The organism is Glutamicibacter sp. X7, from assembly GCF_054889245.1.
Map to the genome: position 1 here is coordinate 3,187,095 of NZ_CM142678.1, position 55,859 is coordinate 3,242,953.

At 62.9% G+C, this 55,859-nt stretch carries 56 protein-coding genes (1 of these 56 only partly in view); 19 read left to right on the plus strand and 37 right to left on the minus strand.

The features are described 5' to 3' along the window. The 5 genes from ACYU0X_RS15165 to ACYU0X_RS15185 form a co-directional block, all read right to left on the minus strand. Positions 1–610, minus strand: partial view of an ABC transporter substrate-binding protein gene (locus tag ACYU0X_RS15165; protein WP_461901568.1) — the 5' portion only. 374 nt of this gene lie to the left of the window's left edge; only the first 610 of its 984 coding nucleotides appear in the window; the start codon lies at positions 608–610; the stop codon falls past the left edge of the window. 283 nt (positions 611–893) lie between these two features. Further along, complete coding sequence (araA, locus tag ACYU0X_RS15170) at positions 894–2,405, minus strand: L-arabinose isomerase (RefSeq protein ID WP_461901569.1); 1,512 nt, start codon at positions 2,403–2,405, stop codon at positions 894–896. A gap of 35 nt (positions 2,406–2,440) precedes the next feature. Continuing rightward, complete coding sequence (locus tag ACYU0X_RS15175) at positions 2,441–3,121, minus strand: L-ribulose-5-phosphate 4-epimerase (protein ID WP_461902825.1); 681 nt, start codon at positions 3,119–3,121, stop codon at positions 2,441–2,443. A gap of 93 nt (positions 3,122–3,214) precedes the next feature. After that, positions 3,215–4,816, minus strand: a complete 1,602-nt coding sequence (locus ACYU0X_RS15180) for a xylulokinase (RefSeq protein ID WP_461901570.1) — start codon at positions 4,814–4,816, stop codon at positions 3,215–3,217. A gap of 144 nt (positions 4,817–4,960) precedes the next feature. After that, positions 4,961–6,037, minus strand: coding sequence for a LacI family DNA-binding transcriptional regulator (locus tag ACYU0X_RS15185; RefSeq protein WP_461901571.1), 1,077 nt, complete (start codon positions 6,035–6,037; stop codon positions 4,961–4,963). A 128-nt stretch (positions 6,038–6,165) separates the two neighbouring features. Between ACYU0X_RS15185 and ACYU0X_RS15190 the strand changes: the two genes are divergently transcribed. Both ACYU0X_RS15190 and ACYU0X_RS15195 read left to right on the plus strand, forming a co-directional pair. Then, on the plus strand, positions 6,166–6,963 hold the full coding sequence (locus ACYU0X_RS15190) for a carbon-nitrogen hydrolase family protein (RefSeq protein ID WP_461902827.1): 798 nt from the start codon (positions 6,166–6,168) through the stop codon (positions 6,961–6,963). Positions 6,964–7,065: 102 nt separating this feature from the next. Further along, positions 7,066–8,619, plus strand: coding sequence for a long-chain-fatty-acid--CoA ligase (locus ACYU0X_RS15195; RefSeq protein WP_461901572.1), 1,554 nt, complete (start codon positions 7,066–7,068; stop codon positions 8,617–8,619). A 39-nt stretch (positions 8,620–8,658) separates the two neighbouring features. Here the strand turns inward: ACYU0X_RS15195 and ACYU0X_RS15200 are convergent, their stop codons facing one another. Next, positions 8,659–9,459: an enoyl-CoA hydratase/isomerase family protein gene (locus tag ACYU0X_RS15200; protein ID WP_461901573.1), complete on the minus strand. Its 801-nt coding sequence runs from the start codon at positions 9,457–9,459 to the stop codon at positions 8,659–8,661. A 26-nt stretch (positions 9,460–9,485) separates the two neighbouring features. On the opposite strand from ACYU0X_RS15200, the gene ACYU0X_RS15205 reads away from it, so the two are divergent. Then, the gene (locus ACYU0X_RS15205) at positions 9,486–9,986 is read left to right on the plus strand and encodes a DUF456 domain-containing protein (RefSeq protein WP_418907598.1); all 501 of its coding nucleotides are present in this window, start codon (positions 9,486–9,488) and stop codon (positions 9,984–9,986) included. On the opposite strand, the gene ACYU0X_RS15210 is transcribed toward ACYU0X_RS15205, so the two are convergent. Genes ACYU0X_RS15210 through ACYU0X_RS15225 form a run of 4 tightly spaced genes read right to left on the minus strand, consistent with a single transcriptional unit; the run spans position 9,983 to position 13,378 of the window. After that, positions 9,983–10,588 (minus strand): response regulator transcription factor, encoded by a 606-nt coding sequence (locus ACYU0X_RS15210; RefSeq protein WP_418907599.1) that lies wholly within the window; start codon positions 10,586–10,588, stop codon positions 9,983–9,985. The two genes, ACYU0X_RS15205 and ACYU0X_RS15210, sit on opposite strands and share 4 nt — an antisense overlap. Beyond that, positions 10,585–11,772, minus strand: coding sequence for a sensor histidine kinase (locus tag ACYU0X_RS15215; protein WP_461901574.1), 1,188 nt, complete (start codon positions 11,770–11,772; stop codon positions 10,585–10,587). Before ACYU0X_RS15215 ends, ACYU0X_RS15210 begins: the two co-directional genes overlap by 4 nt. Further along, the gene (locus tag ACYU0X_RS15220; RefSeq protein ID WP_461901575.1) at positions 11,709–12,464 is read right to left on the minus strand and encodes an ABC transporter permease; all 756 of its coding nucleotides are present in this window, start codon (positions 12,462–12,464) and stop codon (positions 11,709–11,711) included. Before ACYU0X_RS15220 ends, ACYU0X_RS15215 begins: the two co-directional genes overlap by 64 nt. Then, positions 12,461–13,378, minus strand: a complete 918-nt coding sequence (locus ACYU0X_RS15225; protein WP_461901576.1) for an ABC transporter ATP-binding protein — start codon at positions 13,376–13,378, stop codon at positions 12,461–12,463. Before ACYU0X_RS15225 ends, ACYU0X_RS15220 begins: the two co-directional genes overlap by 4 nt. A gap of 153 nt (positions 13,379–13,531) precedes the next feature. On the opposite strand from ACYU0X_RS15225, the gene ACYU0X_RS15230 reads away from it, so the two are divergent. Next, on the plus strand, positions 13,532–14,227 hold the full coding sequence (locus ACYU0X_RS15230) for a DedA family protein (RefSeq protein WP_418907603.1): 696 nt from the start codon (positions 13,532–13,534) through the stop codon (positions 14,225–14,227). Between the two features lies 1 nt (position 14,228). On the opposite strand, the gene ACYU0X_RS15235 is transcribed toward ACYU0X_RS15230, so the two are convergent. The 3 genes from ACYU0X_RS15235 to ACYU0X_RS15245 form a co-directional block, all read right to left on the minus strand. Next, complete coding sequence (locus ACYU0X_RS15235) at positions 14,229–14,615, minus strand: DUF2695 domain-containing protein (protein ID WP_461901577.1); 387 nt, start codon at positions 14,613–14,615, stop codon at positions 14,229–14,231. A gap of 98 nt (positions 14,616–14,713) precedes the next feature. Next, positions 14,714–15,952: a pyridoxal phosphate-dependent aminotransferase gene (locus ACYU0X_RS15240; RefSeq protein ID WP_461901578.1), complete on the minus strand. Its 1,239-nt coding sequence runs from the start codon at positions 15,950–15,952 to the stop codon at positions 14,714–14,716. A gap of 212 nt (positions 15,953–16,164) precedes the next feature. Beyond that, entirely contained in the window at positions 16,165–16,341 is a 177-nt protein-coding gene (locus ACYU0X_RS15245; protein ID WP_461901579.1) for a hypothetical protein, read from the minus strand. Positions 16,342–16,489: 148 nt separating this feature from the next. Between ACYU0X_RS15245 and ACYU0X_RS15250 the strand changes: the two genes are divergently transcribed. Next, positions 16,490–16,825: a hypothetical protein gene (locus ACYU0X_RS15250; protein WP_461901580.1), complete on the plus strand. Its 336-nt coding sequence runs from the start codon at positions 16,490–16,492 to the stop codon at positions 16,823–16,825. Between the two features lie 606 nt (positions 16,826–17,431). Here ACYU0X_RS15250 and rlmN read toward each other — a convergent pair. Both rlmN and ACYU0X_RS15260 read right to left on the minus strand, forming a co-directional pair. Then, positions 17,432–18,730 (minus strand): dual-specificity RNA methyltransferase RlmN, encoded by a 1,299-nt coding sequence (rlmN, locus tag ACYU0X_RS15255; protein ID WP_418907608.1) that lies wholly within the window; start codon positions 18,728–18,730, stop codon positions 17,432–17,434. Positions 18,731–18,796: 66 nt separating this feature from the next. Next, the gene (locus ACYU0X_RS15260; RefSeq protein ID WP_461901581.1) at positions 18,797–19,495 is read right to left on the minus strand and encodes an HAD family hydrolase; all 699 of its coding nucleotides are present in this window, start codon (positions 19,493–19,495) and stop codon (positions 18,797–18,799) included. A 202-nt stretch (positions 19,496–19,697) separates the two neighbouring features. Here ACYU0X_RS15260 and ACYU0X_RS15265 point away from each other — a divergent pair, with 202 nt between their 5' ends. Next, positions 19,698–19,979, plus strand: coding sequence for a helix-turn-helix domain-containing protein (locus ACYU0X_RS15265; protein WP_309409637.1), 282 nt, complete (start codon positions 19,698–19,700; stop codon positions 19,977–19,979). Here the strand turns inward: ACYU0X_RS15265 and ACYU0X_RS15270 are convergent. From ACYU0X_RS15270 to ACYU0X_RS15305, 8 genes are all read right to left on the minus strand, one after another. Next, positions 19,976–21,058, minus strand: a complete 1,083-nt coding sequence (locus ACYU0X_RS15270) for a hypothetical protein (protein WP_461901582.1) — start codon at positions 21,056–21,058, stop codon at positions 19,976–19,978. The genes ACYU0X_RS15265 and ACYU0X_RS15270 overlap by 4 nt on opposite strands. A gap of 37 nt (positions 21,059–21,095) precedes the next feature. Continuing rightward, positions 21,096–21,830 (minus strand): TSUP family transporter, encoded by a 735-nt coding sequence (locus ACYU0X_RS15275; RefSeq protein ID WP_461901583.1) that lies wholly within the window; start codon positions 21,828–21,830, stop codon positions 21,096–21,098. Between the two features lie 115 nt (positions 21,831–21,945). Then, positions 21,946–23,472: an APC family permease gene (locus ACYU0X_RS15280; protein WP_461901584.1), complete on the minus strand. Its 1,527-nt coding sequence runs from the start codon at positions 23,470–23,472 to the stop codon at positions 21,946–21,948. Further along, on the minus strand, positions 23,469–24,491 hold the full coding sequence (locus ACYU0X_RS15285; protein ID WP_461901585.1) for an agmatine deiminase family protein: 1,023 nt from the start codon (positions 24,489–24,491) through the stop codon (positions 23,469–23,471). Before ACYU0X_RS15285 ends, ACYU0X_RS15280 begins: the two co-directional genes overlap by 4 nt. 233 nt (positions 24,492–24,724) lie before the next feature. Next, complete coding sequence (locus ACYU0X_RS15290) at positions 24,725–25,585, minus strand: sugar phosphate isomerase/epimerase family protein (protein WP_461901586.1); 861 nt, start codon at positions 25,583–25,585, stop codon at positions 24,725–24,727. Continuing rightward, entirely contained in the window at positions 25,582–26,418 is an 837-nt protein-coding gene (locus ACYU0X_RS15295; RefSeq protein ID WP_309409647.1) for a carbohydrate ABC transporter permease, read from the minus strand. Before ACYU0X_RS15295 ends, ACYU0X_RS15290 begins: the two co-directional genes overlap by 4 nt. Next, positions 26,412–27,380: a carbohydrate ABC transporter permease gene (locus tag ACYU0X_RS15300; protein ID WP_461901587.1), complete on the minus strand. Its 969-nt coding sequence runs from the start codon at positions 27,378–27,380 to the stop codon at positions 26,412–26,414. Before ACYU0X_RS15300 ends, ACYU0X_RS15295 begins: the two co-directional genes overlap by 7 nt. Before the next feature lie 8 nt (positions 27,381–27,388). Then, positions 27,389–28,708, minus strand: coding sequence for an ABC transporter substrate-binding protein (locus ACYU0X_RS15305; RefSeq protein ID WP_461901588.1), 1,320 nt, complete (start codon positions 28,706–28,708; stop codon positions 27,389–27,391). Between the two features lie 311 nt (positions 28,709–29,019). On the opposite strand from ACYU0X_RS15305, the gene ACYU0X_RS15310 reads away from it, so the two are divergent. The 3 genes from ACYU0X_RS15310 (at position 29,020) to ACYU0X_RS15320 (ending at position 32,109) form a co-directional block, all read left to right on the plus strand. Then, entirely contained in the window at positions 29,020–30,021 is a 1,002-nt protein-coding gene (locus ACYU0X_RS15310; protein WP_461901589.1) for an SIS domain-containing protein, read from the plus strand. A 71-nt stretch (positions 30,022–30,092) separates the two neighbouring features. Beyond that, complete coding sequence (locus ACYU0X_RS15315) at positions 30,093–30,980, plus strand: PfkB family carbohydrate kinase (RefSeq protein WP_461901590.1); 888 nt, start codon at positions 30,093–30,095, stop codon at positions 30,978–30,980. A 34-nt stretch (positions 30,981–31,014) separates the two neighbouring features. Further along, entirely contained in the window at positions 31,015–32,109 is a 1,095-nt protein-coding gene (locus ACYU0X_RS15320; RefSeq protein ID WP_461901591.1) for a LacI family DNA-binding transcriptional regulator, read from the plus strand. Here the strand turns inward: ACYU0X_RS15320 and ACYU0X_RS15325 are convergent. Genes ACYU0X_RS15325 through ACYU0X_RS15340 form a run of 4 tightly spaced genes read right to left on the minus strand, consistent with a single transcriptional unit; the run spans position 32,106 to position 34,372 of the window. Continuing rightward, positions 32,106–32,624 (minus strand): hypothetical protein, encoded by a 519-nt coding sequence (locus tag ACYU0X_RS15325; protein ID WP_461901592.1) that lies wholly within the window; start codon positions 32,622–32,624, stop codon positions 32,106–32,108. The genes ACYU0X_RS15320 and ACYU0X_RS15325 overlap by 4 nt on opposite strands. Further along, entirely contained in the window at positions 32,621–33,157 is a 537-nt protein-coding gene (locus tag ACYU0X_RS15330; protein ID WP_461901593.1) for a signal peptidase I, read from the minus strand. The genes ACYU0X_RS15325 and ACYU0X_RS15330 overlap by 4 nt, the downstream gene beginning before the upstream one ends. Then, positions 33,154–33,729 (minus strand): hypothetical protein, encoded by a 576-nt coding sequence (locus ACYU0X_RS15335; protein ID WP_461901594.1) that lies wholly within the window; start codon positions 33,727–33,729, stop codon positions 33,154–33,156. Before ACYU0X_RS15335 ends, ACYU0X_RS15330 begins: the two co-directional genes overlap by 4 nt. A 40-nt stretch (positions 33,730–33,769) precedes the next feature. After that, on the minus strand, positions 33,770–34,372 hold the full coding sequence (locus ACYU0X_RS15340; protein ID WP_461901595.1) for a SipW-dependent-type signal peptide-containing protein: 603 nt from the start codon (positions 34,370–34,372) through the stop codon (positions 33,770–33,772). Positions 34,373–34,718: 346 nt separating this feature from the next. On the opposite strand from ACYU0X_RS15340, the gene ACYU0X_RS15345 reads away from it, so the two are divergent. The 3 genes from ACYU0X_RS15345 to ACYU0X_RS15355 are packed head-to-tail and all read left to right on the plus strand — an operon-like array spanning position 34,719 to position 37,977. Then, on the plus strand, positions 34,719–36,212 hold the full coding sequence (locus ACYU0X_RS15345; protein WP_309409660.1) for an APC family permease: 1,494 nt from the start codon (positions 34,719–34,721) through the stop codon (positions 36,210–36,212). Then, positions 36,212–36,841 carry a TetR/AcrR family transcriptional regulator gene (locus tag ACYU0X_RS15350; RefSeq protein ID WP_461901596.1) on the plus strand — a complete coding sequence of 210 codons (630 nt, stop codon included), beginning with the start codon at positions 36,212–36,214 and terminating at the stop codon, positions 36,839–36,841. Before ACYU0X_RS15345 ends, ACYU0X_RS15350 begins: the two co-directional genes overlap by 1 nt. Then, the gene (locus ACYU0X_RS15355) at positions 36,838–37,977 is read left to right on the plus strand and encodes a DmpA family aminopeptidase (protein ID WP_461901597.1); all 1,140 of its coding nucleotides are present in this window, start codon (positions 36,838–36,840) and stop codon (positions 37,975–37,977) included. The genes ACYU0X_RS15350 and ACYU0X_RS15355 overlap by 4 nt, the downstream gene beginning before the upstream one ends. A 22-nt stretch (positions 37,978–37,999) precedes the next feature. Here the strand turns inward: ACYU0X_RS15355 and glsA are convergent, their stop codons facing one another. Then, a complete protein-coding gene (glsA, locus tag ACYU0X_RS15360) occupies positions 38,000–39,016 on the minus strand; it encodes a glutaminase A (RefSeq protein ID WP_309409666.1) in 1,017 nt (338 codons plus the stop codon). A 140-nt stretch (positions 39,017–39,156) separates the two neighbouring features. Here glsA and ACYU0X_RS15365 point away from each other — a divergent pair, with 140 nt between their 5' ends. Beyond that, entirely contained in the window at positions 39,157–39,579 is a 423-nt protein-coding gene (locus ACYU0X_RS15365; protein ID WP_309409668.1) for an acyl-CoA thioesterase, read from the plus strand. A gap of 86 nt (positions 39,580–39,665) precedes the next feature. Here the strand turns inward: ACYU0X_RS15365 and ACYU0X_RS15370 are convergent, their stop codons facing one another. Continuing rightward, positions 39,666–40,865: an IS30 family transposase gene (locus tag ACYU0X_RS15370; RefSeq protein WP_461902777.1), complete on the minus strand. Its 1,200-nt coding sequence runs from the start codon at positions 40,863–40,865 to the stop codon at positions 39,666–39,668. Positions 40,866–41,461: 596 nt separating this feature from the next. On the opposite strand from ACYU0X_RS15370, the gene ACYU0X_RS15375 reads away from it, so the two are divergent. Continuing rightward, complete coding sequence (locus tag ACYU0X_RS15375; RefSeq protein WP_461901598.1) at positions 41,462–43,021, plus strand: HNH endonuclease; 1,560 nt, start codon at positions 41,462–41,464, stop codon at positions 43,019–43,021. A 121-nt stretch (positions 43,022–43,142) separates the two neighbouring features. Beyond that, positions 43,143–43,556: a VOC family protein gene (locus ACYU0X_RS15380; protein ID WP_461901599.1), complete on the plus strand. Its 414-nt coding sequence runs from the start codon at positions 43,143–43,145 to the stop codon at positions 43,554–43,556. A 70-nt stretch (positions 43,557–43,626) separates the two neighbouring features. Here the strand turns inward: ACYU0X_RS15380 and ACYU0X_RS15385 are convergent, their stop codons facing one another. The 4 genes from ACYU0X_RS15385 to ACYU0X_RS15400 all read right to left on the minus strand — a co-directional run bounded on the left by ACYU0X_RS15385 (position 43,627) and on the right by ACYU0X_RS15400 (position 47,041). Next, positions 43,627–43,794: a hypothetical protein gene (locus ACYU0X_RS15385; RefSeq protein ID WP_309409673.1), complete on the minus strand. Its 168-nt coding sequence runs from the start codon at positions 43,792–43,794 to the stop codon at positions 43,627–43,629. Between the two features lie 92 nt (positions 43,795–43,886). Further along, entirely contained in the window at positions 43,887–44,789 is a 903-nt protein-coding gene (locus ACYU0X_RS15390; RefSeq protein ID WP_461901600.1) for a VOC family protein, read from the minus strand. Between the two features lie 102 nt (positions 44,790–44,891). Next, on the minus strand, positions 44,892–45,707 hold the full coding sequence (locus tag ACYU0X_RS15395; RefSeq protein ID WP_461901601.1) for a PspA/IM30 family protein: 816 nt from the start codon (positions 45,705–45,707) through the stop codon (positions 44,892–44,894). A gap of 83 nt (positions 45,708–45,790) precedes the next feature. Beyond that, entirely contained in the window at positions 45,791–47,041 is a 1,251-nt protein-coding gene (locus tag ACYU0X_RS15400; protein ID WP_461901602.1) for an MFS transporter, read from the minus strand. 23 nt (positions 47,042–47,064) lie between these two features. On the opposite strand from ACYU0X_RS15400, the gene ACYU0X_RS15405 reads away from it, so the two are divergent. Further along, the gene (locus ACYU0X_RS15405) at positions 47,065–47,754 is read left to right on the plus strand and encodes a FadR/GntR family transcriptional regulator (RefSeq protein ID WP_461901603.1); all 690 of its coding nucleotides are present in this window, start codon (positions 47,065–47,067) and stop codon (positions 47,752–47,754) included. On the opposite strand, the gene ACYU0X_RS15410 is transcribed toward ACYU0X_RS15405, so the two are convergent. Both ACYU0X_RS15410 and ACYU0X_RS15415 read right to left on the minus strand, forming a co-directional pair. Beyond that, the gene (locus ACYU0X_RS15410; protein ID WP_461901604.1) at positions 47,751–49,025 is read right to left on the minus strand and encodes a carboxylate--amine ligase; all 1,275 of its coding nucleotides are present in this window, start codon (positions 49,023–49,025) and stop codon (positions 47,751–47,753) included. The genes ACYU0X_RS15405 and ACYU0X_RS15410 overlap by 4 nt on opposite strands. Before the next feature lie 12 nt (positions 49,026–49,037). Further along, on the minus strand, positions 49,038–50,177 hold the full coding sequence (locus ACYU0X_RS15415; RefSeq protein ID WP_461901605.1) for a lipid II:glycine glycyltransferase FemX: 1,140 nt from the start codon (positions 50,175–50,177) through the stop codon (positions 49,038–49,040). 96 nt (positions 50,178–50,273) lie between these two features. Here ACYU0X_RS15415 and ACYU0X_RS15420 point away from each other — a divergent pair, with 96 nt between their 5' ends. From ACYU0X_RS15420 to ACYU0X_RS15430, 3 genes are read left to right on the plus strand one after another with little or no spacing between them, the layout of a single operon-like run. Further along, a complete protein-coding gene (locus ACYU0X_RS15420; protein ID WP_309409684.1) occupies positions 50,274–50,603 on the plus strand; it encodes a metal-sensitive transcriptional regulator in 330 nt (109 codons plus the stop codon). A gap of 27 nt (positions 50,604–50,630) precedes the next feature. Next, complete coding sequence (locus ACYU0X_RS15425; RefSeq protein WP_309409686.1) at positions 50,631–50,945, plus strand: heavy-metal-associated domain-containing protein; 315 nt, start codon at positions 50,631–50,633, stop codon at positions 50,943–50,945. 33 nt (positions 50,946–50,978) lie between these two features. Further along, positions 50,979–53,240, plus strand: coding sequence for a heavy metal translocating P-type ATPase (locus tag ACYU0X_RS15430; RefSeq protein WP_461901606.1), 2,262 nt, complete (start codon positions 50,979–50,981; stop codon positions 53,238–53,240). A 60-nt stretch (positions 53,241–53,300) separates the two neighbouring features. Here ACYU0X_RS15430 and ACYU0X_RS15435 read toward each other — a convergent pair whose 3' ends face one another. Together ACYU0X_RS15435 and ACYU0X_RS15440 are read right to left on the minus strand one after the other, a co-directional pair. Further along, positions 53,301–54,926, minus strand: coding sequence for an amidohydrolase (locus tag ACYU0X_RS15435; protein WP_461901607.1), 1,626 nt, complete (start codon positions 54,924–54,926; stop codon positions 53,301–53,303). An 82-nt stretch (positions 54,927–55,008) separates the two neighbouring features. Continuing rightward, complete coding sequence (locus tag ACYU0X_RS15440; protein ID WP_461901608.1) at positions 55,009–55,827, minus strand: CPBP family glutamic-type intramembrane protease; 819 nt, start codon at positions 55,825–55,827, stop codon at positions 55,009–55,011. Positions 55,828–55,859: the final 32 nt, after the last annotated feature.

Sequence of the window (55,859 nt, forward strand, 5' to 3'; positions counted from 1 at the left end):
TCTGCGAATCGATGATCTTGGCATCGCTGCCCTCGATGGCTTCGGCGAAGCCTTCCTGGCGATCCAGCGCCGGGGCGGAGCCGGTGGTGCCCTGCAGTTCGACGATGCTCAACTGGTCTCCGTCGAAGTTTTCCTTCACCCAGGCGCCGGCGCGACGTCCCTCTTCGACGAAGTCCGAGCCGATGAAGGAGGCGTAGAGGCTGTCGTCGGTGGTGTCGACGGCACGGTCGGTGAGGATCACCGGAATACCGGCATTCTTGGCTTCCTGAAGCACCGCATCCCAGCCGGTTTCAACCACCGGGGAGAAGGCCAGCACGTCCACGCCCTGTGCGATGTAGGAACGCAATGCCTGGATCTGGTTCTCTTGCTTCTGCTGGGCATCCGAGAAGCTGAGCTTGAAGCCGTTTTCCGCGGTCAGTGACTCTTGGATCGACTTGGTGTTCGCAGCGCGCCAACCGGATTCCGCGCCGACCTGGGAGAAGCCGAGGCTGATGGTTTCGCCGGAGCCTGCGGATCCGCCGTCACCTCCGGATGAGCAGGCGCCGAGCGCCGCTACTGCGACCATGGACAGGGCGGCGAGGCCGCTGCGCAAAAAGGTCTTTCGCTTCATTGAGATTCCTCCTTGAGACCGACCCGCTAACGGGTCGGAAATGCATCCATTTGGACGCGAGCTAATGTGCCGATGGTCACAATGTTAGCGCTAACAATTCACCCAGTAAAGAGTTCGACGCAGATATGACCGGAATTTTTTCCCGATGCAACGGGACTCGATCAGGCACCACGCTCACAATGAAAAAGTCGGACTACTAACAAGTAACTGACGTCACAAAGTTAGCAGTCCGACCCCTTGCACACTGAATCGCGCGCGGTCAGCCAGCGTTCACCGACCCGACCTAAAGCCCCTCGGCCAAACGGTAGTAGGCCTGGTTGAAGCGCACCGTCTCGGCGAAACCACGCCGCGTGGTGTGCTCATCGATCACCAGCAGTTCGGTGCGGGCGATCTGCGCGAATACCTCAAAGGCTTCCAGACCCGCAGCGGTCGACATCACTGTATGGTGCGCACCACCGGCGGTCAGCCACGATTCGGCGGAGGTAGAAAAGTCCGGACGCGGCTGCCACACCGCACGGGCAACCGGCAGGTGCGGCAAATCCTGCGGCGGAGTGACCACATCGACCACATTGGCCGTGAGCCGGAACCGCTCACGCATATCGGCCAGCGAGACCACCACGGCGGCCTCGCTCGGCGCGGCGTTGAACACCATGCGCACCGGATCCTCGCGGCCCCCGATCCCCAACGGGTGAATCTCGATGCGCGGGGTATCGGTGGTCAGCGAGGGGCAGACCTCGAGCATATGCGCCCCGAGAATCAGCTCTTGCCCCGGCGTCAGATCGTAGGTGTAGTCCTCCATGAGCGAGGCGCCACCGGCAAGTCCGGCGCCCATCACCTTGGCGGCCCGCACCAACACCGCGGTCTTCCAGTCACCTTCGGCACCAAAACCGTAACCCTTGCTCATCAGGCGTTGCACGGCGAGGCCGGGTAGCTGGCGTAGCTCGCCCAGATCCTCGAAGTTGGTGGTGAAGGCCTTGGCCCCCTCGCGCACGAGGAAGGCCTCGATGGCCAGCTCCTGGCGGGCGGCGTAACGTAGCGAGTCATGGCGCTCGCCACCGGCACGCAGCTCGGGGACCACCTCATATTCACGCTCGTAGAGTGCCACCAGCTCGTCCACCTGCGCCTCGTCCACCGCCGCGACGGCCTCGACCAGGTCGTTGACCGCCCAGGTGTTCACCGAAACTCCGAAGCGCAGCTCGGCCTCGGTCTTATCGCCCTCGGTGACCGCCACATTGCGCATATTGTCCCCGAAGCGCACCAGCTTCAAGCCCTGCGTGGCGGCCCAACCGGCCGCCCCGCGAATCCAGGTGCCGATGCGCGCGGTCACCGCCGGATTCGACACGTGCCCCACCACGGTCGTGCGCGCGGCACCAATCCGCGTGGCCAGATACGCATACTCGCGATCTCCGTGAGCGGCCTGATTCAGGTTCATGAAGTCGAAGTCGATGGTGTCCCAGGGAAGTTCGACATTGGCCTGGGTGTGCAGATGCAACAGTGGCTTGCGTAGCGCATTGAGCCCGGCGATCCACATCTTCGCGGGGCTGAAGGTATGCATCCAGGTGATCACCCCCAACACCCGGTCATCGCTATTGGCCTCGAGCATGGCACGACGGATTGCCTCGGCGTCCTTGAGCACCGGCTTCCAGACGATACGGGCCGGAATCTCATCGCTCTGCTCCAGCCCCTGGGCGACTTCGCGAGATTGCTCGGCTACCTGGGCCAGGGTCTGCTCGCCGTAGAGATCTTGGCTCCCGGTAAAGAACCAGACCTCCTGCTGCGCGTACGCTTTGCTCATTTCCGTTAATACCTTTCAGCTTGTTCCGCGGGCCATTACTTCTGGCCGTAGACGTTTTGGTAGCGGTCGTAGAGGGAGTCGATGGCCTCGGGTGCGATGGCCAAAGGGTCGCCGAGTTGCCGGGCGATATGCACCGTGCGGGCAACCTCTTCGCACATCACGGCGGCCTTAACCGCCGCGCGGGCATCGGTTCCGATGGTGAAGGGCCCGTGGTTACGCATCAGCACCGCCGGGCTGCGCGAAGCCCCGAGGGTTTCGACAATGCCGCGGCCGATGGAGTCATCACCGATGACGGCGAAAGGACCCACCGGGATGGAGCCGCCGAATTCGTCGGCCATCATGGTCAGCACGCAGGGAATCTCCTCGCCACGTGCGGCCCATGCGGTGGCGTAGGTGGAGTGCGTATGCACCACACCGCCAACCTGCGGCATCTGCCGATAGACATATGCATGTGCCGCGGTGTCGGAGGAGGGAGCCCGGCTGCCCTCGAGCAGTTGCCCATCCAAGGTGCACACCACCATGGACTCGGCGGTCAGCTGCTCATAGGAGACCCCGGAGGGCTTGATGACAAAAAGGTCGGCGCTGCCGTCGGGCACCTCGGGGTTGGCCACACGTTGGGACACATTCCCGGCGGTCCACACCACCAATTCGTAGCGGGGCAGTTCGGCGTGCAACTCGGCCACGGTCTGACGCACCTGGCGAAGCTGTTGGATCATACTGGCCGGGTAGGCGGCCAAGGCATTGCTGGTGGACATGGCGGTCCGTCTCTTTTCTAGGTTCCGATTCGATATCTAGGGCGCACCCGCCCGTTAGAGGGCCTCGGTGGCGGCGCGTTGCACGGCCAGGCCGGCGCTGTAGCGATTCAGGTAGCTGTCGTAACCGACGACGTCCACTTCCTGAGGTGCGAGCACCGCAGGTTGGGTGGCGGCAAATATCTGTCGTTGCAGGTAGTCGGCCAAATCCTCACGGGCCCCGCTGCCCATATAGGCGGCTAGGACGGCGATCCCCCAAGCACCGCCCTCCCCCGCCCCTTGCCCAACGGCGACCGGGGTTCCGATGGCTGCGGCCAGCATTTGCTGGGCGACACCGGGGGTGCGGAACAAGCCGCCATGAGCATGCATTGTTTCGATTTGCACCCCCTGCTCGGTCAGCACGCGCAGCCCCAATGACAGCGTGGAGAACACCGCATAGAGCTGGGAGCGCATGAGATTGGCCAAGGTCAGCTGCGAATCTGGACCGCGCACCAGAAGCGGGCGCCCCTCGCTGAGTCCGGTAATCGGTTCGCCGGAAAGATTGTTATAGGCCAGCAGGCCTCCGGCGTCCGGGGAGCCCTGGCGGGCCGCGTCGAAGAGCGTGGCATAGACCTGCGTGGCATCCACCTGATGCCCCAGTCCCGTGGCGAACTGGGTGAAGACCTCGGCCCAGGCGCCGAGCTCACTGGCTCCGTTATTGCAGTGCACCATGGCCACCGGGTCGCCGCTGGGCGTGGTAACCAGATCGACCTCGGCGTGCGCACCGAGTAGCGCTCGCTCGAGAACGACCATGGCAAAGATGCTCGTACCGGCCGATATGTTGCCGGTGCGCACGGCCACCGAATTGGTGGCCACCATGCCGGTACCGGCATCCCCTTCCGGCGGGCAGAGCGCGATACCCGCCTGCAGCGTGCCACTAGGATCCAAGAGCCGCGCCCCGTCGGCGCTCAGGAATCCGGCATTCTCCCCGGCTCGCTTCACTGTCGGCAACAGGGCGCGAAGCCCTCCGGAACCGAGCCGGTCCCCGGCCAACTCGTCGAAGGAGGCGATGAGCGTAGCGTCGTACTGTCCGCTTTCGCTATCGATCGGGAACATCCCCGAGGCGTCCCCGACGCCCAGCACGAATTCTCCGGTGAGCTTCCAGTGCACATATCCGGCCAATGTGGTCAGCCGGTCCAGCTGCGGCACGTGCTCCTCGTTATCGAGCATGGCTTGCCAGAGGTGAGCAATGGACCAGCGCAAGGGGATATTGCACCCGAAACGTGCACTGAGTTGCTCGGCCGCCACGGCGGTGTTGGTATTCCGCCACGTGCGGAAGGGCACCAGCAGTTGCCCCTGTGCGTCGAAGGCCAGGTAGCCGTGCATCATCGCGGAAATGCCAATGCCGGCCAACTGCCGCAGCGAGGTGCCATACTCCAGTTCGACCTGCTCGGCCAGCGCACCATAGCAGCGCTGGATCCCTTCCCAGACGCCCTCGAGACTGTAGGTCCAGAGCCGGTTTTCATAGCGGTTCTCCCACTGATGCTCCCCGCCGGCGAGCACACCCCCATTGGGTGCGACCAGCACCGCCTTGATCCGGGTGGAGCCAAGTTCGATCCCCAGATAGGCACGCCCCGAGTCGATGTCGCTGCGGGCGGTCTGAAACTGCTGCGTGCTCACGGGTACTCCTTGAGTAACTCCTCGTACGGTGCACGAGAAGCGCTGAAATGTGGTCTGTCTCCAAAAATGTTAGCGCTAACATCTTTGGCTCACAAGCCCCATGGCAATTTCAGTTTCTAGCTCCGGGCTTCGGAGCCCGGCGAGTTAGTCCTTCGCGGCGCGTGGCGGCGCGGTGGACGCGCGCACGATCAGCTCCGGCTCCAAGGTGGCCGCAAAACGCCCTTCACCACCCGGTTCCCCGGCGGACAGCGCCGAGAGCGCACTCATGGCCGACTTGCCCAGGGCCCCAAAGGGTTGCCGCACGGTGGTCAATGCCGGGATATAAAAAGCCGAACTCTCCACATCATCAAAACCCACCACCGACACATCCTCCGGCACCTGCAAGCCACGCTCCCAGAGTGCTCGCAAGAGACCCAGCGCGATGTAGTCGTTGGCCGCGAAAACCGCGGTAGGACCCTGGCCGGCGGCAATATCGTCGGCAACTTGCCGCCCCACCGCATAGCCATCGGCAGCGCTCCAGCCCTCGGCGCGGTACTCTCGACCCTGCACCGCATGCTCCTCGAGCACCTTTCGCCACTCCGTGCGGCGCTCGGCGGCATCGATCCAGTTCTCCTGGCCCACCACGTGGGCGATCTGCCGGTGCCCCAGTTCGATGAGATACTCGGTCACCGCCCGCGCACCGAAACGCTGGTCCGCGCAGACGTAACGCAAGGCATCCGTGGGCTCTGCCAGCGGATTGGCGGCCACCACGACCACCGGCACATTCAACGAGGCGCGCTCCACCACCTGGGCCACCTCCGCCAGCGGTGCCACCACGATGATCCCGTCCACCCCCTGATCGACCAGGTGGCCCAACGCCAGTTGCGCACCGGCCGCATCGGAGGCCTCCAGGGAACTCACCGAAACGAAGTACCCCTCGGCCCGCGCCGCCGACTCAATGCCCAGCACGGTATTGGCCGGTCCGAAGTTCGAATTTCCCACGGTCAGAATGCCAATGGTGCTGGTTCGCGCGGTAGCCAGCGCGCGCGCCGCCCGATTCCGCCGGTAGCCCATCTGCTCAATGGCCTGCAGAACACGCTGCCGGGTGTCTTCACGGACATTGGGGTGGTCATTGAGGACTCGGGACACCGTTTGATGCGACACCCCGGCCACCGTGGCCACGTCGGCCATCGATGGTGGTCGCGAGTTTGTCGGTTCCGCATCCCTGTGCTCAGTAGTCATTGTCTTATTATTACGGATGATTCTCACCAGCGGCAGGACTTACCGACGTGCGCTTGCCGCACGGGAGCCAATATGGGCCAACTGTGCCAAGATGGTGGAACGCAAGCGTCCACAAGGCAGGGATGATGATGAAAATTGCACTCGCACAAATTTTGAGCACGACCAGCCCAGCCGAGAACCTCGAGCTGCTACGCACCCATATCGCCGACGCCGCGCAGCAGGGCGCGGATCTCATCGTCTTTCCCGAAGCCTCCATGTGCGCCTTTGGCACCTCGCTATCCCCCATCGCCGAACCCCTAGATGGCCCGTGGGCCAGCGCCGTGCGCGCCGCCGCCGAGCACCATCGGATCACCGTCGTCGCGGGCATGTTCACCCCGGGCGCCGACGAGCACACGGTACGTAACACTCTGCTTGTCACCGGCCCGACGGTGGACACCAGTTACGACAAGATCCACCTCTACGATGCTTTTGGCTTTCACGAATCGAAAACCGTCACCCCTGGCGAACACCCGGTAACCTTCGAGCTCAACGGCATCACCATCGGCTTGGCCACCTGCTATGACGTGCGCTTCCCCGACCTCTTCCTGCAGATGGCCGAAACCGGCGCGGTAGTCAATATCGTGTGCGCATCCTGGGCCTCGGGCCCCGGCAAGGCGCGGCAGTGGAAGCTGGCCACGCGGGCCCGCGCCATGGACAGCACCACCTTTGTCATCGCGGTCGATCAGGCCGATCCGGCCACGGTTCGCGACGACGTACCAGTCGGTACGCCACTGGGCGTGGGTCATAGCGCGGTCATTTCCCCGACAGGGGAAGTCATCAAGGATCTCGGCACGGCTCCGACCATGCAACTAGTGGGCATCGATCCAAGCATTATCGATCAAGTTCGCCAGGCCCTGCCCGTGCTGAATAACGCCCGACTGCGCTAAGTCCCCACGCAAAGTGAAACTGAATGTCTTGATTTGAGACGGCGTTCCACTAGGATGATATGTACTGTGATACATGTCACCTAATGCCAAGGAGATCCTTCCATGCAGCGCCCCGCCTCGAATCTCACCATGTCCGTTGCCGCCCTGCTGGCAGAATCTGCCAAGCGTCATGCGGATCGCCCCGCGATCACCATGAACGGGATTACCACCAGCTACCTTGAACTCTGGGACGAGACGCGTGCCTACGCCGGGGCCCTACGCGACGCCGGGGTGGGCCCTGGCGATCGCGTCGCACTACTGATTCCGAACGTGACAGATTTCGCCCGCGTTTACTATGCGGTGCTAAGCCTTGGGGCCATTGCGGTCCCCATCCATGCACTACTCAAACGCCTAGAAATCTCCTACGTGCTGGAGGACTCCGAGGCCAAGGTGCTTATTTGCGCGGCCCCGCTGCTCGCCGAAGGAGCCGCCGGGGCACAAGCCAGCGGTGTGCCGGTCTTCAGCGTGCTGGCACCGACCGAACTGGGCACCGACCGGCTCGAAGAGCGTGCCGCCGCCAGCACCCCCATCGACACCTACCTACCCCGACACCCCGAAGATATCGCTACGATTCTCTACACCTCCGGAACCACCGGCAAACCCAAAGGGGCCATGGGCACCCACCTGGCCCTTGTGGAACAAACCGGGGCACTGATCGGAGGAACACTTGAAGTCCAGGCAGGTGACCGGCTCTTTGGCGGACTACCGCTCTTTCACACATTCGGGCAAACCGCGGTACTCAATGTGGGAATCCGTGCGGGTGCCGAGATCATCCTGCTGCCAAAATTCACCGGACCCGATGCACTGGATATCGTGCTCGACCAAGACGTGGACGTGTTCTTTGGGGTGCCGACCATGTATATCGCCCTGCTCGAAGCCGGCAAGGCCCGCACCGATCGGCCCAAGTCGCTGCGCTACGGAGTATCCGGGGGCGCGGCACTTCCGCTAAGCGTCTTGCAGGGCTTTGAAGCGCGCTTCGGCGCGAAAATTCACGAAGGCTACGGCCTCACCGAAACCTCACCGGTGGCCTGTCTCAACCATGTCAACCGCGAACCTCGGCCAGGAACGGTCGGCACCCCGATCTGGGGTGTGGACGTCGAGATCGCCGACCCCACCGAGCCCGGACGCATCGTGCTGCTCGCACGCGGCGAACTCGGCGAAGTGGTCGTGCGCGGACACAACCTTTTCTCCGGTTATCTCAATCGTCCCGAAGCCACCGCCGAAGCCATGGTCGATGGCTGGTTCCGCACCGGTGACCTGGGCACCAAGGACGAGGATGATTACGTGCGCATCGTTGACCGAACCAAGGATATGATCCTGCGCAATGGGTACAACGTCTACCCACGCGAAGTCGAGGAAGTCCTCATGGAGCATCCGGGGATCACCAACGCCGCGGTTTACGGCGTCAGTCACGAAACGCACGGCCAAGAGATCGCCGCTTCCATCACCGTGGCCGAAGCCTCCGGGCTCGACGCCGATACGGTGCGGCAATGGGCTGCCGAGCGCATGGCCGCATACAAGTACCCGCGGCTCGTCGAGATCGTCACCGAGTTTCCGCTGGGCCCAAGCGGCAAAATCCTCAAACGAGAGCTGGTGGCGCGGCACGCTCAAGCCTAAGAACCGCGGTCTATACGTCGGTTCGGTACCATTCTTTTGCTACTGGACCGACGCGGACCACGGGCGAAAATCAGGGCGGCGTTTCTGCTGGAAGGCTGCCCGCCCCTCGGCCAAATCGGGATTGGCCCCGTTCTCAGCCCAGACACGTTGCCAAAACTCCGACGAGTCGGCGTCTTCGGCGCGCTCGAGCAGGTTCATCGCCTGCTTAGTCCGGCGCAGCGCGTAGGGGGAATTCTCCGCCAACTGCTGCACTAGCTTCGCCACGCGCTCGTCGAGGTCCCGGGCCGGAAGCACCTCGGTAAACAACCCCCAGGCGGCTATCTGCTCGGCCTCGAGCCGGAGTCCGGAAAAGAGCAAATAGCGGGCACGGCTCTGCCCCACCGTATTCACCAGCCGCTCCAGGCCCCGCCGCGGGAAGAGCAAACCGATTTTCGCCGGGGTGATGGCTAAACGCACGTCCTCGCAGGCCAGTTGGATGTCGCAAGCAGAAGCCAGCTGCCAGGCGCCGCCGTAGCAGGTGCCGCGCACGAGCGCGATCACCGGTTTCGGGCAGTCGCGCAGGGCCCGATCGACCGCGTCAAAATGATTCACGGCTCTGTCCGGGCCGTCGAAGAGCACTTCGTCCATGCGATCGATGGCGATGCCGGCACAGAAATGCTCGCCGTCGCCGGTGAGCACCAGTACGGCCACGTCGGCGTCCTCGCTACAGCGTGCAATGTGCTCGATCAGTTCCTGACACATCTGGCGCGTCAGGGCGTTGTACTGTCTCGGATTATGCAAGCGCAGGGTGGCCACGGAGTGTTCGATACTCAGTTCAATGCCAGCTGTCGGAAGACTCATGACCTTAGCGTGTCACACTGGGGATCGTGGATACACAGATTTTGTTCTCGGTGCTCGCCGCCGCCTTGTTGATCGTTTCGGCGCTCGGCACGATTTTCCCGGTTTTGCCCGGGTCACTGTTGACGATCGGCACCCTGATCGGTTGGGCCGCACTGATGGGCACGGCCCCGGCGTGGTGGGCCGCGGGGATCGGTGGCGTGCTGGCCTTACTGGGTTTTAGCGCCTCGGCGGTGCTGACCGGCAAGAAGCTCAAGGAACACAATATCCCGCGTGGTTCGATCCTGATCGCGCTACTAGCCGCCATTATCGGTGCCTTCGTGATCCCCGTGGTGGGCCTGTTTATCGGTTTCGCGATCGGGTTGTTCGCCGGCGAAAGTGTGCGGCGTCGAGACGCCCACGGTGCGCTTGGATCGTCGTGGGCGGCGTTGAAGGCGATGGGCGTGGGTATCCTGGTGGAATTCGGTTGCGTCGCATTAGCCTCATCGGTCTGGGTGGTCGGCATGATCACCCACTTTGCGACCCGCTAGATCCAGCCGCGTTCTTTTGCCGCATGGGCTGCCTCGATGCGGTTGGCGGCACCGAGTTTGCCGATCGCATTCGATAAATGGTTGCGGACCGTTCCGGCGGATAGGTGCAATTGCCCGGCAATCCGCGCCACCGGGCCTCCTGCGGCAGCCAGCGAAAGCACTTCGCGTTCGCGCTCGGTCAGGGGATTTTGCGCGGTTTGTACGCTGAGCATCGCCAGTTGCGGGTCAATCACCTTGCCTCCCCGATGTACCCTGCGAATGGCCTCGACCAGTTCGGCCGGTGGCGCATCCTTCACCAAGAATCCTTGAGCCCCCAGATCGAAGGCCTGCCGGAAGTAGCCCGGACGGTCAAAGGTGGTGACGATGATGATCTTCACCTCCGGGTGTGCCACACGTAGCTGTGCCGCGGTCTGCAAGCCGTCCTGCCGGGGCATTTGTACATCGAGCAGCGCCACGTCGGCCGGGTGCTCGGCGAGCGCCGCGAGCACTTCGTCGCCGTCGGAACATTCGGCGACCACCTGAAGGTCGGCCTCCAGGTTCAAGAGCGCGACCAGCGCCCCGCGCACCAGATGCTGGTCGTCGGCAATGATGATCCGGATCATCGCTGGTCCCCCTCGGTTACCGGAAAGGTCAGGCATACGCTGACGCCACCTAGATTAGAGGTGCCTAGCTCGAACTCGGCCCCGAGCAGGCGGGCACGTTCATACATTCCACGAATGCCATGCCCCGGTTCGCTGCCCTGCAGTCCATCACCGTCATCATCCACGCTCAGCGAAGCCGGTCCGATCACCACGCGGACACGGCTGGCATGCGCATGCCGCCACACGTTAGTGAGCGCCTCCCGAAGAATCCATGAGGCGTGCGAACGCCACCGTGTCGGGATCATATCGGGTTGCCCGATGACGGTGAACGAGATGCCGTTGGCCTCGCACGCCTCGCGCACCGCGGCTAACTGTTCGGCCAGGTCGTGGTGGCTCAGCCCGTGCACGGTGGTGCGCACCGAATCTAGCGCGGCCACGGCCAGTTCGGAGAGCTGTTCAACCTCGCTACGTGCTTGTTGTACCTTGCCGTTATCGATCAGCCGCAGGGCCAGCTGGGCCTTGAGGTTCAGTGCTGTGAGTGAATGGCCGATGCCGTCGTGCACGTCGCGCGCCATCCGTTCCTGCTCGCTGAGGACGAGGAAGTCGGCGCGCACCGCTTCGGCGGCGACGGACCGCTCGATGGCCATCACGGTGATCAGGTACACCACCATGAGCACCACGTTCAGCCCGATGAGGAACAGGGCTCCGAGCAGCACATCGTAGATGAGCGGCAGCGCGAAGCAGAGCACCAGCACCACGGCGTAGGTTGCATAGACGGCCGGACGGCGAAGCAGGAACGCGGCGTAGGAGGAGATGAAGGGCAGCATGCTCAGCACGCCCGCATCGAGTAGCGGTATGGAGCCCAAAACGAGAACACAGAGCACCGCGAAGTAGCCATACGCTTCGAGGCTTCGCGTTCCGCCGTGACCCACCGTGTGGCTGAAGCGAGCATAGCCGCGCACGTATATCACGGCGAAGAGCACGATGAGCCCTATCCCCAGTACCTTCAGTGGTAGCGGATAGGGCTCCTCGAGCAGCGCCATCAGCGGGAAGGTCAGAAAGATCAGCCACACACCGGAAATAAGCCATCCATGCTTATTCCAGAACTGTTCCGCTTCATCCGGCGGTAGCGACCGTTCGCTCACTGCCGGGCCTTGGCCTTCCGGGTGGCCGCGACGGCGAAGATCGCGAAGATGACGGTCCATGCCACCAGATTAGTCACCGGAATCCACAATGCGTCCGGTGCCATGCCGGTGAATTCGGGAACATCGCGCATCAGCGGGTAGCGGGCCAGCGCCACGAACCCGTACATCGGGGTGAACCGTGCAATGTCCAGCATGAGGCCGCTGAGCGGCATAAATACGTTGCCGAAGAAAGCGAAGAAGACCAAAAGTCCCGATGCCAACCCCAGGGCCGATTCCGACTTAAACAGCATGCCTACGCCAATGCCGTAGCAGGCAAAGATCAGCGATCCGCAGAGCGTGATCAGGTAGCTCACCGGCCAAATCCAGCCTTCGGCCACGGTGGCCCCGGTACTGGCTCCCAAAACGAAAACCAGTGCGGAACTCAGCCCTGCAACGGTGGTCGCCACAAACATCTTGCATGCCACAAAGGAAGCGGCAGGCATACGCGTCATCGCGAGTTGGCGCCCCCAGCCCTGCATGGTTTCGGTGGCTACCGTTCCGGCAATGGCCACTGTACTCACCGCCGCACCGTAGGCAGCCATGGAGACCATGATGTAGAACTTCACGTTGCCAGCCCCGGCTTCCTCTGCGGAGTACCCCGGCAGGGTGCCAAAAAGCAGATACATGGCGGCGGGCAGTAGCAGTGCGAAGAGCAAGTTATACCCGTCGCGCAGGTGTCGGGTGAACTCAATGCGGATATAGGTGGCATTCATGAGGGGTCCTTGGTTAGCTGGATGAAAGCATCTTCGAGGCTAGGGGCGGAAATCTCGAGGTCGAAGGCGCCGAGTTCGCCCAACAGCCTCGCGGCTAAGCGGTCGGAGTCTTGGCAGCTGAACTGCACGCGCAACCCGTTGCGTTCGACAATGCTTACGTTCGGGTCACTGTCTTCGGCGGCCGCCACTGCCTGGGCGTCGGGTAGGGTGGCGGTGACATGCCGACCCGAGATCAAGGAGCGAAGTTCGCTGGTCGCTCCATCGGCGATGATCTGGCCTTGCCGCATGAGCACGGTGCGTTCGGCGAAGCTCTGTGCTTCCTCCAGATAGTGGGTGGCGAAAATAATGGTGCGCCCGGTCCCGGCATCTTCGCGCATCGAGGCCCAGAAATCACGTCGTGCCATGACGTCCATGCCTGCCGTGGGTTCATCGAGGATCAGCACATCCGGGTTTGGCAGCAAGGCCAGGGCGAACTTGACGCGTTGTTGCTCGCCACCGGAGCACTTGGCGATTTTCCGCTTAGCGATTCCGGTCAGTCGTGCCCGCTCCATCACTTCGTTCACCCGTTCGGGGACTTCGTGCATGGCGGCGATCACGGTGACCGTTTCACGTACCGTGAGATCGCGTAGCAAACCTCCGGTCTGCAAGACGGCGGATAGCCGTCCGCCGAGTACCGCCTGCTTAGGCTTCAGCCCCAGCACTTCAACCTCCCCCGAGGTGGGAGTGCTCAAGCCCAGGATCATATCCACCGTGGTGGTCTTCCCAGCTCCGTTAGGCCCTAGCAGGGCCATGATTTGGCCCGAGGGAATCGAAAGATCGATCCCGCGGACCGCATGGACGGTGTCACCAATACCGGTAAAGGTTTTAGTCAGCCCCGACAGTGTCAGGGCCTGGGTGGCTGTCTGTGTTTCCATGCCTCTAGTCTTCGCCACGGAACCTAACCGGCAGAAGATCAAAAAGTCATGTTCCACCCATGACAGCTGTCATGCCAGAGCCAGGCAAAGCATAACGTGAGACTGCCTACTTGTCATGGGAAAAGCCCAGCAAGTTCCCGTACTGTAAGAAGCGTGCTTGATCTTTCCTCCTTGCTTTCGACATTCAGCAATCCCGGAGTGATGCCCCTTGGCGCGGCGTTCCTCCCCGATTGGCTGAACCCTGCCGTATTCCTCAACAACCCGGCCCTTGGCCCTTGGGTTTTGCTCTTGGTGTGCGGCATCGTCTTCGCCGAAACTGGTCTTTTGGTCGGGTTCTTCCTGCCTGGCGATTCGATGCTTTTCACCGTGGGCATGCTCATCGCCACCGGAACCATTCATATTCCGTTGTGGGTCTTCTGCCTCGCGATTTTCGTTTGTGCCTTTATCGGGGATCAAACCGGATACATTATTGGGCGAAAGACCGGACCAGCGCTATTCAAGCGCGAGGACTCCCGGTTCTTCTCCCAGTCCAATGTGCAAAAAGCCCACGAGTTCTTCGAACGCTTTGGCGGTCGTGCGGTGATTTTGGCTCGCTTCGTACCGGTCGTGCGTACGTTCGTGCCGGTGATCGCCGGCGTGGCCGAAATGAAGCGTTCCACCTTTGTGGCCTTCAACCTCATCGGTGCAGCACTGTGGGGTATCGGCGTCACGCTACTCGGTTATTGGCTGGGGCAGATCGACTGGATCGAGCACAATATCGACCTGATCTTCATCGTGATCGTGCTGATTTCCTTGATTCCGATCGCAGTGGAGCTATTGCGTGCCCGCAAGGGCGTCGTCAAAAAGTAGTTCATCGATACTGACCGCCGCCCCACTGTATACCGCGGCGGATGAGCCAGTTTTCGCAGGGCCTGGTGCTGCCCCGGCGCACGCCGGTGCACACCAGCTCTTTCTGCCCGTCGTCGGGTTCCCAGCTTTCCAATTCATAGGCCCCGTCCTCGTCCTCGTCGTTTTCGTCGAGTTCGTCGGCGGGGCTGACTACGTTCATGAGCACCTCACAGTCGCAGAACCCGCCCAGCTCGGCCAGTTTGCGTTCCAACGCAATGGCGCGCGGCGCCATCGTGTCGCGGTAATAGGCGCTCAGCCGCAAAGTGCTATCGCAGCCCATTACGCCGAACATGCGGTAGAGGTAGCAGTACAGGCATTCGTGTTCCACAACGGGCAGTGGCTCGGTCATCACGGTTCCTCACATCGATCCAGGGTCAGTGCACCCAGATTCGCTGTAACCCCCTCGCCACCGACAAGCCGCGGAACGAACTGTGGATACGGCCGCCGCTAGCCGGCGAGCCCGTGGCGCGTGAGGAATGCGTCGATCCGTTCGATGGCTTGCGCGATGGCCATTGGCCCGACGGCGAAGGACAGCCGCACATAACGATCTCCGGTCGCGGGGTCGAAGTCGTTGCCGGGGGTGAGCGCCACCCGTGCCTCATCCAGCACGGCCCGACAGTACGCCGACGCACTAGCGAAGCGTTCGACTACCCGCGGAGCCAATCGGCCATAGAGGTAGAACGCACCATCCGCCGGAGCGGCCGAGTCGAAACCGAGCCGCTGAAGATTCTGCATCACCAGCTCCCGGGTTGCCGCGAACTCGGTCACTCGTTCACGAGCTTCGGCCAACGAGGACGAACTAAAGGCGTGAAGCACCGCCCGCTGCGCCGGGGCCGGTGCGCACAGGGCCAGGTTCGAGGCCAAGGCATCCACGGCACATATCAGGTCATCTGGCACCAGCATCCAGCCCAACCGCCAACCGGTCATTCCCCAGAACTTGGAGAAGGACGAAACCACGAGACTCTCACGCGAGTATTCCCAGGCGGTGTGGGCCGGACGCTGCGGATCGAACTCGATCCCGTGATAGATCTCGTCGCTGATCAGGCGCACCCCATGCCGTTGGCACCAGTGGGCCAGCTCGGCCAGCTCGGCACCGGAGAGCATCGTGCCGGTGGGGTTCGCCGGAGAGGCGATCACCAAACCGTCGAGCCTACCGTGTTCGGCGAGCGCCGCTTCGAGTGAAGCGACGGTGGGTTGGAAGCGCTGTTCCTCCCCGGTGGCGAGGTCCACTACCTGTAATCCGAGCGCGCTAAGAATGTTTGCGTAGGCAGGGTAGCCAGGACGTGCCAACGCGACCACATCGCCCGGATCAAAGGCGGCGAGAAAGGCCAACTGGAAGGCTCCGGAGGAGCCGGTGGTCATCACGATATTCTCCGCAGGCAGTTGCACCGAATACTGCCGTGCGTAGTGTTCGGCCAGAGCTGCCCGGGTCTCGGGTAGACCGCGAGTGGGCGTATACCCAAAGTCGGCGCCCTCGGCGTGGAGCTTGGCCGCGGCCGCGTTCACGGCTGCGGGTGCTCCCCCGCCGGGTTCCCCCACGCACAGCGAAATAACATCAACACCCTGAGCCCGTAGTGTGGAGACTCGATCGACTATGTCCATAACCTCGAAGGGTGCCACCGCACCGCGGGCGGAGACCTTAAGGCGACTGACGGTGTGCTGCGATTGTTTCCCACTCTCTGGCATATGCCGAGCTTACCGCTCATGCCCCTGAGCAAGATGCGAACGTAGCGTACTGCCCTGGTACCCCGTACGAAATCTGCCACGACGCTGCAACTCGATGAGCCGCAGGATGGGCGCATAGCGCCCTTGAGGCCCGGTGAAATCGACCAACGGAGCTAATGGCGGCACCAGCTCATCCAACGCCCAGTCACTACTCACGTCCTGTTACGTGAACATCACCAGCTGCGCAATCCTTGCTCCGCAAGTATTAGATAGTCCAAGGCGCGCTTCATGGCACGTCCTTCGCCCATGCGGCGTCCGTCGACGTAGAACATGCTCGGCATAAACGACGGGCTCCCGGTAAATTCAACGGCCCGCGCAAAGCATTGGTCATACTCGAGCAGCGCAGACATCGAGTAGTTCTGTGATTCGCCTTATTGCTTCCACCTTGACATCGTTCGATTATATGCACCAAACAAGCAATACTTGGGATTGAACTCGAAGATTCGCAACCGCGGGCACTGGGTATTCATCGGAAACAGTTGCGATTAGGAGCATGAGATGGCGCCAAAAACAATGAACGTCATTGGAATCGTCGGTGGACTTGTCCTCGTCGGACTGAATATCACCGCATTCTGGTTCTTCACCCTATGGCAGGCCGCTGACAGCGCCGCTATCAATCGAATGGAATCGGCCTCGGGAATGGAGACAACTCAGATGCTCCCGAACGCCAACCAGTTGTGGGTGGCCGCGCATGGCACGGTACTCATGCTTCTAGTGCTCGACTTACTCGCGCTCTTCGCGGTGGCCTCGCTCGCAGGCGCGCGCCGCCGCGGGCTCGACGGCCGTCGGCTCTCAGCAAAGGGCACACCGGATACCGAGCGCCGAAATCACTAGCAAGACGCTGAAATAACCCCTGCCGTCACCAGCACAGTCTCTTTCCCGCGCAATCGTCCAAGAGCGGAACACCCGCCTCCAGATGCGACGATCACCTACCGGGACTCGGGTTCTCAAAGGTGTGATCGTGTGCCTGCTGGACATGGGAGAAACGCCCAGGTGGTGGGCTTACGCGCTACCCGCATCCGGATCAGTTCCGGGAAACATTTCCGTTCGCCGCGTACCGCGCATCGAGGCAAGGTCGGCCATCTTCAACGGGTGTACTCTCAGCCGATTTCCCGGCACCCCGTGTCACTACCGTCACTTCTACCAGCAGGGCGCGGCGAAAGACGAATGTTTCAACATGCCGTACACAGCTTCCGGAGGGCTATCAACAAATACTCCACATCATCTGTGGATAAGCGACAACTCGTTGATAACCGGCAGAATCCGCGAGTTTACGCGGCTAATTTAGGCCAAGGCACGCTGCGCGTATGTGATCTATGTAAAGTAATTAACAAGTTATCCACAATCCTGTGTACTCGAGCTAGATGACATGGGTGGATAAACTTCAGGCGGCCACTTCCCTTACCGGAAGTGGCCGCCTGAAGCAGAAACAGTTGCGGGTTACGAATCGCCGTCAGCGGCCAGCTGGCCGCAGGCTCCGTCGATTTCCTTGCCGCGGGTGTCGCGCAGGGTCGTCGGGACCCCTAGCTCGTCGAGCCGACGCACGAAGTCCCGGGTGATCTCTTCCTCGGAGCGGGTCCACACGGAGCCGGGTACCGGGTTCAACGGAATCGGGTTCACGTGTACCCAGCCACGGCCGCGAGCGTTGAGCTTCTTGGCCAACAGTTCGGCGCGCCAGGCGTGATCGTTCATGTCCTTGATCAGCGCGTACTCGATGGAGACGCGGCGCCCGGTTTTCACGTAGTAGTCATAGGCGGCATCCAGTGCCTCGTCGACCTTCCAGCGCGAGTTCACCGGGATGAGCTCGTCACGTAGCTCATCATCCGGGGCATGCAGCGACAGCGCGAACGTCACCGGAACGTTTTCCTCGGCCAGTTTGCGGATGGCCGGAACCAGCCCCACGGTGGAGACGGTGATGCCGCGGGCGCTCATCGCCAGCCCCTCGGGGGCTTCGGCAACCATGCGGTGCACGGCGTTCATCACGCGCTTGTAGTTGGCTAGCGGCTCGCCCATGCCCATGAACACGATATTGCCTACGCGTTCCTCGGGGTGCTTCTGTCCGCCCAGCCCGCCTTCGGCGATCACCCGGTTGGCCTGCACGATCTGGTCCAGGATTTCCGCGGTGGACATGTTGCGGGTCAGCCCGGCCTGGCCGGTGGCGCAGAACGGGCAGTTCATGCCGCAACCGCACTGCGAGGAGATGCACAGGGTGATGCGGTTCGGGTAACGCATAAGCACCGATTCGACGAGCGACCCGTCGAAGAGCCGCCAGAGGAACTTGATGGTTTTACCGTCGTCGGTGGTCAGCCGCTTCACCTCGGTCAGCAGCTTCGGGAACATCGCCGAGACCAGCTCCTCGCGACCGGCCTTGGGAAGATCGCTCATGGCCTCGGGGTCGGTGGTGTAGTGCTGGAAGTAGTGCACGGAGAGCTGCTTGGCGCGGAACGCCGGAAGCCCGAGCTCCTTGAGCTTCTCCTGGCGCTCGGCCAGGGTCAGGTCTGCTAGGTGCACCGGCGGCTGCGAGACCCGACGCTTGGTGGAGAACTGCAGTTCGGGGCGGCCGTCGGCGCCCATCTGCTGCTTCCACCCCTCGGCCGTGGGGATCACCTGGGCGCGCCCTTCGGCCTTGGCCCGCGATTGAGAAATACGCAGTTGCTGGGCGCGCTGGGCGGCGGCCTGCTCCTGGCGCAGGGCCTTGCGTTCGGCCGCGGACAGTGTGGTGGAGTTGCTCGAAGTCATCTCTTCCATTGTTTCATGTCTGCGTCTAAGAGCAACGGTGAAGTTGGGCACCTTCGCGCCGGTGGGCTATTGCTGGGGCGTGAGGCAACCAAGCAGCTCCGCAAGCTGGTCCATATGGCTGAAGGTGTGTTGGGCTCCGGCGGCACGCAGGGTTTCGGGCGAGGAATGGACTGGACCGCCGGGGCAGAATCCGAGCACCGTGGCCCCGGCCGCAACTCCGGCCCGCACCCCCGAAACGGTGTCCTCGATAACCAGCGCCGTGGTCGGATCGATGCCGATCCCGGCGGCAGCTGCCAGATAGACGTCCGGAGCGGGTTTACTACGGGGTTGATCCATGCCGCTGTAGAGTTGCCCGGCGAAGAGCGGCAGCAGCCCGGTCATCTCCAATTGCATGGTGGCCTTGCCCAGGTCCGCCCCGGTGGCGCAGGCGATCCGCGAATCGAACCGGTCCGCCGCTGCGCGCACGGCCGCCGCGGCCCCATCGATGGCTTGCAGCTGAGCGCGCAGTTGGGCATCGCGGCGGGTGCGGAACTCGGCCAACCAGTCCTCGGTGATCCACACGGAACTGTGCTCGAAGATCAGCTCCCGCTGATCCCATAACGCCCGGCCGATAAATAGCTCAATGCACTCCTGTGCGGAGATCGCCCACCCCAGTTCGTGCAGCATCGTCCGCAGCACCGCATTGGTGATCGGTTCGGAGTCCACGAGTACCCCATCGCAGTCGAAAAGTACCCCGCGCACGCTGTTGCTAATTATCTGACTCATCCTTGCCTTTCCGTGCAGATACCCTACGCCAAGAGCGCTCCGAAACAACGATGTGGCGGGCGGCACATTTTTATTGATGAAATTCCCAGCTTTGGATCCTACTACTGGTCAGCTTCGCCTATTAGACTGACGGGCGGGGAAATTGGGGACCGTCATCATCGCCCGTTCGCGCTTCGGCGCGCTTCACTGACCGGAGTTATACATGTCAGGTGGAACCTCTCAGCCCGGCCGCTCGGTTACCAACCGAGTTCTCGAAATCCTTGCGGCGTTTGAACAGTCGCCCGCCCCCATCAAGGTGGCGGACATTGCGGCACATGCCGATTTACCCATTAGTTCCGCGCATCGGCTCGTCGCCGAGCTTGTCGAATGGGGTGCGCTAGAACGGCATCCGCAGGGCGGCTTGCGCCTAGGCCAGCGCATTTTCCGAATGGTTTCTAACCAGTATCCGGAAACAAAGCAGCTGGCCGGATCGGGCGTTCGCTAGCTTTCAATTCCCTCGACCATCGCGGCGGTGGTGCGGATAAAGACGCTTAACCATCCGAAACATATGGCCACCGCGACCAGTTCAAAGCCGGTCAGGTTGTAATAGTGCCAGCGGGTCCACAGCAGATTTGCCAGCACCACCGCGATGAGCGAGGCCACCGAAAACAGGTGGAAGGCTGCCGGGAAACCGGGAAACAGCAGCAGGCTGCCAGCGAAGAGCACCATCATGCCCGCCGCCGCAATGCGCACGAAGGCCGAATGCAGTGATTCGGCCGGAGCCACCGGGACCAAACCAATGAACACGACGGCGGCCGCGACCAGCAGCAGGCACCAGCGGACGAACCAGGGGCGTGGCCGAAAGACCTTCCCCCAGCGCCGAGGACGGGCCAGCACCCGCTGCCGATAGATCGCGCCGAGCCTGGCCAGGTCGCGGGTGAGGAATTCGGTGAGCGAGGCTAGCACCAGCCCGGAGACCACCAGCGTGGTGTTAAAGGTCCAGAAGGAGCCGGCCCCGGCGCGCGACGTGCCCAGCGCGGAGAACATCACCCGCCACCAGCCCAGTTCCTCGGCCAGGAGCATGCTGATGCTCACCCCGGCGACCATGAATACCCCGAGCACCCCGGCGAGGCTCGCCGCGTCGGTGCGCGCGGTGGATCCCAAGGCGATATAGCAACCGATGCCGGTGGCGGCGGCCACGAAAAGCGAACCGGCCAGGGCGTCGACGTCCAGCCCGAAAAAGGCCTGCTGCGCCAGGTAGAACAGGGTGGATAGGGCCATCACGATGCCACCGCTGTGCACGAGTACCAGACCGGTCATGGTCAGTGCCTTGCGCCAGGGCGGAATATCGGCCAACCAGGGTTCGCGGACCACGAGCAACTGTCGAAATCCCCAGACGCTGGCCGCGACCACGGCGGCGCCCGCGGTCAGCGCGGAGACCGAACCGACCGATAGCCCACCGGCCAGCGGTGGGCGTCGCCCCGCAAAGACAATCAGCGCCACGATCAAACCAAGCACACTCCCGGCGGCGCCGGCCCACAATGCGTGACGCTCGATATCGAGTTTGCTGACCTGACTGCGCACTACCCCGCCCTTTTCGCCTGTTGATCCGTCTGCACCATTATGCGGCGAGTTGCGTAATTCCAGAGAATAGGAGGCTCAGCGCGCCGGCCAGGGCAATGAGGATGACCACCGCGCGGCTGAAGGCGGGATTGATCTTCGCCGCCAGCAGATTCCCAACGGTGATGCCCAACACCATGGCGATGAGGCAGGCGGTCCAGGCCGGTCCGCTGAGCCGCGGCATCCCACCCTTGGCCAGTAGCGAGGCGGTGGCCAACACCAGAAAGTAGAGCTGCACGGAGATCGCGAATTTGGCCTGTGGCCAGCGGGTGGCTACCGCATAGCCGGCGATGGCCGGGCCGGAGACGCCGGCGGTCACCGACATGAACCCGGACAGTGCCCCGGCGCCCACCGCCAGCGCTCGGCTTTGGGCAATGGGCAGGTTGCGGATCGCAAAGCTGAGCGACAGGGCCAGCAGCACCAGCGCCGCAATCATCACGTTGAGCCAACCCGAGCCCAGATGGCCGGCCACCCATGCGCCGGGAACGGTCATCACCACCGCCGGAAGTAGCAGCAGCCCGACCTTGCGGTACTCCACCTGCCGGAAGACCTGCAGGAAGATCAGCGCCGCCGAACAGGCGCCGAGGAAATTCACCAGCATAATTCCCTCGTAGGGCCCCAGCACGAGAACGAGAAAGGGCGAAGCCACCAGGGCGAAACCCATGCCGGAGATGCGTTGGAGGGAACTGCCGAGGAAGGCCGACCCGGCCATCGCCAAGAGCGCACCGATTCCCACCCGTCGTCCACCTCCCGTACCGCATGCCTATCTCTAACCTAGCGCAACGCCCCGCCCGTCCCGGCGTCGCAAAGACGGGCGGGGCGGACGGGGCGTGCGGACTAGCTATTGGCGGCTAGCCTTGTTCGAGGTCCTGTCGCACATAGCGGGTTTCCGGACGGATGTCGTAGAAACGCGGACGACGGTTGCGAGCGCCAATGAGGAACACCGCACCCAGGATCAGGATGCCCACTCCGACCACGAACACCAGCCCCATGCCGGCCACGTGCGTGCCCGAGCCGTAGTCCGGGTCGAGCGAGTCGATCACGGTCTGTACGAACACGGCCAGCAAGGCGATGCCGCCGAGCAGCGGGGCAATGCCGCGGGTGATCAGGTTGCGCAGCGAGGCGCGCAGGGTGCGGCGGAAGTACCAGACGCAGGCAAAGGCGGTCACGCCGTAGTAGAAGCAGATCATCATGCCCAGGGCAAGGATCGTATCGTTGAGCACGTTCGTGGAAACGAAACGCATCAGCGCGTAGAAGGCGGTGGAGATCACCGCGGCGACGATGGTCGAGAACGCCGGGGTGCCGAACTTCGGGTGGATCCGGGTGAAGGCCGGCGGCAGTGCCCCGTGGTGTCCCATCGAGAGCATCGAGCGTGCCGGGGAAATCATGGTGGACTGCAGCGAGGCGGCGCAGGAGGCCAGGGTGGCCAGCGAGAGCAGGATCGCCGCCGGGCCCATCACCGGTCCGGCCAGCGAGGCGAAGACGTTGCCGATGGTTTCCGGGTTGGCCAGCCCCAGCCCCTCGGTGCCCACACCGGCGAATACGGTGGCGGCCACGGAGGTCAGCAGGTAGATGGCCAGCACGGCCACCGCGGTGAAGCCCGCGGCCACACCGGCGGTGCGCTCGCCGTTCTTGGTTTCCTCGTTCATGGTCAGGCAGACGTCCCAGCCCCAGAAGGCGAAGATCGACAGGCTCAGGCCCACCGCCATCGCGGAGAAGGAGTCGATGCCCATCGGGTTGAACCATTCGGCGGAGAACTCGACGGCCGGTCCGGCCTTGGCGAAGGCGGCGAAGGTGAACCAGAGCAGCACCAGCACCTGCAGTCCCACCAGCAGGTACTGCACGATCGAGGCGGCGTGCAGCCCGCGCACCGAAATCCAGGTGGCGCCGAGCATGAAGACCAGGCAGGTGGCGACGTTGATCCAGGGGTTCGTGGCCAGGTCGGCCAGCTCGGGGCGCCCGAAGGCCTGCCCGAGGAACAGGTAGAAGAAGTCCACGGCCACACCGGCCAGGTTGGAGAGCACGATGATATTGGCGGCGAGCATGCCCCAACCGCCCATCCAGCCGGCGCGCGGACCAAAGGCCCGCCACACCCAGGTGAAGGTCGTGCCATTATCGGGCATCGCCCGGTTCAGCTCGCGGTAGCCCAGGGCCACCAGGAACATGGGGATGAAGCCGACGATGAAGATCGCTGGCAGGTGGGTGCCCACGGCTTCGGCGGTGGGACCCAGGGTGCTGGCCACCACGTAGCTCGGGGCGATGGTCGAGACGCCGATGACGATGGCGGTGAACAGGCCGATCTGCCCGGCGGTCAGCCCCTTGCCGGTCTTGGTGACCGGCTCGGTGCTCAGCTTGCTGGTGTTGGTCGTTGAATTCATCGGGTTGGTACCTGTTGGGTGATGCAGTGGATTCCGCCACCGCGGGCGTACAGTTCGGTTGCGTCCACCGAGACGACCTCGCGTCCCGGGTACACCTCGGCGAGGATGCCGGCGGCGACCTCGTCGTTCGGGTCGTTGAAGGCGCAGGCGATCACCCCGTCGTTGGTGACCAGGTGGTTGATGTAGGAGTAATCCACCCAGCCTTCCTCGTCCTTAAGCACCGTCGGGGCCGGGACCGGCACGAGCTTCAGAGCTCGCCCGCGGGCGTCGGTGGCGTTCTCCAGAATCGAGCGCACCTCGGCGGAGATCGCGAAGTCCGGATGGGTGTCATCCTGCTGATCGTGATAGAGCACGACGCCGGGGGCCGGGAAGCAGGCGACGATATCCACGTGCCCGCGGGTGCCGAACTCCTCGTTATCGCGCGTTAGTCCACGGTTGAGCCAGATGACCTTCTCGGTGCCCAGCAGGCGGGCGAACTCGGCCTCGATCTGTTCCTCGGTGGCCTGCGGGTTGCGCCCCGGATCCAGCTGCACGCTGCGCGTTGCCAGAATGGTGCCCTCGCCGTCGACGTGGATGCCACCGCCCTCGTTGGTGATGCTGGAGGGCAACACGGGGACGTTGCTCAGCGCCGCCACCTCGTTGGCGATCTTGCTGTCCTTGTCCCAGCTGGCCCACTCCTGAGCGCCCCAGCCGTTGAAGTTCCAGTTCACCGCGGCCAGCTCCCCTGAGGCGCCGCGCACGAAGGTCGGCCCGATGTCGCGCATCCAGGCGTCGTTGAGCTCGCGGAATTCGTAGTCCACCGCGTCGCCCAGGTGGCGGCGTGCCTCGGCCTCGGCGGCCGGGTCGACGACCATGGTGACCGGAGTAAAGCGGGCCACGGCACGGGCGACATTAGCCCAAGTGGTGCGGGCGGCTTCGGCCTGTTCCTCGGTATCTCCCAGCGTGTAACCGCTCGACGGGAAGGCCATGTAGATCCGCTCGTGGGCAGCGGTTTCTGCAGGCATGAAGTAGGTGCTCATGGATGCTGTTCCTCATCGGTGGCGGCCTAGCGCCGCCCCGGGGCCAGTAGGTCGCCACACTGCACGGTGATCGCCGGCACGGGTGGTCATGACCTAAATAACGAATATGATTCGTTTTCTACGATACGGCCCATGGAACGTGAGCACAAGCACTTAAAAGAATTAAGTTCATTATTAGTTCACCGTGGAACTTCCGCCTTCGCTTCGAGGCCTTCAAACCACCAACAGCCGTATCAATTACGCCCTAGGTGACCGCTCAGCTCTCCCAAAACCTGCTCAATAGCCCGCGCCGAACGCCGATGCGCGGCTCCGGGATCCGCATGATATTTTCCCTCGCCGAAAAGCTCCACGGTCAGCAGCCCGGCGTATCCACCGGCCACCAAATCGCGCAGGATCCCGCGCAGATCGAGCCACCCATCACCCCAGGCCAAATGCCCGGCGGGTCTGCCATCGATCAGGTGCACATGCCACAATCGGTCCCCGACGCTTCGCCAATAGTCCTCCACACTTTCGCCAGCCACCGCCATGGCCACGGTATCCAGCGTGACCCCCAAATTCGGCGCACGCACCGCCTCGAGCATCGCGGCGGTCTGCCCGGCGGTGGTCACGAGGTTCGATTCGCTGGGTTGCAAGGGTTCGAGCACACAACGCAACCCCAGCTCGTGGGCGTAACCGCAGATCTCGGCGAGCGCCTCGGCACTGCGCGCAAAGCCCCGTTCGGGCTCCTCGAGGGCTGAGCCGCAGCCGGCGGTCAGAAACAACAACTCGGCACCAAGCTCGGCCGCAAGCTGCGCGGCCCGGCGAAATCCGCGCAGGCTGTGCCGCCGAAGGTCACGGTCCGGGGAGGCGATGTTGACCGGATAGCTGACCTGCTCCGGAGTCAGGCATCGAATGCGCAACCCGTAGTCGGCGGCTTGGGCGCATAGCGCCCGAGCCTGCGCATCGCTGAGCCAGGGAAGGTGCGCATGCCCGACAATCCCCCACAACTCAAAGTCGGTGCGCCCCGCGGCGGCCATCTGCGCAAAGCAATGCCGCAGCGGGTACCGCTGATAGCCGAAGTTGCTTCCGGCGATCACCGGCAGCGCACCGGTCATTTGCCGACTCCCTCGCTCAGACCCTTGACGAAGTAGCGCTGGCTGGCGAAGAACAGCACCAGTACCGGGATCGCCGCGATGGCCATTCCGGCGAAGACCACCGGATAGTCGGTGCCATGCTTGCTCATCAGGCTGGTCAGCCCCACCGGTAGTGGTTCGACGCCGGTGCCGTTGGTGAAGACCATCGCGAAAATGTACTCGTTCCATGCGAACAGCACATGCAACAGAACCGTGGAGACCAGAATCGGGGTGCACATCGGCAGGATGATGTGCCAGAAGGTCTTCCAGCGGCTGGCCCCGTCCATCTCCGCCGCCTCGTCGATCTCGAAGGGCAGATCGATCATGTAGGCGCGAATCAAGAAGGTGGTGAACGGGATGCGGAAAGCCGTGTAGAGAATCAGCAACGCCCAGAAGGTGTTGTACAGCCCCAGCGCCTGCATCAGCTTCACCAACGGCACCAGTGCCACGGTGGGGGCGAGCATGAGCCCGCCGAGAATGAATCCGGTCCAGAACTTCGAGAACGGGATTTTCACCCGGCTCAGCCCATAGGCGGCCCAGGCGGAGATGAACACCGTGGCGATCGTCGAGGTAACGGTCACCAGCACGCTGGTGGTCACGTAGTTGCTGACCCCGCGGTTCCAGGCGTTGACGTAGTTCTGCCAGCTGAACTGCTGTGGCAGGGCGAAGGGGTTGGCGAACAGCTCGCTATTGGTTTTGAAACCGTTGAGCAGCATCCAGAGCAGCGGGTAGATCACGATCACTGCCAGACCCAGCAGGAAGGTCCAGGCGAAGACCCGACCGATCACCGCGAAGAAATAGCCCTTGCTTACCATTGCACTCTCCTGCGCTTGGTGTACCACATCTGAACCAGGCCGATCGAAATCGTCACCACGAAGATCACCGTCGCAATGGCCGCGGCATAGCCGAAGTCATTGCGCGAGAAACCGTTGTGATAGAGCCACGTGCCCAGAACCTGAGTGGAGTTATTCGGCCCACCGCTGGTCATCACCATCACCTCGTTGAAGACCTGAAAGGCCCCGGAGATCGTCACGATCACCATGAGTCCGGACATCTCGCGCACCAGTGGCACAGTGATGGTGAAGAACTGACGCACCGGACCGATCCCGTCAATTTCGGCGGCCTCGTAGAGCTCGCGCGGAATACGCTGGATGGCTACCGCGAAGAGCAGCGTGCTGTAGCCAAAACCCTGCCACTGGCTCATCATGATGATCCCGAGCATCGCGGTCGATTCCTGGCCCAGCCACGGCTGGGCCAAGGCGCCGAGGTTGACCGCCTCGAGCAAGTGGTTGAGCATGCCGAGCTTCGGCTCATAGATGAAGTAGAACAGCAGGCCCGCGACGGTCAGCGAGATGGCCGAGGGGACGAAGTAGATCGCCCGTAACGCCCGGCGCAGGCGTTCGCTACGTCGAGACTCGATGACCACCGCCAACAACAGCGCCCCGGCCACTTGGAAGATCAGTGAAAGTCCGGCGTAGAGCAGGTTGTTCAGCAGCGAGCGGTGGAATACCGGATCGGTGGCCAGCCGACTGAAGTTCTCCAGCCCCACAAATTCCTGCGTGCCGGTATACACATCCCACTCGGTCATCGAGAAGGCGAAGTTCTGCACCAACGGCCAATAGACGAAGGAGAGCAGAATCAGCACCGCCGGGGCCAACCAGAGCAGGCCGCGTGGGCTCAGCCGGCGACTGAAAAGGGCCGGGCTGGGCCGCCCGCTCCGCCGCGCCGGCGCACCGCTGGGGTGGCGCCGCGGCGGAGCGCTATGCGTCAGGGTCATCACGGCACCTACTTAGCCGATTCGCTGGCCGCGCGGACCGAATCGATAACCTCGGCCGGGGTGCTACTGCCACTGGTCAGCGCCTCTCCACCGGCCAACCAGGCGTCGGCCACCTCCGGCACGGTGACGGTATCCAGCCAAATCACCAGTTGTGAGGCCTCGTTGACCTTCTCGATTCCCTCAAAGACGGCCTTCGAGGAGGTCTCTTCGGTCACCGCGCCCTTCACGGCACTCGGCTGGCCATATGGCGTGGCGGAGAGGGTCTGCGCGTTCTGCGTATTCGTCGCGAACTTCATGAAGTCCGCCGCCAGGGCGGCCTGCGGCGAGCGGGCGTTGATCATATAGCCCTCGGGGGAACCCTCAATGGCCGCGGGGTCTCCGGCGGCATCGGCCGGAGCGGGTAGCGCGAAGATGCCGAACTTCTCCGGGTCGAGCTTCTTCTCTCCGGCCACGGAGTCGAATTCGAGCACCTCTTGGTAGTACATCGCGGCACGTTCGCCGGAGAAGGCTTCCTGTGCGGTGGTGTACAGCACGCCGTTGGACCCGGCACCGGTGTCGGTGCAGGAATCGACCAACTGCTTGTACTGTTCGAGCGCGGTGGCATAGCCCGGGTCCTGCCAAGAGGCGGTCTGCGGGTCAAAGTCGGCGTGCAGCACCTCGGCGGGGACGTTGTAGGCGAAGAGCTGGCCTAGGTAGTGCAGCCCGGGCCAGCCGTCCTTGTTGCCGAAGGCGATCGGCTCGTACCCGGCCTTGCGCAGCGGCTCGCAGCTGGAGATGAGTTCGTCGAAGTTCGTGGGGACGTCGACTCCGGCCTTTTCGAAGGCGGCCTTGTTGTAGCCCATGAACTTGCCGTTGTTGTACAGCGGGATTCCGTAGTATTTCCCATCCACGGCGAATGCATCCAGCGAGGCCTCACCGAAGCTACTACCCCATTCGGTCTCCGGGGCGATGACTTCGCTTAGGTCGGCGGCCAGCCCACCGTTGACGTAGTTCTCCTGCCAGTTTCCGGCCCAGGTGAAGTACACATCGGGCAGCGCCTGTGAGGCGGTGAGCGTGCGAATCTTGTCCTTGATGGACTGGTCGGTTTCCTGAATCAGCTCGATGCTGACACCGGGGTGCTCCTTCTGGTAGGCGGCGGCCACATCTTCGAAGTAAGCCTCGAGCGGCTCACCGGCGAATTTGGTCAAGACGCTAATGCTTCCGTTGTAGTCCGGTTCGGCGGTGAGGTCCGCCGCGGGTGCCGCCGCGGGGCTACCGCCCGAACATGCGCTCAAGGCCAGGGCCGATGCCGCGACCAGCGCGGCCATCTGTGTGCGGGGAAACTTCATGAAAATGCTCCTCTTCTCGCCCGAGTGCCGGCGCCTGCCGCTCGGAGCAATGAATAACTTGGATGCGAATATACACACTTTCTGATACCGGTACCAGAGTTTTGTTGAATTTTTCCTCGCGCCAGCCCTAGCGCCACTATCCCCTCGAAAATTTCCCCTATAAACACAATGAATAACGGGTGGTTAAGCGGGAAAATCTACGGCACCCCACCCTTGACGCGACCACTTTGGGCATGCAAGCATTATTCGCACCTGATACCGGTACCAGATAGGTCACCATCTCACGAGGATCTGTGAAAGGATCACCGCATATGCTCGGCTTCAACGAATCCGAATTCCGCACCCAAATTGCCAGTGCCGTAGCCCTCCGCCCGGAGATCGAAGCACATCTCGATACGCTCCTGAGCACCGGCATCGACAACGTATTGCTCATCGGCTCGGGCGGCACCTATGCCCAAATGTGGCCCTATGAGTTCCTAGCCCGCCGCACCTCCACGCTGCCGGTGCAGGCCCTAATCGCCGCCGAGCTGGTAGAAACCGGTAACGCACTGATCAGCGAACGCACCCTGGCCGTGTTCACCTCGGTCTCCGGCACCACCGACGACGTGGTGCGCGCCATTGACTATGTCGCAGCGCGCGGCGCACAGACCGTCTCCTTCACCGGTCACGCCGACAGCCCCATCGCCGAAAAGGTCGACAAGGCCTTCACCTCCGAACCGAAAACCTGGCCCTTCGACATGCAGATGTTGTTACTGGTGGGCAACATCCTGCACCGCCGCGGCGATTTCGCACACTACCCGGTACTGGCCGATGAGCTCCGCCAGTTGCCGGACGCCCTGGTTGCTGCCGCGCAACAGGCCGAAGCGCAGGCCATCGACTTTGCCGAGAAGAACAAGGACACCGACTATCACTTCCTGATCGGCGGTGGCCCTCTCTGGGGCTTCACCTACCTGTACTCGATGTGCATCCTCGAAGAAATGCAGTGGCTGAAGACCACCCGCGTGCACAGCGCCGAGTTCTTCCACGGCTCACTCGAGCTGCTCGAGGAAGACACCTCGGTCATCATCTTCCAGGGTGAAGACGACACCCGGCCTCTGACCGACCGCGCAGAGGACTTCGCCAAGCGCATCACCTCGAACGTCAGCGTCTTCGATACCCGCAACTACGAGCTCGCCGGGTTCAGCGCCGAGAGCCGGGCGTTGATCGCCCCCATCGTGCTCGACACCGTGATGGGCCGAGTCAGCAAGCACCTCGAGCGCGTGCGCGAACACTCGCTGGACCTGCGCCGCTACTACCGGGTGATGGAGTACTAAACACACCCGCGCGGCCCCGCTCCCCGGCGGGGCCGCGAGCACACACCTCTTACTGCGAAGGAGATCCCCCGATGCGCGTGCTCGGCCTGGGCGATAACATTATCGACCGCTTCATCGACCGTCAGGTCGACTACCCCGGCGGCAACGCCGTTAATGTGGCGGTGTTCGCCCGGCGTCACGGCGCCGAATCGGCCTACCTCGGAGTCTTCGGAGACGACGAGCTCGCCGGCTTTCTGCGCGGTTGCCTCGAGGCCGAAGGGGTGGACACCTCGCGCAGCCAGGTCAAGCACGGGGCCACCGGGATCTCTCGGCTCCACGTGGTCGATTCCGAACGCGTCTTCCTAGGCTGGAACGGCGGCGGGGTCACGGTCTCCGATCCACTGGAACTCGACGCGGAACTCCTAGCCTATATTTCCGGCTTCGATCTGGCGCATTCCAGCGTCTATTCCGGGCTCGAATCCCAGCTCGCGGCGCTGCGCGAGACCAACACCCTGGTCAGCTTCGACTTCTCCAGCGAACCCGAATACCGCAGCGCCGAGTATCTGACCCGAGTGGCACCGCTCGTGGACCTCGCCCTGGTCTCCTGCGGCGAGCTGCCACCCGAGCAAGCCGATGAACTGTTGCGCAACATCCACGCGGCCGGTGCACCGCTGGTTCTGGGCACCTGCGGGACCGCCGGCTCCCGGCTTTTCGACGGCAGCCAGATCCTCACGCACCCGGCACACCTGCACCAAGACCCCACACAGCTACGCGACACCATGGGGTGCGGGGACGCCGCGCTGGCCGGCTTCGCCACCTCGCTGTTGGCCGATGGCTGGTCGCGGCGGCAACGTCCGACCCTCGAAGCGCTGCGGCGCGGCCTTGAGCGGGCGGCCGAGGCGGCGAAGGGGCAGTGCACCGTGGAGGCGGCCTTCGCCCATCCGCGCAGCTGGCGCGATGAAACGCTGCCAGTAAGATGAGGGTAAGACCCACGAGCACGGGAGTAGCCCCCTAATGCCGCAACCGCGAACCGGTGCCCCAACGATTTCCGATGTGGCCCGCGAGGCCGGAGTTGGCCGCGCCACGGCCGCGCGCACCCTCGGCGGCTACGGTTATGTCAGCCCGGCCATGCAGGATAAAGTGCTGGCCGCCGCCGAACGCCTCGGCTACCGAACCAACGCCCTGGCCCGCAGCATGTCCACCGGCGTCACCCACACCATCGGGGTGATCATCGCCGATATTGGCAACCCCTTCTTCGCCGGGGTCATGCGCGGCATTTCCGATACCGCACGCGCCCGCGGGGTCGACACCCTGGTCATCAGCTCTCACGAAGACTTGGCCGAGGAAGTGTCGGCGATGAATACGCTGATCAATAAGCGGGTGGATGGCATCATCATCTCCACCTCGGCGCGTACCGCCGCCGGGGCCGGACATATCAGCGCCGCCGCCGCGCAGGGCATCCCGGTGGTCCTGGTGGACCGCGCGATTCCCGAACTGGGACTGAATGAGGTGGTCATCGATAATCGCGCCGCGGCACGCCTGGCGGTCAGCGAGCTGATCGCCGCCGGCCACCAACGCGTCGGCTTCGTCTGGGGCCCACCGAGCGCCCACCGTCCGACGGTGCGCCGCGAGCTCGTCGATGCCTCGGCCAATAATCTCTTCACCGAGGGCGAGCGTCTCGAAGGCTATTTGGATGCCCTGGACGATGCGGGCCTACCCTGCGATCTCGACCTGGTGATGGTGGGCGAAAAGACCGCCGAACATGCCAAGGCCGAGGTCACCCGGATGCTCGAACTCGCGCAACCACCCACCGCCCTATTCTGCACCGAATCCGATGCCATCGTCGGCGCCCTGCGCGCCATCCGGCAGGCTCGACTGCGTGTGCCGGAAGATATGTCGCTCATCGGCTTCGACGACAACCCCTGGGCCGAGGTGATGGACCCACCACTGAGCATGATCGCCCAACCCATGCATGAACTCGGCGCCCGGGCGGCCGATAAGCTCTTCGAACGTATCGACAGCCCCACCCATGCGGCCGAGCGCATCACCCTAGACACCGGGCTGATTCGCCGCGATTCGGTACAAGCGCGCAGCCACCAGACCAACTAGCCGGCTCTTGTTCCCTCGACCTCGCAGGTCACCGAGGCGGCAACGCCTAACAACCCACCGTTGCGCAACAGTACGCGGTGGGCAGAGGTCACCGATACCCATTCGCTCGACGGGTACTTATAGAACGTCTCGACGGTGACGTTCAGCCGGTCGATACGCCCAATGGAGAGGCTCAGCAGCCCCTCAAGCAGGGTCGTCGTGAAGGTCATCTGCGTATTGGTGGTGAAATCCTGGCGCACCGCACTGTATCCCTCGAATTGCGAGGTCACCCGGTACCGGATGGAGCTGACACCCGGCGGCACCGTGGCCGCCGGCCAGCTCAGTTGCGCCCGTGCGCCCAATAGGTTCGGGATGTTCGTGCAGGTCGTACTCGCCGGTCCGGGCAACTGCACAGCACCCACGGTGCCGGCATCGGCCACCTGACTGTGCTGCCAGGTCGCCTGCGTCGGACCGACCACGCCAAGCGCCGCCAAGGCCAGGCAGGCGACCGCGGCCAGCGCGGCACGATACCTCATCGTCGTGCCCTTCGACCCTGCGGGCGCGGCCAAAAAGCCCAGGTCACCAGCCCCGCGGCCAGCACACTGAGCACTCCGAGCACCGCCGGGCGCTGGAAGAACACCACCACGTGGGCCAGCTCCGGCACGCTCCCGCGCACAATCCGCACCTCGCTCACCCGGTAGGGTTCGGGGTCGTTCTGCTCGTTGGCATCCCCGCGCAGGGTCAGCTCAACCATTGTCCCCGTGCCCGGCTCCTTCTCGACGATTCGGTGGGTGATCGGCAGCTTTCCGGGACGTTCCACGGTCACCACATCTCCCACCGACACCTCCGCGGCGGGTACCTGTTGCACCAAGGCCACCGAGCCGGCCGGAATCGTCGGGGACATCGAACCGGTGGAAAACATGATCAGCGAGAGCGACTGGGTTTTGGCGATAATCACCAGCACGATGCAGATCAGTCCGAGCCCCGCGAGCAACCACAGCAAGATGTCCCCGAGCGCCCCGGGGACCCTAGCCCAACTCCACCGCCTGCCGGAGGAAGCTGAACTCATTCGCTGCTCCCGGTCACCGTGAGGGTGAGCCCCACCGTGGCCCCCTGCACGCTGGAGGGGACGTTGTCGGCCACCATGCGCAGATCGAGGCAGTACTTCACGAGGTTGCCGCGCGCCGCCTGCACCTGCTGATTTCCGGTGATCACCGGGTCGGCGTCCATGGCCCGCCAGGCGCCGGAGGCAATGGTGCGCGAGGCGCAGGAGGTGCCGATGCTCACCGACTCCAGAGAGTACTGCAGATAGCTGGGCAGCGAACCGGTTTTCGAGGTGGGCACCAACGCCAGCTTCGGCACCAACGCGCCGCCGACGGTACTGGCCGAGGTGGTACGCACCAGAAAGCTGGCAGTTTTCCGCGCGCCGGGGCTCAACGCCGCGGCGTCGAGATTCAGCTGCGCGGCCGCACCCTGCGGGTAATCGGCCCAGCCGGTGGAACCGGTGGCATCCACCGTGCTTTCCAGCGCAAAAATACTGGTGCCCACCGAGCTCTGGGCATACTGCGAGGAGGTCCACGCGGCCAGGGTCGTTGCCGCCCCGACCCCGAGCACCAGTCCTCCGGCTAGTACGGCGGCCACGCGCCGACCCGTCAGACGGGCCCGGCGCGTGGCCTTCGTGCTAGTTGTCAGCCTGTGTTGCGGCAAATTCCCACACCACGCTCGTGGTCTGACCCGGCGTCAGGTCCGCCTGCGCGCCGGCGCTGACGGTGAAGCACAGGTTGACCGGGGCACCGGCGGCGGTATCGGCGCCCTGGCTCAACGACAGCGGGCTGGTCTGTACGCCGTCGGCGGTGGCCAGCGCACGGGTGCCGACCCAGCCGGTCTGCGTACCGTTGGCGCAGTCGGGGGTGCTGGACTGAGTGATGGTGTAGCTCAAACCGGCGTTCGGGGAGCTCACCTCGGTGTTCAGCACCACGGTTGCATCCACCGTGGTATCGCTCGAGAGCCGCACCGCGTAGGGAGCGGTCACCGATTCACCGGGCGCCAGGTTCAGCGACTCGATGCCGAAGCTCAGCGTGGCCGGGGAGGATTCGGGGTGGTTGGCGAAGTCGGTGGCGTTGGTGCTGCCCTCGAGCACCATATTGCCGGTGCCGAAGGTGCCAGCGGCGAAGTCCGAGCTGTTCCATGCGGCCAGAGTGGCGGCAACGCCGAGACCCAGCACCACACCGCCTGCCATAATCGCGCGGACCTTCTTGCTTCGCTGTGAACGAGTGCTACCCATTGATGTCTTGCCTTTCGCGGACAATGAGAAATGTACGGGCAGAAATCAACGCGCCGTCATTTGATGATACGCACAGCGTAACCAGCGCCCGCGCGATACACCATACTCCTTGAGGATGACAAAGTCAGTGGTAGTGACCGACGGCCGCATATGCCGCTTTACGACTATTTCGCAACGTGACGACGCACCACGCAGTAGCGGTCACAAACCATCCTCAAACCAGTCCAGAAAGTTGAACAGCTGTTCAGAAATTTTCGAGAAACCGTTGACTTTAAGGTGATCTAGAGCACAAAGTATTCGTACGGCCGATCAATTTCTCGCCAACCCGCCTCAGGGAGGCTCCACCATGCAACTCACTTCTCAGCAAGCTCCGCCACGTGCCGCCCTGGCCCAAGGAAGACTCGGAACCTTGGACATCGTGTTCTTCGTTGTCTCCGCAGCGGCCCCGCTGACCGTCGCGGTCAGTTCGGCGCCGCTAGCCTTCCTCGTCGGCGGCATCGGTGCCCCCGGCGCCATGCTCGCCAGCGGCGTCGCCCTGCTTTTCTTCGCCGTCGGCTTCACCGCCATGTCCCGCTATGTACGCAATACCGGTGCCTTCTACGCCTATGCGGCCGCGGGCCTCGGCAAGCCGGTAGGCATCGGCGTCGCCTTCCTCACCGTCGTCGCCTATGCCTTTCTGTGCATCTGCTTCTACGCCCTGCTTGGCTTCTACGCGCAACTAACCTTCTCGCAACTACTCGGCATCGACTTGCACTGGGGCGTGTGGGCGGTGCTGTCCATCGTGCTGGTCGGCGTGCTGGGCTACCGGCGCATTGACGTCGGCGCCAAGGTGCTCGCCGTGCTCCTTACGGCCGAAATCGTGATCCTGTTAGTAATCTGCATTGCGATCATCATCCAAAACGGTTCCGCCATTCCCGAGGCCACGCAAGCGACCTTCGACCCGCAGAACGTGCTCTTCGCCTCGGGAGCGAGCGCTCTGTTCGTCTTCGGTTTCGGCGCGTTCCTCGGCTTTGAGGGCACCGTGATCTACGCCGAAGAGGCCCAACGCCCGCAACGCACCGTACCTAGGGCCACCTATATCGCCATCGTCTTCCTCGCGGTGTTCTACGCCTTCACCTTCTGGGCGCTGGCCGTGGCTTTCGGTCCCGCCGGAATCATCGAGCTGGCGAACTCCGCCGACTTCGAACAAATGATGTTCATCGCCGGCAGCAACGCATTGGGCGCCTGGGCCGGGGTGGTGCTGGAAATCCTGATCATAACCAGTTTCTTCGCCGCGGTACTGGCCTTCCACAATGCCTGCTCGCGTTACCTGTTCTCGCTGGGCCGCGAACGCCTGCTACCGCAGATCTTCGCGCGCACCCACCGCACGATGTCCTCCCCGCACATCGCCTCGCTGTCCTTCACCGCGCTCTCGGCCGTTGCGCTGGTTATCGCCGCCGCCTGCGACGCCGACCCCTTCGTCGGCCTGGCGCTGTGGACTTACGCGGTGGGCGTGGCCGGGCTGGTCTTCTCCCAGGGCATCGCCGCGCTGGCGGTCATCGGCTTCTTCCGCAGCAACCGGCGCGGCTACGGTATGTGGAGAGTAGTTATTGCGCCGGTCCTCGGTGCCGTCGGACTCTTATCGGCCTTCACCGTGATCGTGCTGAACTTCGACCTGGTCTCCGGGTTCGAAGGCCCGATCAACTGGCTTCTGATCGGTGTGGTGCCGGTGATTTTCCTGACCGGCGTCATCGTCGGACTGGTGATGAAACGCCGCACACCGCAACGCTACGCGGCGCTGACCCAACGCATGAAAGTTGTCCCGGCCCCCGAGCGGCAACTAGAGGAAGAGGAAGTTTGATGTCCAAAAGTCAGCAGCGCAAACGCGATTTGCTCTCCGCCGCCACCCATGTGATCGGCGCCCACGGGATTGCCGGGGCGAATATTCGGGCGGTGGCCGAGCAGGCCGGAATCAGTACCGGCAGCGTGCTCTACCACTTCGAATCCTTCGACAAGCTAGTCATTGAGGCGGTGAAGAACGTGCTCGACGAATTCAGCACACGTCGCCGCCAACTCATCGACGGGATTGCCGATCCGCGCGAGCGGTTGCGGCGCATGATCACCTCCGGCATTCCGGAATTGATCAGCGATGACCTGCGCGTGATCTACGAGGTGGCTGCCGTGCTGCGCGATAAACCCGAATACCGGGCCAGCATGACCCTGCTGGCCGAACGGCAGGTCGGTCTCTACCAAGTGGTCATCGAGGTCGGCGTGGCCCTTGGCGCCTTCCGTCCGCGCGGCGACATCGAGGGGATCGCGACAAATCTTGTGGCCCTGGAAGACGGCTACGGGCTCTACCTGCTCGACCCGGATAACTGGCAACGTGAGCGTTATCTGGCCAACCTCATACAGTACGCGCAGATCGCCCTCGACTGCGATCTAAGCACCAACGACGAAACCCCCAGCGACACCGACGAGGAACCCCAATGATCGCGAGCCACTCCCCCACCACCCCTCGCCCTCGCGCCCGCGACCTGGGCATCCCCTTCGACGGCGAACCCGGAACGTGGAACGCCATCACCGACGTGCCGGGCCTCGAGGTCGGCTACACCACCCTGATCGAGGACGGCGAGGAGGTGGTCCGCACAGGGGTCACCGCCATCCTGCCGCGCGGCAAGTCCGACCCCGGCTCCGCCTGTGCCGCCGGGGTCGCGATACTCAACGGCAACGGTGAACTCACCGGGCGCTCCTGGATCGACGAGGCCGGCCAATTCCAGATGCCGGTGGCGATCACCAATTCGCATGCCGTCGGTCCCGTCCATCAGGGCATCGATCGCTGGATGGCCCGCAACCACCCGTCCACCGCGGCCCAATGGATGCTGCCGGTGGTCGGCGAAACCTGGGACGGCTACCTGAACTCCATTAATGCCGACGCACTGACCCCGCAACATGCCATGCATGCCTTCGACGCCGCCGTGAACGGACCGTTGCAAGAAGGCAATGTCGGCGGCGGCACCGGGATGAACTGCTACGGCTTTAAGGGCGGCACCGGCACCGCCTCCCGTGTGGTCCGTGCCGCGGATGCGCAGTGGACCGTCGGGGTGTTACTGCAGGCAAACTTCGGGCAGCGCGCCGAACTGCGCGTGGCCGGGCATAACCTCGGCAAGGACTCGCAGGCGCCAAACCCCCTGGAAACCACCGGCTGGCTTTCCGAAGACGTCAACGGCCCGGCCCATGCAGTCCCCGGCGGCGGCAGCGTGATCGTCGTGGTCGCCACGAACGCACCGATGCTACCGGATCAGTGCCGGGCGCTGGCCCGCCGCGTGCCGCTGGGGCTCGCACGCACCGGCACCACCGGCAGCCATTTCTCCGGCGACATCTTCCTCGCTTTCTCCACGGCCAACCAGGGCCGGCTGAACTCGCGAATGGCGCAGGGCATTGTGCGCGAGCAACTTGAGCATCTGACCTGGTCCAGCATGGATGACTTCTACACGGCGGTCGTCGAGGCCACCGAAGAAGCCGTGCTCAACGCGCTGGTGGCGGCCGAAGATATGGTCGGACGCAAACAGCACACCAGCTATGCGCTACCCCATGCGGAAATTCGGGCGGCCTTCGCCACGTCCTAAGCGGTAGCGGTGCCGTGCGGGCCTAGTCCCGCGCGGCCGGCACCGACCACCGTTCGGGGGCCGAGGCGAAAAGATTCAGCCCCAACGTGCGCGAAAGATGACCGACGGCCAGCTGTCCGCGCACCGAGTTTCCGGCCGAATCCAAGCGCGGGGAGAAGGCCCCCAACGCGCCCTTGCCCGGGGCGACGGCCACGATGCCGCCGGAGACTCCGGACTTGGCCGGAATCCCGATCTCAAACATCCAATCCCCGGAGCGCTCATACAGTCCACTGGCGGCCACCGCGGCCAGCGTGTCACGGCAGGTGTCGGCATCCAGGACCCGCACCCCGGTGACCGGGTTGACCCCACCGTCGGCCAGCGTCGCCCCCATCACCGCAAGGTCGCGGGTGGTGATCCGCAGCGAGCATTGGCGGGTGTAGACGTCGACGGCGGCCTCCGGGTCCCCGAGGATACGTCCGTAGCTTTTGAGTAGCCGCCCCAACGCCTTATTGCGTTCATTGGCCGCAGATTCCGAGGCGTACACCTCGGCGTCGAGTTGCAGCTCGCGGCCGGCGAAGTCGGAAAGCCCGCGGTGGATGGCCACCCACTTATCCTCCGGACCCTCCCCCGGCACCAGCTCGGTGGTGGCAATCGCCCCGGCGTTGACCATGGCGTTCATCGGCCGCCCCTCGTTCAGCTCAATGGCCATCACCGAGTTAAAGGGCAACCCGGTGTTATTCACACCGATGCGTTCGCGCACCTCATCGCGGCCCAGGTGCTGTACGGCCAAAGCAAAGACGAACATTTTAGAGATGGACTGGAGCGAAAACTCATGACCGCAGTCCCCTACCTCGAAGACCGAACCACCCACGTGCGCCATGGAGAGCGCAAAGTGTTCCGGATCGGCGTGACCTAGGGCCGGAATGTAGTGCGCCTGAAGTCCCTCGCGGTTCTCCCGATACCTGTCGTGGGCTTCCTGGAGCAGGCCTTGAATACTTTGCCGAGCCAACCGCCCGGTGGCGACCTGCTGGGCAACATCCTCAAAGTCTGTAGGAATCATCGGCCACCTGCTTTCCCTTACTGCGCTGATCCTGCGTCCGACACTAGCAAAACTGTACTCTGGCCGGGACGCATGTGTTTCCGACGACAGTGTCATCGAGCTAACAGCGCCCCGCCGCGTGCTCAATCTACGATGAGAGCATGGCTAAGGGAATCACTTTTCACACACGTAAATGGGTCCGCCCGGAAGATCTCAACGCGAACGGCTCGCTCTTCGGCGGTAGCCTGCTGCGCTGGATCGATGAAGAAGCGGCTATCTACTCGATCATTCAGCTGGGCAATAAGCACGTGGTCACCAAGTACATGTCGGAGATCAACTTCGTCGCTTCCGCGAAGGAAGGCGACCTGATCGAGATGGGGTTGACCGCAACCGACTTCGGACGCACGTCCATCACGCTCCGCGCCGAGGTGCGCAATATCTTCACCCAGCAGTCGATCCTGACCATCGACAAGATCGTGTTCGTCAATATCGGTGGCGACGGCAAACCCGAGCCTCACGGCTACGACCACATCACCTACACCCGCGATCGTATTCCGCTGGAAATCACCAAGGCTCTGGTCTAAATCCACCTCATTTTCCCTAGTCGGCAACGGCCCGCCGACGGTCTTGACTGATGGCAGGTTCTAGTGGTCGTTGCAACACCGGCGGTCTAGGCTACCGATAATAATTCATGCAGACGCTCGGCTGGAGTCTTCCAGTCGAGCGTTTTGCGTGGACGCCCATTGAGCAACTCAGCTACCTGCTTCAAATCCTGCGGACCATACTTGCTCAAATCAGCACCTTTGGGAAAATACTGGCGCAACAACCCGTTCGTGTTCTCATTCGATCCACGCTGCCACGGACTATGTGGATCACAGAAATACACGTCCATGTCCGTCGCCGCGCTAAACGATTTATGCAATGCCATCTCAATACCTTGATCCCAGGTTAGAGATCCGCGTAACGCGTCAGGCAACGTCGCCATCGTCGCGATCAGCCCGTCACGCACGGTTTCTGCGGTATGGTCCCCGGGCAAGTGCACCAGCATCACAAACCGGGTGCTGCGCTCCACCAGCGTGCCAATCGCTGATTGGTTCCCCGCCCCCATAATCAAGTCGCCTTCCCAATGCCCCGGCACGGCACGATCCTCAACCTCAGCAGGGCGTTCACTGATATTGATCATCGGGTCGCGAAAACGTGGCCGGCGCTCATCAATCTTCTTCTGCGGCTTACGCCGTGCCCGTCCGGAACGTAGTGCTTGAGCGATTTCTCGTTTTAACCCACCACGGGCTTGCAGATAGATAGATTGATACACCGTTTCCTGGCACACTCGCATCTCCAAATCATCAGGGTGATCAGCTGCCATGCGGGAGCAGACTTGTTCCGGTGACCACCCTAGACCCAAACCATGAGCAACGTAATCACGTAATGCTCCGGAGCGGGCAAGCCTGGCTTGCTTCGGTCGTGCTCTGCGGTACGCAGCTTGGCGGTGTGCCGGGTGAGGGTAGTAATCACCGTTTACTGTGCAATTTCGCCTCAGTTCCCTGCTGATGGTGGACGGCGAACGGTGAAGCTTCTGCGCGATCTGACGTATCGAGTGTCCAGCAATGCTGAGCGCATAGATTTCCTCACGTTCCATCATGGACAGGAAGCGCGGATTAATCTGCTGCTCCAACGCCAGGATGCTGGGATTCGCTGTGTTCTGCTGCCGGCCTGACGGGGCAGTGTGGGTGATCATTCCACTGTTATAGTCCACGACTCGGCCATCTGGATAGAACCGCTTGTCGCCGCTCCTACGGATGCCGTTGTCCCAGTCTCCAGCGGTTCTGATGTTGGCTCTGACATGCTCGGCGGCTTCCCGACGACTCATGCCTTGCTTGCGTAGGCGCAGGAACTGTTCACGCTTGCCCGCGTGGGGATTCGGGACTTTCAGTCCTGCTTTGGCGACCCATTGATAGCACGTAAACCGTGGAATGTTGGTCTCTCGGGCCGCGGTGGTGACGTTCTGATACTTCTGAAACGCAGTAAAGAACGCGTCTTTCTGTTCTTGGGTGTATCGAGTTTTGGGCTTTCCGAGAGCGCTAGAGGGGGTTGTTCGAGACGATGTCCAGCCCATTGTTTTGGCGAGTTGATAGGCCGTGGGTAGCGAGACGTTGATGGCCTGGGCCGCATCTTTGACACGCTGAGTTTGCTTCAGCACCTCATAGAAGCGCTGTTTCTCGTGCTCTGTGATTCTTGCTCTTGTGGATCGTTCAGGGGTGGTAGGTAATGACTCTTGGGTTAAATAAGGTAATGACTCTTGGGTTAAATGAGGCACGGTCGTTGCAACTCCTGATTGTTCAGGGTGTTGCAACGACCGTTAGAACCCGCCGATCGTCGGCGGGCCATTGTCATCTTGGGGCATGCATGAGCGCCCGGAGATCCGTGGCGAGCCAAACTGTCGGACCCCGACCATAATCTAGATATATGTTCGAGGACGAAGGAACGAATCTTCAAGGGTTCGAAGTTACTTCCGGGGTGCTGCGCGATGCGGAGCAGGCCCTGCAGTCGCTAAGTAGCGCCGTGTTTTTGAGCATTTACGCCGGGAACGACCGCGAACTGATCACCACTGTCGAGGAACTAGAAAACCTCAAGGCCTCCGTCTGCGCCTTACAGGCCGAGTTAGCCTGCGCCTACGAGGATCGAAACCTCAAGCAGCAAGACACGGTGGGGGACACCTCGAATCCGGGGTCCAAGTCCACGGCCTCACGCCGCGGTGCCGCCGCCAGCATCGCATTGGCCCGCCGCGCCCCGCAACGCGGAGCCCAGCACTATCTGCGATGTGTGCGACTCTTGCGCACCGAGGCACCCTCCATTTTCGCGCATTTCCTCAATGGCGAACTAAGCGAAGACCAGGCACTGGCCGCCGCCTCCGCACTGCATCGAGCTTCACAGGCGCGTCGCCGTGACTTCAATACGGTCTATCAGGAGAACCCACGGCTCTTTTTTGGGCGCAGCCCGCGCGAAATCACCGATATCGTACGTAGTTATACCCAACGGCATGACACCGCCGAATCCACCGATCGGCTAGCGGCCGCCGCCAAAGAACGATTCCTCCGGTTACGCCCGGATGCCGACTGTGTACGGGTCAGCGGCAAACTTCCCGTCGAGAGCGGCATGGCGCTCCTCAATAGCTTTACCGGCCGGATCAAAGCGGCCCGGCAATCCGGCGATCCTCGCAGCGAAGCACAGCTCGCAGCCGATCTGTTCATCACCCACACGCTGGCCACCGATGACGCTGCAGACGAGCCACAGCCAGTGGGTCGTGCCCCGATTAATTTGGAATTGAAACTGGTCATGACCGACCGTTCGCTGCTTCAAGGAGATCGCGAACCGGCCTACCTACCCGGATACGGTTATCTTCCGGCGGCCCGGGTACGAGAGTTAATCTCGGCAGCGAGCGACGAGACAAACCCCACGGATCAGGCACGTCGAATGGAACTGTTCACTGCCTTGCAGCGAATCTACACGGCCCCTGGAGATCAACAGCTCATTGCCATGGATCGTCGAAGCCGGCTGTTCCCCAAGGCACTAAAAGAGATTCTCTGGCTCCGGGACCGGCGCTGCCGCACGCCTTTCTGCGGAGGTAACGCCGAACAAGCCGACCACGTGGTTCCATGGCGGCACGGTGGACGGACCGCCATAGAGAACGGCGTGGCCCGCTGCGGTTGTTGTAATCGCGCTAAAGACGCACCCGGCTGGATCGAAATCGTCACCGACGCCCAGGCGGGAGATATACAGATTACGACTCCCTCGGGTCGAAGCTATCCGGCACCAGCGCCGCCGTTGACTGGCGTGGCACGAACCGAAAACTGTGTGCCGCCCACGCATGCATGGCCCACATGGTCAACGCGGCGCAATCAAGTCGCGCCGCGTGCTGCGGTGGCCGCACGCGCCCGGATCGCCGCGCGATACGCCCAAGAAGATCTCGACCAACCAGTCAAGATGGTTATAGGCCCTCGTCTCGATCCGCCCGATGACGGCTGATCGTCCACTCCACACTAAAGATTTAAAGTCCATTGACCACGTCGGTGGTTCCGGGCAGACTAGTGCCTGCGCAACCAGCGCATCCTTCTTCATCGCATTATGAGGTCTCAACATGAGTCGAATGATCTTTGTTAACCTACCCACCAACGATCTATCCGCGGCCGACCGATTCTACGCTGCCCTAGGGTTCACCAAGAATGATGTTTTCTCAGACGAAAACGCTTCGTCCTGGGTCATCAGCGATGCCATTACCGTCATGGTGTTGCGTAGCGAGTTCTTTTCCACCTTCCTCGTCGACGGCGACGAGCCGGTGGTCGGCGGCACCTCGCGCGAGGCGCTGAATGCGCTGTCCTCTGACACTCGCGAGGGCGTTGACGAGTTCCTCGCCAACGCCGAAAAGGGCGGCGGAACCATCTACCGCGCCGCCGCAGAGCCGTTCCCGGGCATGTACCAGGGCGCCGTAAAAGATCCAGACGGTCACGTTTGGGAGATTGCCTGGATGAGCCCCGAAGCCATCGAGGCCGGCGGACAGTAACGCACGGATGATCTAGTAGCACAATGGGAGGGATCCGCTTGGGTCCCTCCCATTGTGGTGACATCCTGATTCAGGCGGTGCAGGCCTCGTTCGAACATCCGGCGTCGCGCGGCAACCATTTGTCTTCGCCGGACGCAACTCGCTCCCAGACCACATGCCGGTGCTGGCCGCAACGTTCGCAAGCCGGTGCCAAGTACGTAGCCCGCTCCTCCATGGTGTAAGCGTGAAAATCACCCATGGAAACCTCCCAGATTATTGGCGTTATCCGTTCCGTACCGGGTCGTGGCCCGCCCCGGTGCAAGTCACTCTACGCCGCGCCGGTTCCCCGGGCTAGAACTCGTCGATGACAAGTTTCTTCATTCCCATCAGATTCTGGAAACCGTTAGGACGTGCCAGCAGCTCGTCCATATTGTCGGGAACGATTTGCCAGCTCAATCCCGCCTTGTCGGTGAGCCAACCGCAGACCTCGTTATCCGGATTAGCGGAGAAAGCCTCCCAGATGCGGTCGATTTCTTCCTGGCCGTGGCAGCTAAGCTGCAGCGAAACGCCCGGGGAAAAGCTCCAAGGCTGTTCAACTCCCGAATCCATGGCGGCGAACCACTGCCCGCAGAGTTTCACTTCGGTATACATCAAGGCATCTGCGCTCGCTGGACCGGTTGGGGTGCCATAGCGGAATTTACTGCCCTCAGCCGAGTCTGGCAGAACGCTCCGATAGAAGTCGGTCATCTCCTCGGCCTTATTCTGCGCGGAACCAGCGAACATCAGGGCCGGAATCACGAAGGGGCGTGGTTCGCCTTCGACATCGGATAGGGTCAGCTGCCAGCTCACGCCGTATCGATCCTGCACCCAGCCATATCTGCGGCTGAAGGGATATTCATCGAGGGGCATGAGCACCGAGCCGCCTTCGACCAGCCCGGCCCAGGTTGTGTCTAGTGCTTCGCGGGCCTCCTCCGGATTCGCCTCGAAGAACAGCGGGTCAAAGTTCAAAAAGATCGACAGTGAAGGGTTCGGCGTGAACTCCCCGCCAGCGTTGAGTAGCCGGACGATAAACCCGTCGATCGTCACATCGACGGTCACCGGCTCGCCCGCAAAGTCACGTTGGAAATCTTGTAGCCCCTCAGTAGGGTATCGGCCGGTGACCTCGGCAGTTGTCTTTGGAAGAACGGAGGCGTAAAAATCGCCGGCCTCCTCGGCATTCTTATGGAACCAAAAGTTGGGGACGATCTGTTGCATGAGGAAATCCGCTCCTTGATCGAAAGTGGCTTATTGGTTAGCCACTTTCGAGCATAAACCGGGATCCCGAGCGCGTCACCAGCCCGTGAGGAAATTACTAAGTTATCCCTGATTCTTCTTCAGCGCCGCAAGACGTGCTTCGATCTCCGACATTTCAGGTGCCGAGGCTTCAAGCTGTCCGGGCGCATCGGCTTCCTCCAGAACGTTACTCTCGCTCTTCATGGCCGCCAGCCGTGCTTCAATTTCAGAGTCCTGCCCCAGGTTATCCAATTCAGCGAACTGCGAGTCCAGTGAAGAGGCCGCCAGTTCGGCAGCACCACGCGCCTTCGCTTCATCGGCACGTACCGCAGCCTCGAATCGCCCCATTTCGGAGGTCGGGTCGGAAACATCCATGGCCTTGAGCGCGTCGAGCATTTGCCCCTGTGTTTTGGCGTTGCGCGCACGAGCCACCAACTCATCGCGCTTCGAAACCAATTGGCGGTGCTTTTCCTTCATACCGTTCAGCCCGCTCTTGAGCTGTTCTACGGCCTGCCGAGCAGTTGCAATAGGCGCCTCAAGGTTGGATGCCGTTTTCTCGCTGGACATCTGCTTCTTAATCGCTACGGTAGCCAACTGGTTGAACTTATCGGCGTTCAGGCTATCCCCCGCGGCCGCATACTCTTCGGCTTTGTTCGAGGCGGCCAGCGCCTTTACACCCCACTGTTCAGCTTCGCGCCGCGCCTTGCTCTGATCCTCTTCCTGCATGCGCAGGTTACCAATGCTCGTAGCAATGGCGGCTTCGGCCTCGGAGATGTTCTTGGTGTAGTCGCGGATGGTCTGGTCCATCATTTTCTGTGGATCTTCAACCGCGTCGAGGGCAGCATTCGCGTTCGCCTCCCCGATCTTGAAGATACGTTTGAAAATAGAGGTGAACCCCATGGTGCTTTCCCTTCGTCTACCGGCTTTAACTGTATGCCACGAACTGCTGCCGGTTCATCTTTTCCATGCGGAGCAAAGGCTGCTTAACGCGCGGTGACCTCTTCAAGCTCGCCGTGGAGATCACCCTCGACATAGCGTGGTCGTCCAGCCATATAACCGGCGACGCACAGCAAGAGCAGAATGCCTCCCATGAACATGATGGGTCCGTTCCACGATCCAGTTGTCTCATGGAGAGCTCCCACCACCAGCGGTCCCGGGATTGAAATGAGATAACCGACGGACTGAGTGAAGGCCGACAATTTCACCACACCGGCGGTGGTGCGTGCCTTGAGCCCGATCATGGTTAGGGTCAACGAGAACGTACAGCCCGAGAACCCCAGAAGCAACGCCCAGAGCAATGCGCCTGAAACCGGCGCGAGCAGGAGACCGGCGATGCCCACCAGGCCGCTAATGCCCAGCAGGAGTACGATCGGCCCTTGGTGCGCAAAACGGGCCGCGGTAGTGGGGATGAAGAAGGACAGCGGGACCGAGACACCCATAATGATGGCCAGTAGCCAACCGGCCCGATCGGCGCCCAATCCAAAGTCGGTGAAGATCTTCGCCATCCACCCCATATTGATATAGGCCATCGAGGCCTGTAGACCGAAGAAGATCGCCAACCACCAGGCCGTGGGGCTGCGCCAGATGACGATTTCGCCCTGTACATCCGCCGCCGTGACCAGCTCGGCATCCCGCTGAGCTTGAATATGCGGACGCAGGCCTAGGTTCAGCACCACCCAAACGACGACGGCCACCGCTGCGGGTACCGCCCAGGCGCCAAGGCCCAGACGCCAGTGCCCACCCAGGGCGTTATTTAGTGGTACCGCCACTCCAGCGATCAACGAGGATCCGATGGCCAGAGCCACCGAATAGGCTCCGGTCACCAACCCGATACGGTGCGGAAACCACCGTTTCACGAGAACCGGCATGAGCACATTGGCTACCGCGATACCGCTTAGCGCTAAGGCACTGAGCAGGAGGAAAAGGGCGGTCGTCGGGGCCAGCGAACGCAGCAGAACACCGAGGGTGATAGCCAGCATCGCGGCAAGAACCACCAGTTCGGGTCCACGCCGCTTCGCTAGGCGCGGCGCCAAGGCACCAAACAAGGCAAAACATACGGCCGGCGCACTGGTGAGCAGTCCAGCCACGAAGCCACTCATCTGCAGGTCGTCGATGACCAGGTTAAGCAGCGGACCTAGGGAGACAACAGCGGGGCGAAGATTCAGTGCGGCTAAAACAATGCCAATGAAAAGCACCACGCCCAGCCATTTCGGCAGCGAAGGTTTCGAACTCATGCAAGCAATCATATAATCATAGGATGATTCAGCGTAAAGGATCCTCGGAGACCTTGCCCACCCTGACGCGGCAAAACCTCGTGGAGCAAGTGCTCCACGAGGTTCGCCAACGGATTATCGGCGGTGACTGGAAGGTGGGCGAGAAGATTCCCACGGAACCGCAACTGGTTGAACAACTCGGAGTTGCCCGCAATACCGTGCGGGAAGCGGTGCGCTCCTTGGCCACCAACGGCCTGCTCGATATCCGCCAGGGCTCGGGAACCTACGTGGTGGCCACCAGTGAATTAGCCGGAGTGTTTACTCGCCGCATGGCCGAAACACCCAGCGAGCAGGTCACCGAGCTGCTCACCGAATTGGCCGCCAGCGGCGCGCGTCTTGCGGCGCAACGCCGCGATGAGACGGACCTGACGCGCATGCGCCAGCTACTCGCCGAGCGCGAGCTAGCCTGGGACCGCGGAGATATTGAGGATTACCTCGAAGTCGACGCGCAATTCCATCGTGCCGTACTGGCGGCCAGCAAGAATCAGGCCCTACTGAACCTCTACGCGGATCTCTCTGAGGTGTGGGGTTCGATGCTACGCTCGCGGCTCGCACGCGATGCCGTGGAGGAACGCGTCGAACACGGCACACTGCTCGAAGCCATCGAAGCGCAGAACGCGGTGCGCGCCGAAGAGATCACCCGTGAGGACCTGCGTCCGCGCGAACGTTCCTAGAGTTCGCGCGGCGGGAACATCTTGTATTTGCGGTAGTGATTGATCGCGTTAATCTTCAGGTACAGCCGTCGCCGCCAGTGAGTTTCCGGGGCATACTTCAGCGGGTTCGAGACGCGTTTGGCGGCTAGCAGCACCTTGGCTTTGCGCCCGGTGGCGGTGCCGAGGAATCGGCGGAGCAGGTGCTTGGGGAGCACCGTAAACAGTCGTTCCTCGCGAAGCTGCAGCAACCCGTTGGCGTCACGCACGGTCGCCGCGGTATCCAGTGCGGTCTCTTCGAATTCGGGGCCGAGGTACTGAGCCACGTAAAAACGTGCCGGGTTGACCCCGGCGGCGGTGAGGTAGAAGTGGTTGCGCCCCAGCCGCGGGTTAATCTCGAAGAACTTCACCTGCCCGTCGCGGGCATCGTACTTGGCGTCGATCATGGCAATGCCGCTATACCCCAGCTCGTTGAGCATGCGCGCCCCGTCCGCGGCGACCTGTTCATGCTGTCCGGTCACGATGGCTGCCGAGTTGCCCAGCACCAGCGGCGCGTGTTCCTCGATGACTACCTCGCCATAGCCGGCGAAGACAACCTTCTGCTCGGTGGTGGAGAAGAAGGTGCACAGCCGCATGGCGTCGTCGCCGCCGGGAATGTACTCCTGCAGGATGTAACCGGCGCTGTAGCCGCTGCCATCGATCAAGGCCAGCAACTCACGCAATTGTTGCTCGTTCTGAATGGTGTGGATCTTTTGCTTACCGGCAAATTTGGCGGCGATCCATTCGGCCGAGCTCGATGGCTTGCCGATCAGCGGGAAACTCAGTTCACGGGTCAGCTCGCCGAGATCGTCACCCGGGCGGTGTACGACGGTGCGTGGGTGGGCCACACCCATCGCCTGGGCCAAGCGATAGAAGTTTTCCTTCACCGCGGCCCGTTCAATCACCTCGAGCGTTGGGTAGGGAATCACAAAGCGCGCGGCCAGCTCGCTGCGGTGCCGGGCGATGAGCATGACGTGATAGTCCAGCGAGCCGAAAAGCATCAGCGGGCGCGGACCGTCGGCCACCAGGTCGCTGGCCAAGTCGAGCAACTGGGCCACCACACGGGTTTCGTCGGCCATGGAGCCAATGGGGTGTAGCTCCACGGCCACCGAATGCTCGATCACACCGTTTCCGGCCGCGGGCACCACCACGGACTTCACGCCGTAGGCCTCGTGAAATTCACGGGCCAGCGTGTAGGTGCCGATGTCGCCGCCGAGGATGACCGGCACGAAAGGCTGGGCTGCGTCAATGCTCATGGTTTGGTCCTACTACTTCCGCCAGGCCATGTACTTGTCGAAGGCCCAGGCGATGGGCTTGTTCAGCGCCAGGTCCCATTCGCCGGTGGTCTGCACAATGTCGCAACCGGTATTGGTCTTGAACTTGGTCAACCCGGCTAGGTGGTGCTGCGCGTCCAGGGTAGGACTCACCCCGCCCTGATCCAGATGCTGGCATCCGGCGGCGGAGGCGTCGGCGATCATGCGCTGCATCAAGGCCTTCGGGGCGAAGAGTTTGCGCTGCGCCGAGGAGGAGGCGCCGTAGAGGTACCAGGCACGGTCCGAGGAACGCACCATGATGGCGGCGGCGAGGTCTTCTCCTTCGTGGCTGGCCAGATACAGGGTGCAGGAACCGGGCACGGAACCGTTGAGTACGCGGTGCATATTCTCGAAGTAGCTCAGCGGCCGGCCGGTGAATTCGTTGCGGTCCGCGGTGTGATCGTAGAGCGCATAGAAACGGGCCATATCCGCTACCTCGCCGACCTCGACCTGTAGCGGGCCCTTCAGGGCCTTGCGGGTTTCATTGCGGGTCGTCGACGAGTAGCTGGCCATCACCGCATCGGCCTCCAACTGTTCCCCGGCGGCATCGCGCAGCGACACCCGGGCGACGTATTCGGGCTGGCCGACGGCAAAGTCCATGCCGGTCTCCTGCTTGGCATAGCCTAGGTCGCGTAGCGCCTGCACCAGCTGTTCGCCCTGTTCGCTACGCTGCACGGGTTCCAGATCCTCGAGGCTACGCATGCCTTCCTTGCCCAGTGATTTGCGCACGACCCCGGCGGCCCACGTTTTGCGCATGAGCCCCGGGCCTACGCGCAGCTGGAAGGCTCCGCGGTTGCGCAGGTAGCTCGCCAGCGGGTTGAGCACCTCGGCCGGCGTGTGGGCGGCAAAGTCGATCACCGGTCCGTCGGGCACATAGGCCAGGGTTTTGCGGATCACCGGGGCGGCCCGATGCAGCACCAGGGCGGTGCCGACGAGCGTATCGGCCTCGAACCAGCCCAGCGACTCCGGCTTCCAGCCGCCCTTGACCTGAGCCCATTCGGGCCGCTGCAGGAAGCTGACGTTGGATTGGTCGGCAAGAAAGGCGGTGTGCTCGGCGCCGGATATTGGGCGCACGCGTAGTTCATTGCGGATCACAGCACTACCCTACCGTGCATCGGCTATGAACGACGTGAAGCTAGATACCCCTAGGGGGTACTTGACAACATACCCCCTAGGGGTATTATTGAGCCCATGGATACTCACCAGGATCCCGGAGATCACGGCCCAGAACACGGGTACACCAAGGACAAGGCAGCCCTCGAGCGTCGTATGCGGCGCATCGAGGGTCAGGTCCGCGGTGTGGCGAAGATGATCGACGAGGACAAATACTGCATCGACATTCTCACCCAGATCTCCGCCATTAACGCGGCCCTGCATAAGGTCAGCGTGCAACTGGTTGAGGAACATATCGGACATTGTGTCGTGGGGGCCGCCGAAGAGTCCCTGCGCACCGGCGATAACAGCATCGTGGCGGACAAGGTCAGCGAGGCCAGCGCGGCCATCGCCCGGCTTGTGCGCTAGAACCCAACAAGCAAAGGATCGAGAATCATGACCTCCTCCAGCGGATGCGGCTGCGGCTGCGGCACCGACGAGAACAAGAACAACGCGCAGGGTCTGCAGATCGGCTCCGCGCCGACCAGCACCACCACCGAAGTAGGCGTCAGCGGCATGACCTGTGGCCACTGCGTCTCCTCGGTCAGCGAAGAACTCTCAGAACTCGAAGGTGTTAACGACGTGCAGGTGACGCTGAATACCGGCGGCACCTCCGTGGTGACCATCTCCTCCACCTCGGCATTGGATCCGACGGCCATTCGCGCGGCCATCGACGAAGCCGGCTACAGCGTGGAGCACATCAACGCCTAATCCATCCTTGCGCGAAACCGACAAGGAATCGACATGTCCACACACTCCAATCACAGCGACCACGGCGGGACGAACGACCACGGCGGCTCAACCCGCACCGTCAACCTCGATATTCAAGGCATGACCTGCGCCTCCTGTGTGAACCGCGTGGAACGAAAACTCGGCAAACTTCCCGGTGTCAGCGCCGCGGTCAACCTACCGCTGAACTCGGCGGCCGTCGAGGCCCCCGCGGACATCAGCGATGAGAAACTGATCGACGCCGTGCAGGCGGCCGGCTACTCGGCCAATGTGAAGCAACCTTCGCGACACGATGAGCACGGCCACCATGGCGACCACGAGCATCTGGTCCCCGACCACCTGCTCCGCAGGCTGATCGTCTCGGCCATCTTCACCGTTCCGCTGTTCATCATCTCCATGGTGCCCGCGGCGCAATTCTCCAACTGGGGCTGGGTGGCACTGGCACTGGCCACCCCGGTGGTCTTTTACGGGGCCTGGCCTTTCCACAAGGCCGCCGCCGTCAACGCCCGCCACCTAGCCTCAACCATGGACACGCTGGTGTCCATCGGTGTGCTGGCCGCCTACCTGTTCTCGCTCTTCGAATTGCTGCGCAACCCGCAGATGACGGCCATGACCGGCATGTCGATGAGCGAGCACGCCCTCTACTTCGAGACCGCCGCGGTGGTGGCCACCTTCCTGCTCCTCGGCCGCTACCTCGAATCACGGGCTAAGGACCGCGCCTCGGACGCCCTGAAGTCGCTGCTGAACCTGGGCGCCAAGGAAGCGGTGGTGCTACGCGAGGGGCGCGAGGAACGCATCCCCGCCGATCAGCTGGTGCCGGATGACATCTTCGTCGTCCGGCCCGGTGAAAAGATTGCCACCGACGGCGTCGTCACCGAGGGCACCAGCGCCGTGGACAGCTCGCTGATCACCGGCGAATCGGTGCCGCAGAGCGTCGGACCGGACGACGAGGTGATCGGCGCGACGATCAACACCAGCGGACGCTTGCTGGTGCGCGCCACACGAGTGGGTTCGGACACCACGCTGGCCCAAATGGGTCGCCTGGTTTCCGAGGCGCAGTCCGGCAAGGCCCCGATCGCCCGGCTGGCCGACCGCATCTCCGCGGTCTTCGTGCCGATCGTCCTGGCGATCGCGGTGCTGACCTTCGCCGCCTGGCTGATCTTCGGCGGCGAACTGCTACGGGCCTTCGCCGCGGCGGTGGCCGTGCTCGTCATCGCCTGCCCCTGCGCCCTGGGGTTGGCCACGCCCATCGGCCTGCTGGTCGGTACCGGACGCGGCGCCCAGCTGGGCATTTTGATCCGCGGTCCGCAGGTCTTGGAAGATACCCGCCGACTGGATACCGTCGTGGTGGATAAGACCGGCACCGTCACCACCGGCGATATGGGCTTTAGCGGCCTGACCACGGTCAACGGCTTCAGCGAGGACACCGTGCTCGCACTCGCCGCCGCCGTCGAACACCATTCCGAACACCCCATCGCCCGGGCGATCGCCAGCGCCGGTGCCGACGCCGGGCAGCTGCCTGAGGCCAGTGATTTTCATTCCGACGCCGGTGGCGGCGTGCGTGCCACCGTCGAAGGTCAGCGCGTGGTGGTTGGCCGGCGCAGCTGGCTGGCCGATAACGGCACCGAGCTGGATCGGGCGGGCACTCAGCTGCTCGAATCGGCCGAGGCGGCCGGGGCCACCGCAATTCTGGTGGCCGTCGACGGGGACTTTGCCGGGGTGATCTCGGTGGCCGATACCATCAAGGACAGCTCGGCACCGGCCATCACGGCCCTGCGTGAACGCGGTCTGCGCGTGGTGCTGTTGACCGGCGATAACCAGCAGGTGGCCACGCAGGTAGCCTCCAAGGTCGGCATCGATGCGGCCGATTTGCGCGCCGGGGTACTGCCCGCGCAGAAGGTCGACACCGTCCGCGAGCTGCAACAGTCCGGCGGCGTGGTGGCCATGGTGGGCGATGGCGTGAACGACGCCCCCGCCCTGGCGCAGGCCGACCTGGGCATCGCCATGGGTTCGGGCACCGACGTGGCCATCGAGGCCGCGGATATCACCCTGATGGGTAACTCGCTCGAGCAGGTGGTGCAGGCCATCGACCTGTCCACCGCCACCCTGCGGGTCATCAAGATGAACCTGTTCTGGGCCTTCGCCTACAACACCGCCGGCATTCCGATCGCGGCGCTGGGTTTGCTCAACCCGATGATCGCCGGTGCGGCCATGGCGGCCAGCTCGGTGCTCGTGGTACTCAACTCGCTGCGCTTGCGCTCCTTCGGCAAGAAATAACCGGACGACGGATCCCGCCACCGGACCGACCTGCAATACTCGATCCGGGGGCGGGCTTCGTTAAGCCTCCCAGCGGCTAAAGCTGGGGTGACCGGCTAGGTAGGTGGCCGCCACCTGCACATCGGCCAATTCGCTCAGGGGCACCTGGCGCGGGTCGCGCTCGAGCACCACCAGATCCGCGCTCGCCCCGGGTTCCAGCACACCCCAGGGCGCCGCCAGCCGATCGGCGAAGGCTTGGTGGGCGACGCCGGCAGTATAGGCGGCGAGCGCCGTTTCGGCGTCCAGTCGTTGCTCCGGCACCCAGCCGCCCTCCGGGTGCCCCTGCGCGGTCATGCGACCCACGGCCACCGCGATCCCGGCCAGCGGGTTCGCCTCGGAGCAGGGCCAGTCCGACCCAAAGGCCAACGGCGCACCGCTGCTCTGTAGCGTGTGCAGCTGATACTGCCGCGCGGCGCGTTCGGCTCCCAACCTGGGCACCGTCAGCACGGTCATCAAATCGTCGAGTTGCGCCCACAGCGGTTGCATCACCGGAATCACCCCGAGCTGGGCGAAACGTTGCAGGTCCGCCCCGTCGGCCAATTGCACATGGGCGATTACCGGCCGGTGCGTGCTGGGTCCGTTGGCGCGCGCCGCCGCTTCGATGGCGTCCAGCGCCCGCCGCACCGCTCCATCGCCGATGGCATGCAGGTGGGCCTGAAACCCGGCGGCATCCACCGCGCCGACCGCCTGCGCCAACGGCTCGGCCTGCCAGATGTAGAGACCGTGATCGTGCAGGGTGGAGCAGTAGGGCTCGAGCAGCGCCCCGGTCTGGTTCTCCACCACCCCGTCGACGAAGAACTTCACGCTGTGCGCGGTCAGCAGCTCATGCCCGGCCTGCTCCACGCGGCGGCGCGAATCCAGTAGCCGCGGCAGGGAGCCCGGAAATTCACGCGGGTCGGCCAAGAGCGCGAGGTTAAAGCGGTTCTTCAAGAGCCCGCGCTCGGCCGCGGCCAGATACACCTCGACGTCCTCGGGCTGCACCCAGGCATCCTGCACCCAGCCGATCCCCAAGGAGGCCAAATGGGCGCTGGCGGCGGCGAGCGCGGCCACCCGTTGCTCAAAGTCATGGCCGGGGTTCACCCGTTGCATCAGGTCGACGGCGCCCCATTCGCGCAAGACCCCCAGCGGCGCACCGTCGGCATCGCGCGGGATCTGCCCAAGTTCGGGTTCCGGTGTCTCGGCGGTGATTCCGGCCAGTTCCAAGGCCTTCGAGTTGCACCAGAGCGTGTGATAGTCCCACGCCCGGAGCACCACCGGGCGGTCGGGCACCGCCTCATCGAGCCAGCTGGCCTGAAATAGCCCCTCCTCCACCAGTGAACCGTTATAGGAGGCCCCGAGAATCCATTCTTGTTCCGGATGCTGCGCGGCGTACTCGCGCACCGCCTCAACGATTCCGGCCACCGAGTCCACCCCGGTGATCTGCGGCCCGGCCCATTCGAGCCCGCCGAAGATCGGATGCACGTGCCCTTCGCCAAAACTGGGCATGAGAAAGCGTCCGGCGAGGTCAATTACCCGCGAGGCGCCCTGTGCCCGGGCCTCGGCGTCAAAGGCCGCCACGGCGCCTTCGCGAATGAGCAGGTCACTCGCCTCGGGTAATCCCTTGCCGCGCCAGATCGTGCCGCCGGTGAACAGAATGCTCTCGCTCATCTGCGCCTTCCGCAATATATGAATAACGTTCGTATCGCTAAGGCTACGAGGACGCGGCGCACAAGGCAATGCCTCCGGGCGGTCAGTACAAAAAGATCGGCAGCCACTGCCGGTTATGCGCATGCACCAGGGCCAGAAACAGCACGAAGTCGAAAATGAGATGAACCGACACCACATAGCTCAGCGACTTCGTCAGCTTGAAGGTGTATCCCTGCAACAGCGCAAAGGGAAAGGTCATCAGCGGCCCCCACGCCTGATATCCGATCTCCCACAGGAAAGAAGTGAACATGACCGCCTGCAGGATATTCGCCGTCCAATCGGGAAAATGCCGACGCAACAACGCGAAGCTCGTGCAGATGAAGAACAGCTCATCCCAGATACCTACCGCGTTCACGCCCAGAAAGAGACGGACAAAGATCACCGGATCGGAGGCATCGGGCCAATTGTGATAAACCCCCGCGTTGATCAGGTAAAAGGGCAGAATCAGGTAGGCCAGCCCGATGATCCCCACGAGGTATAGTTTCGCGACCAGCGGCCACGGCCGCCCGGTATTGACCGGAAACCGAATGACCCGCTCGCGGTAGACGAAGCGCGAGATGAGCCAGGGCAGCAATACGGCCAAGGTCAACGCCGTACCCATCAGCGCCATATGTTGCAGGCTCAGATCTGCATGCAGCGGGACGATACTAATGATCAGCAACCCGCCGGCGATCAGCGACAGATCCCGCAACAGTTCGCGATCGACAAATGCGGCGGCCACGACACCGACGGTCAGCGACGCATAACCGGCCACATCGTTACCCACCGCGAAGAGCAACACCGCGCACAGGGCAATCAGCCCCGCGGGAAGCAGTTTCCAGGACCGCACGCTCCGCGACGGTTCACCGAGTGTCGACGTCATGGCTCCAGCATGCCAGGCGAGCCCGCAGGAGC

Coding starts and splice junctions, on each gene's coding strand:
- ACYU0X_RS15215 (WP_461901574.1), bottom strand. CDS start 11,772: ATGGACCGTCATCTTCGCGATCTTCGCCGTCGCGGCCACCCGGAAGGC.
- ACYU0X_RS15310 (WP_461901589.1), top strand. CDS start 29,020: ATGCTCGGCTTCAACGAATCCGAATTCCGCACCCAAATTGCCAGTGCC.
- ACYU0X_RS15235 (WP_461901577.1), bottom strand. CDS start 14,615: ATGACCGAGCCACTGCCCGTTGTGGAACACGAATGCCTGTACTGCTAC.
- ACYU0X_RS15355 (WP_461901597.1), top strand. CDS start 36,838: ATGATCGCGAGCCACTCCCCCACCACCCCTCGCCCTCGCGCCCGCGAC.
- ACYU0X_RS15250 (WP_461901580.1), top strand. CDS start 16,490: ATGGCGCCAAAAACAATGAACGTCATTGGAATCGTCGGTGGACTTGTC.
- ACYU0X_RS15425 (WP_309409686.1), top strand. CDS start 50,631: ATGACCTCCTCCAGCGGATGCGGCTGCGGCTGCGGCACCGACGAGAAC.
- glsA (WP_309409666.1), bottom strand. CDS start 39,016: ATGATTCCTACAGACTTTGAGGATGTTGCCCAGCAGGTCGCCACCGGG.
- ACYU0X_RS15285 (WP_461901585.1), bottom strand. CDS start 24,491: ATGAGCACCTACTTCATGCCTGCAGAAACCGCTGCCCACGAGCGGATC.
- ACYU0X_RS15390 (WP_461901600.1), bottom strand. CDS start 44,789: ATGCAACAGATCGTCCCCAACTTTTGGTTCCATAAGAATGCCGAGGAG.
- ACYU0X_RS15420 (WP_309409684.1), top strand. CDS start 50,274: ATGGATACTCACCAGGATCCCGGAGATCACGGCCCAGAACACGGGTAC.
- ACYU0X_RS15225 (WP_461901576.1), bottom strand. CDS start 13,378: ATGGAAACACAGACAGCCACCCAGGCCCTGACACTGTCGGGGCTGACT.
- ACYU0X_RS15195 (WP_461901572.1), top strand. CDS start 7,066: ATGCAGCGCCCCGCCTCGAATCTCACCATGTCCGTTGCCGCCCTGCTG.
- ACYU0X_RS15435 (WP_461901607.1), bottom strand. CDS start 54,926: ATGAGCGAGAGCATTCTGTTCACCGGCGGCACGATCTGGCGCGGCAAG.
- ACYU0X_RS15290 (WP_461901586.1), bottom strand. CDS start 25,585: ATGACCGGTGCGCTGCCGGTGATCGCCGGAAGCAACTTCGGCTATCAG.
- ACYU0X_RS15375 (WP_461901598.1), top strand. CDS start 41,462: ATGTTCGAGGACGAAGGAACGAATCTTCAAGGGTTCGAAGTTACTTCC.
- ACYU0X_RS15405 (WP_461901603.1), top strand. CDS start 47,065: ATGATTCAGCGTAAAGGATCCTCGGAGACCTTGCCCACCCTGACGCGG.
- ACYU0X_RS15400 (WP_461901602.1), bottom strand. CDS start 47,041: ATGAGTTCGAAACCTTCGCTGCCGAAATGGCTGGGCGTGGTGCTTTTC.
- ACYU0X_RS15385 (WP_309409673.1), bottom strand. CDS start 43,794: ATGGGTGATTTTCACGCTTACACCATGGAGGAGCGGGCTACGTACTTG.
- ACYU0X_RS15190 (WP_461902827.1), top strand. CDS start 6,166: ATGAAAATTGCACTCGCACAAATTTTGAGCACGACCAGCCCAGCCGAG.
- ACYU0X_RS15395 (WP_461901601.1), bottom strand. CDS start 45,707: ATGGGGTTCACCTCTATTTTCAAACGTATCTTCAAGATCGGGGAGGCG.
- ACYU0X_RS15200 (WP_461901573.1), bottom strand. CDS start 9,459: ATGAGTCTTCCGACAGCTGGCATTGAACTGAGTATCGAACACTCCGTG.
- ACYU0X_RS15245 (WP_461901579.1), bottom strand. CDS start 16,341: ATGTCTGCGCTGCTCGAGTATGACCAATGCTTTGCGCGGGCCGTTGAA.
- ACYU0X_RS15315 (WP_461901590.1), top strand. CDS start 30,093: ATGCGCGTGCTCGGCCTGGGCGATAACATTATCGACCGCTTCATCGAC.
- rlmN (WP_418907608.1), bottom strand. CDS start 18,730: ATGACTTCGAGCAACTCCACCACACTGTCCGCGGCCGAACGCAAGGCC.
- ACYU0X_RS15280 (WP_461901584.1), bottom strand. CDS start 23,472: ATGAATTCAACGACCAACACCAGCAAGCTGAGCACCGAGCCGGTCACC.
- ACYU0X_RS15380 (WP_461901599.1), top strand. CDS start 43,143: ATGATCTTTGTTAACCTACCCACCAACGATCTATCCGCGGCCGACCGA.
- araA (WP_461901569.1), bottom strand. CDS start 2,405: ATGAGCAAAGCGTACGCGCAGCAGGAGGTCTGGTTCTTTACCGGGAGC.
- ACYU0X_RS15175 (WP_461902825.1), bottom strand. CDS start 3,121: ATGATCCAACAGCTTCGCCAGGTGCGTCAGACCGTGGCCGAGTTGCAC.
- ACYU0X_RS15370 (WP_461902777.1), bottom strand. CDS start 40,865: ATGAGTCGTCGGGAAGCCGCCGAGCATGTCAGAGCCAACATCAGAACC.
- ACYU0X_RS15300 (WP_461901587.1), bottom strand. CDS start 27,380: ATGACCCTGACGCATAGCGCTCCGCCGCGGCGCCACCCCAGCGGTGCG.
- ACYU0X_RS15185 (WP_461901571.1), bottom strand. CDS start 6,037: ATGACTACTGAGCACAGGGATGCGGAACCGACAAACTCGCGACCACCA.
- ACYU0X_RS15410 (WP_461901604.1), bottom strand. CDS start 49,025: ATGAGCATTGACGCAGCCCAGCCTTTCGTGCCGGTCATCCTCGGCGGC.
- ACYU0X_RS15260 (WP_461901581.1), bottom strand. CDS start 19,495: ATGAGTCAGATAATTAGCAACAGCGTGCGCGGGGTACTTTTCGACTGC.
- ACYU0X_RS15330 (WP_461901593.1), bottom strand. CDS start 33,157: ATGAGTTCAGCTTCCTCCGGCAGGCGGTGGAGTTGGGCTAGGGTCCCC.
- ACYU0X_RS15320 (WP_461901591.1), top strand. CDS start 31,015: ATGCCGCAACCGCGAACCGGTGCCCCAACGATTTCCGATGTGGCCCGC.
- ACYU0X_RS15210 (WP_418907599.1), bottom strand. CDS start 10,588: ATGATCCGGATCATCATTGCCGACGACCAGCATCTGGTGCGCGGGGCG.
- ACYU0X_RS15325 (WP_461901592.1), bottom strand. CDS start 32,624: ATGAGGTATCGTGCCGCGCTGGCCGCGGTCGCCTGCCTGGCCTTGGCG.
- ACYU0X_RS15220 (WP_461901575.1), bottom strand. CDS start 12,464: ATGAATGCCACCTATATCCGCATTGAGTTCACCCGACACCTGCGCGAC.
- ACYU0X_RS15350 (WP_461901596.1), top strand. CDS start 36,212: ATGTCCAAAAGTCAGCAGCGCAAACGCGATTTGCTCTCCGCCGCCACC.
- ACYU0X_RS15345 (WP_309409660.1), top strand. CDS start 34,719: ATGCAACTCACTTCTCAGCAAGCTCCGCCACGTGCCGCCCTGGCCCAA.
- ACYU0X_RS15295 (WP_309409647.1), bottom strand. CDS start 26,418: ATGGTAAGCAAGGGCTATTTCTTCGCGGTGATCGGTCGGGTCTTCGCC.
- ACYU0X_RS15240 (WP_461901578.1), bottom strand. CDS start 15,952: ATGCCAGAGAGTGGGAAACAATCGCAGCACACCGTCAGTCGCCTTAAG.
- ACYU0X_RS15430 (WP_461901606.1), top strand. CDS start 50,979: ATGTCCACACACTCCAATCACAGCGACCACGGCGGGACGAACGACCAC.
- ACYU0X_RS15340 (WP_461901595.1), bottom strand. CDS start 34,372: ATGGGTAGCACTCGTTCACAGCGAAGCAAGAAGGTCCGCGCGATTATG.
- ACYU0X_RS15305 (WP_461901588.1), bottom strand. CDS start 28,708: ATGAAGTTTCCCCGCACACAGATGGCCGCGCTGGTCGCGGCATCGGCC.
- ACYU0X_RS15440 (WP_461901608.1), bottom strand. CDS start 55,827: ATGACGTCGACACTCGGTGAACCGTCGCGGAGCGTGCGGTCCTGGAAA.
- ACYU0X_RS15365 (WP_309409668.1), top strand. CDS start 39,157: ATGGCTAAGGGAATCACTTTTCACACACGTAAATGGGTCCGCCCGGAA.
- ACYU0X_RS15265 (WP_309409637.1), top strand. CDS start 19,698: ATGTCAGGTGGAACCTCTCAGCCCGGCCGCTCGGTTACCAACCGAGTT.